The organism is Streptomyces sp. NPDC053431, assembly GCF_044544925.1.
Classification (GTDB): domain Bacteria; phylum Actinomycetota; class Actinomycetes; order Streptomycetales; family Streptomycetaceae; genus Streptomyces.
The window spans coordinates 1-56,423 of sequence record NZ_JBITXX010000016.1; the positions used below are offsets into that span (position 1 = coordinate 1).

General features: G+C 73.6%; 49 protein-coding genes, 1 rRNA gene and 1 pseudogene (1 of these 51 running past the window's edge). 37 read left to right on the forward strand and 14 right to left on the reverse strand.

The genetic code is table 11. From position 1 onward, the window contains the following. The 3 genes and pseudogenes from rrf to ACIGXE_RS29390 form a co-directional block, all read left to right on the forward strand. Positions 1-93: ribosomal RNA gene (rrf, locus tag ACIGXE_RS29380) — 5S ribosomal RNA — on the forward strand; the annotation flags it as partial. Between the two features lie 136 nt (positions 94-229). Beyond that, a pseudogene (locus ACIGXE_RS29385) lies at positions 230-1,222 on the forward strand (hypothetical protein); the annotation flags it as partial. 255 nt (positions 1,223-1,477) lie between these two features. Further along, on the forward strand, positions 1,478-2,227 hold the full coding sequence (locus ACIGXE_RS29390) for a hypothetical protein (RefSeq protein ID WP_399752195.1): 750 nt from the start codon (positions 1,478-1,480) through the stop codon (positions 2,225-2,227). A 135-nt stretch (positions 2,228-2,362) separates the two neighbouring features. Here the strand turns inward: ACIGXE_RS29390 and ACIGXE_RS29395 are convergent, their stop codons facing one another. Then, entirely contained in the window at positions 2,363-3,652 is a 1,290-nt protein-coding gene (locus ACIGXE_RS29395) for a DUF1015 family protein (RefSeq protein WP_399751921.1), read from the reverse strand. Between the two features lie 85 nt (positions 3,653-3,737). Here ACIGXE_RS29395 and ACIGXE_RS29400 point away from each other — a divergent pair, with 85 nt between their 5' ends. The 4 genes from ACIGXE_RS29400 (at position 3,738) to ACIGXE_RS29415 (ending at position 7,923) form a co-directional block, all read left to right on the forward strand. Next, on the forward strand, positions 3,738-4,799 hold the full coding sequence (locus ACIGXE_RS29400) for an HAD hydrolase-like protein (RefSeq protein ID WP_399751923.1): 1,062 nt from the start codon (positions 3,738-3,740) through the stop codon (positions 4,797-4,799). A 267-nt stretch (positions 4,800-5,066) separates the two neighbouring features. After that, positions 5,067-6,026 carry a FecCD family ABC transporter permease gene (locus ACIGXE_RS29405; RefSeq protein ID WP_399752197.1) on the forward strand — a complete coding sequence of 320 codons (960 nt, stop codon included), beginning with the start codon at positions 5,067-5,069 and terminating at the stop codon, positions 6,024-6,026. After that, complete coding sequence (locus tag ACIGXE_RS29410) at positions 6,023-7,054, forward strand: FecCD family ABC transporter permease (RefSeq protein WP_399751924.1); 1,032 nt, start codon at positions 6,023-6,025, stop codon at positions 7,052-7,054. Before ACIGXE_RS29405 ends, ACIGXE_RS29410 begins: the two co-directional genes overlap by 4 nt. Then, a complete protein-coding gene (locus ACIGXE_RS29415; protein ID WP_399751925.1) occupies positions 7,051-7,923 on the forward strand; it encodes an ABC transporter ATP-binding protein in 873 nt (290 codons plus the stop codon). The genes ACIGXE_RS29410 and ACIGXE_RS29415 overlap by 4 nt, the downstream gene beginning before the upstream one ends. Before the next feature lie 258 nt (positions 7,924-8,181). Here the strand turns inward: ACIGXE_RS29415 and ACIGXE_RS29420 are convergent, their stop codons facing one another. Next, entirely contained in the window at positions 8,182-8,529 is a 348-nt protein-coding gene (locus ACIGXE_RS29420; RefSeq protein ID WP_399751926.1) for an SCP2 sterol-binding domain-containing protein, read from the reverse strand. A 42-nt stretch (positions 8,530-8,571) separates the two neighbouring features. Here ACIGXE_RS29420 and ACIGXE_RS29425 point away from each other — a divergent pair, with 42 nt between their 5' ends. The 6 genes from ACIGXE_RS29425 (at position 8,572) to ACIGXE_RS29450 (ending at position 14,882) form a co-directional block, all read left to right on the forward strand. Then, positions 8,572-8,850 carry a hypothetical protein gene (locus tag ACIGXE_RS29425; protein WP_399751927.1) on the forward strand — a complete coding sequence of 93 codons (279 nt, stop codon included), beginning with the start codon at positions 8,572-8,574 and terminating at the stop codon, positions 8,848-8,850. Positions 8,851-8,857: 7 nt separating this feature from the next. Further along, positions 8,858-9,673 carry a TlyA family RNA methyltransferase gene (locus tag ACIGXE_RS29430; protein WP_356700011.1) on the forward strand — a complete coding sequence of 272 codons (816 nt, stop codon included), beginning with the start codon at positions 8,858-8,860 and terminating at the stop codon, positions 9,671-9,673. After that, the gene (locus ACIGXE_RS29435; protein ID WP_399751928.1) at positions 9,670-10,593 is read left to right on the forward strand and encodes an NAD kinase; all 924 of its coding nucleotides are present in this window, start codon (positions 9,670-9,672) and stop codon (positions 10,591-10,593) included. Before ACIGXE_RS29430 ends, ACIGXE_RS29435 begins: the two co-directional genes overlap by 4 nt. Before the next feature lie 604 nt (positions 10,594-11,197). Next, entirely contained in the window at positions 11,198-12,940 is a 1,743-nt protein-coding gene (recN, locus tag ACIGXE_RS29440) for a DNA repair protein RecN (protein ID WP_399751929.1), read from the forward strand. Then, the gene (locus tag ACIGXE_RS29445; protein ID WP_399751930.1) at positions 12,940-13,707 is read left to right on the forward strand and encodes a hypothetical protein; all 768 of its coding nucleotides are present in this window, start codon (positions 12,940-12,942) and stop codon (positions 13,705-13,707) included. The genes recN and ACIGXE_RS29445 overlap by 1 nt, the downstream gene beginning before the upstream one ends. 89 nt (positions 13,708-13,796) lie before the next feature. Continuing rightward, positions 13,797-14,882, forward strand: a complete 1,086-nt coding sequence (locus ACIGXE_RS29450) for a glycosyltransferase family 4 protein (RefSeq protein WP_399751931.1) — start codon at positions 13,797-13,799, stop codon at positions 14,880-14,882. Positions 14,883-15,660: 778 nt separating this feature from the next. Here ACIGXE_RS29450 and ACIGXE_RS29455 read toward each other — a convergent pair. Next, entirely contained in the window at positions 15,661-17,289 is a 1,629-nt protein-coding gene (locus ACIGXE_RS29455) for a PucR family transcriptional regulator (protein ID WP_399752199.1), read from the reverse strand. 165 nt (positions 17,290-17,454) lie between these two features. On the opposite strand from ACIGXE_RS29455, the gene ACIGXE_RS29460 reads away from it, so the two are divergent. Both ACIGXE_RS29460 and ACIGXE_RS29465 read left to right on the forward strand, forming a co-directional pair. Then, complete coding sequence (locus ACIGXE_RS29460) at positions 17,455-18,990, forward strand: APC family permease (protein ID WP_399751932.1); 1,536 nt, start codon at positions 17,455-17,457, stop codon at positions 18,988-18,990. Between the two features lie 29 nt (positions 18,991-19,019). Next, positions 19,020-20,645 (forward strand): flavin monoamine oxidase family protein, encoded by a 1,626-nt coding sequence (locus ACIGXE_RS29465; protein WP_399751933.1) that lies wholly within the window; start codon positions 19,020-19,022, stop codon positions 20,643-20,645. A 15-nt stretch (positions 20,646-20,660) separates the two neighbouring features. On the opposite strand, the gene ACIGXE_RS29470 is transcribed toward ACIGXE_RS29465, so the two are convergent. Together ACIGXE_RS29470 and ACIGXE_RS29475 are read right to left on the reverse strand one after the other, a co-directional pair. Further along, complete coding sequence (locus tag ACIGXE_RS29470) at positions 20,661-22,052, reverse strand: FAD-binding oxidoreductase (RefSeq protein ID WP_399751934.1); 1,392 nt, start codon at positions 22,050-22,052, stop codon at positions 20,661-20,663. A gap of 96 nt (positions 22,053-22,148) precedes the next feature. Further along, positions 22,149-23,951 (reverse strand): glycoside hydrolase family 15 protein, encoded by a 1,803-nt coding sequence (locus ACIGXE_RS29475; RefSeq protein WP_399751935.1) that lies wholly within the window; start codon positions 23,949-23,951, stop codon positions 22,149-22,151. A gap of 492 nt (positions 23,952-24,443) precedes the next feature. Here ACIGXE_RS29475 and ACIGXE_RS29480 point away from each other — a divergent pair, with 492 nt between their 5' ends. The 13 genes from ACIGXE_RS29480 to ACIGXE_RS29540 all read left to right on the forward strand — a co-directional run bounded on the left by ACIGXE_RS29480 (position 24,444) and on the right by ACIGXE_RS29540 (position 39,152). Further along, on the forward strand, positions 24,444-26,102 hold the full coding sequence (locus tag ACIGXE_RS29480; RefSeq protein WP_399751936.1) for a CTP synthase: 1,659 nt from the start codon (positions 24,444-24,446) through the stop codon (positions 26,100-26,102). 91 nt (positions 26,103-26,193) lie between these two features. Beyond that, positions 26,194-26,820 carry an NUDIX domain-containing protein gene (locus tag ACIGXE_RS29485; RefSeq protein WP_399751937.1) on the forward strand — a complete coding sequence of 209 codons (627 nt, stop codon included), beginning with the start codon at positions 26,194-26,196 and terminating at the stop codon, positions 26,818-26,820. Between the two features lie 240 nt (positions 26,821-27,060). Next, positions 27,061-29,052: a tetratricopeptide repeat protein gene (locus tag ACIGXE_RS29490; RefSeq protein ID WP_399751939.1), complete on the forward strand. Its 1,992-nt coding sequence runs from the start codon at positions 27,061-27,063 to the stop codon at positions 29,050-29,052. A gap of 192 nt (positions 29,053-29,244) precedes the next feature. Beyond that, complete coding sequence (gene ald / locus ACIGXE_RS29495; RefSeq protein WP_399751940.1) at positions 29,245-30,360, forward strand: alanine dehydrogenase; 1,116 nt, start codon at positions 29,245-29,247, stop codon at positions 30,358-30,360. Positions 30,361-30,792: 432 nt separating this feature from the next. Continuing rightward, on the forward strand, positions 30,793-31,836 hold the full coding sequence (locus ACIGXE_RS29500; protein WP_376638179.1) for a ParA family protein: 1,044 nt from the start codon (positions 30,793-30,795) through the stop codon (positions 31,834-31,836). After that, complete coding sequence (locus ACIGXE_RS29505) at positions 31,821-32,324, forward strand: hypothetical protein (RefSeq protein WP_399751941.1); 504 nt, start codon at positions 31,821-31,823, stop codon at positions 32,322-32,324. The genes ACIGXE_RS29500 and ACIGXE_RS29505 overlap by 16 nt, the downstream gene beginning before the upstream one ends. Positions 32,325-32,540: 216 nt before the next feature. Next, entirely contained in the window at positions 32,541-33,779 is a 1,239-nt protein-coding gene (locus ACIGXE_RS29510; RefSeq protein ID WP_399751943.1) for a segregation/condensation protein A, read from the forward strand. Between the two features lie 32 nt (positions 33,780-33,811). Then, positions 33,812-34,375: an SMC-Scp complex subunit ScpB gene (gene scpB, locus ACIGXE_RS29515; RefSeq protein ID WP_399752200.1), complete on the forward strand. Its 564-nt coding sequence runs from the start codon at positions 33,812-33,814 to the stop codon at positions 34,373-34,375. Next, positions 34,375-35,487, forward strand: a complete 1,113-nt coding sequence (locus ACIGXE_RS29520) for a pseudouridine synthase (RefSeq protein ID WP_399751944.1) — start codon at positions 34,375-34,377, stop codon at positions 35,485-35,487. The genes scpB and ACIGXE_RS29520 overlap by 1 nt, the downstream gene beginning before the upstream one ends. A 179-nt stretch (positions 35,488-35,666) precedes the next feature. Continuing rightward, the gene (gene pnuC, locus ACIGXE_RS29525; protein WP_399751945.1) at positions 35,667-36,317 is read left to right on the forward strand and encodes a nicotinamide riboside transporter PnuC; all 651 of its coding nucleotides are present in this window, start codon (positions 35,667-35,669) and stop codon (positions 36,315-36,317) included. Next, on the forward strand, positions 36,314-37,393 hold the full coding sequence (locus tag ACIGXE_RS29530) for an AAA family ATPase (RefSeq protein ID WP_399751946.1): 1,080 nt from the start codon (positions 36,314-36,316) through the stop codon (positions 37,391-37,393). Before pnuC ends, ACIGXE_RS29530 begins: the two co-directional genes overlap by 4 nt. Continuing rightward, positions 37,390-38,130: an NUDIX hydrolase gene (locus ACIGXE_RS29535; protein WP_399751947.1), complete on the forward strand. Its 741-nt coding sequence runs from the start codon at positions 37,390-37,392 to the stop codon at positions 38,128-38,130. Before ACIGXE_RS29530 ends, ACIGXE_RS29535 begins: the two co-directional genes overlap by 4 nt. Continuing rightward, positions 38,127-39,152, forward strand: coding sequence for an ADP-ribosylglycohydrolase family protein (locus ACIGXE_RS29540; RefSeq protein WP_399751948.1), 1,026 nt, complete (start codon positions 38,127-38,129; stop codon positions 39,150-39,152). The genes ACIGXE_RS29535 and ACIGXE_RS29540 overlap by 4 nt, the downstream gene beginning before the upstream one ends. Positions 39,153-39,182: 30 nt before the next feature. On the opposite strand, the gene ACIGXE_RS29545 is transcribed toward ACIGXE_RS29540, so the two are convergent. Genes ACIGXE_RS29545 through ACIGXE_RS29555 form a run of 3 tightly spaced genes read right to left on the reverse strand, consistent with a single transcriptional unit; the run spans position 39,183 to position 40,776 of the window. Then, on the reverse strand, positions 39,183-39,887 hold the full coding sequence (locus ACIGXE_RS29545) for a DNA polymerase beta superfamily protein (protein WP_399751950.1): 705 nt from the start codon (positions 39,885-39,887) through the stop codon (positions 39,183-39,185). Between the two features lie 10 nt (positions 39,888-39,897). Continuing rightward, on the reverse strand, positions 39,898-40,395 hold the full coding sequence (locus ACIGXE_RS29550) for a Rieske (2Fe-2S) protein (RefSeq protein WP_399751952.1): 498 nt from the start codon (positions 40,393-40,395) through the stop codon (positions 39,898-39,900). A gap of 45 nt (positions 40,396-40,440) precedes the next feature. Further along, complete coding sequence (locus tag ACIGXE_RS29555) at positions 40,441-40,776, reverse strand: DUF952 domain-containing protein (protein ID WP_399751954.1); 336 nt, start codon at positions 40,774-40,776, stop codon at positions 40,441-40,443. Positions 40,777-41,001: 225 nt separating this feature from the next. Between ACIGXE_RS29555 and aroH the strand changes: the two genes are divergently transcribed. From aroH to der, 5 genes are all read left to right on the forward strand, one after another. Further along, complete coding sequence (gene aroH, locus ACIGXE_RS29560) at positions 41,002-41,364, forward strand: chorismate mutase (protein ID WP_399751956.1); 363 nt, start codon at positions 41,002-41,004, stop codon at positions 41,362-41,364. Continuing rightward, positions 41,361-42,449 (forward strand): prephenate dehydrogenase, encoded by a 1,089-nt coding sequence (locus ACIGXE_RS29565; RefSeq protein WP_399751958.1) that lies wholly within the window; start codon positions 41,361-41,363, stop codon positions 42,447-42,449. Before aroH ends, ACIGXE_RS29565 begins: the two co-directional genes overlap by 4 nt. Positions 42,450-42,737: 288 nt before the next feature. Then, entirely contained in the window at positions 42,738-43,403 is a 666-nt protein-coding gene (gene cmk / locus ACIGXE_RS29570) for a (d)CMP kinase (RefSeq protein ID WP_399752202.1), read from the forward strand. 53 nt (positions 43,404-43,456) lie between these two features. Next, on the forward strand, positions 43,457-44,044 hold the full coding sequence (locus tag ACIGXE_RS29575) for a lysophospholipid acyltransferase family protein (RefSeq protein ID WP_399752205.1): 588 nt from the start codon (positions 43,457-43,459) through the stop codon (positions 44,042-44,044). 69 nt (positions 44,045-44,113) lie between these two features. Then, positions 44,114-45,562 (forward strand): ribosome biogenesis GTPase Der, encoded by a 1,449-nt coding sequence (gene der, locus ACIGXE_RS29580; protein ID WP_399751960.1) that lies wholly within the window; start codon positions 44,114-44,116, stop codon positions 45,560-45,562. Positions 45,563-45,684: 122 nt separating this feature from the next. Here the strand turns inward: der and ACIGXE_RS29585 are convergent, their stop codons facing one another. Both ACIGXE_RS29585 and ACIGXE_RS29590 read right to left on the reverse strand, forming a co-directional pair. Then, the gene (locus tag ACIGXE_RS29585; protein ID WP_399751962.1) at positions 45,685-45,936 is read right to left on the reverse strand and encodes a hypothetical protein; all 252 of its coding nucleotides are present in this window, start codon (positions 45,934-45,936) and stop codon (positions 45,685-45,687) included. Positions 45,937-46,121: 185 nt separating this feature from the next. Further along, complete coding sequence (locus ACIGXE_RS29590; RefSeq protein ID WP_399751964.1) at positions 46,122-46,904, reverse strand: hypothetical protein; 783 nt, start codon at positions 46,902-46,904, stop codon at positions 46,122-46,124. Positions 46,905-47,107: 203 nt separating this feature from the next. Between ACIGXE_RS29590 and ACIGXE_RS29595 the strand changes: the two genes are divergently transcribed. Continuing rightward, the gene (locus ACIGXE_RS29595) at positions 47,108-47,653 is read left to right on the forward strand and encodes a transglycosylase family protein (RefSeq protein WP_399751966.1); all 546 of its coding nucleotides are present in this window, start codon (positions 47,108-47,110) and stop codon (positions 47,651-47,653) included. Between the two features lie 17 nt (positions 47,654-47,670). On the opposite strand, the gene ACIGXE_RS29600 is transcribed toward ACIGXE_RS29595, so the two are convergent. From ACIGXE_RS29600 to ACIGXE_RS29610, 3 genes are read right to left on the reverse strand one after another with little or no spacing between them, the layout of a single operon-like run. Continuing rightward, complete coding sequence (locus tag ACIGXE_RS29600) at positions 47,671-48,375, reverse strand: ATP-binding cassette domain-containing protein (protein ID WP_399751968.1); 705 nt, start codon at positions 48,373-48,375, stop codon at positions 47,671-47,673. Next, positions 48,372-51,332, reverse strand: a complete 2,961-nt coding sequence (locus ACIGXE_RS29605) for an ATP-binding cassette domain-containing protein (protein WP_399751970.1) — start codon at positions 51,330-51,332, stop codon at positions 48,372-48,374. The genes ACIGXE_RS29600 and ACIGXE_RS29605 overlap by 4 nt, the downstream gene beginning before the upstream one ends. After that, a complete protein-coding gene (locus ACIGXE_RS29610) occupies positions 51,320-51,805 on the reverse strand; it encodes a hypothetical protein (protein WP_399751972.1) in 486 nt (161 codons plus the stop codon). Before ACIGXE_RS29610 ends, ACIGXE_RS29605 begins: the two co-directional genes overlap by 13 nt. 105 nt (positions 51,806-51,910) lie before the next feature. On the opposite strand from ACIGXE_RS29610, the gene ACIGXE_RS29615 reads away from it, so the two are divergent. From ACIGXE_RS29615 to ACIGXE_RS29625, 3 genes are all read left to right on the forward strand, one after another. Next, positions 51,911-52,408 carry a hypothetical protein gene (locus ACIGXE_RS29615; protein ID WP_399751973.1) on the forward strand — a complete coding sequence of 166 codons (498 nt, stop codon included), beginning with the start codon at positions 51,911-51,913 and terminating at the stop codon, positions 52,406-52,408. After that, entirely contained in the window at positions 52,386-53,672 is a 1,287-nt protein-coding gene (locus tag ACIGXE_RS29620) for an ABC transporter substrate-binding protein (protein WP_399751975.1), read from the forward strand. Before ACIGXE_RS29615 ends, ACIGXE_RS29620 begins: the two co-directional genes overlap by 23 nt. 67 nt (positions 53,673-53,739) lie before the next feature. Continuing rightward, positions 53,740-55,017 carry a glycosyltransferase gene (locus tag ACIGXE_RS29625; protein ID WP_399751977.1) on the forward strand — a complete coding sequence of 426 codons (1,278 nt, stop codon included), beginning with the start codon at positions 53,740-53,742 and terminating at the stop codon, positions 55,015-55,017. A 4-nt stretch (positions 55,018-55,021) separates the two neighbouring features. On the opposite strand, the gene ctaD is transcribed toward ACIGXE_RS29625, so the two are convergent. Next, positions 55,022-56,423: the 3' portion of a cytochrome c oxidase subunit I gene (ctaD, locus tag ACIGXE_RS29630; protein ID WP_399751979.1), read on the reverse strand. The gene runs 311 nt beyond the window's last position; only the last 1,402 of its 1,713 coding nucleotides appear in the window; the start codon falls outside the window, past its right edge; its stop codon occupies positions 55,022-55,024.

Genomic DNA, 56,423 nt, shown 5'->3' on the forward strand with positions numbered 1-56,423 from the left:
ACGCCCGGTTACATTCCGAACCCGGAAGCTAAGCCTTTCAGCGCCGATGGTACTGCAGGGGGGACCCTGTGGGAGAGTAGGACACCGCCGAACAATCTTTCAGGACCCCTGGTCCCAGCGTTCACGCTGGACCAGGGGTCCTTTTGTTTTTCCACGTATTTCTTGAAAGCGCGGTGCGGTGCCGGCTGCGCGAGAATGACTGCAGTACCCGAAGACAGGAGTCACGTCGATGTCCACCAACTCTCCCGACGACCGTCCGGAGCGCGAGCCGCGCCGCCGGGACGGTGGCGAGCGGGGCGGCTTCCGTGGGCCGCGTCGTGACGACAACCGTGGTGGTGGCTACCGCGGTGGCCGCGACGACCGCCGCGACGACCGTCAGGGCGACCGCCCTTCGTACCGTCGTGACGACCGCCGCGATGACCGTCGTGACGACCGTCAGGGCGACCGTCCGCCGTTCCGTCGTGACGACCGCCAGGGCGACCGCCCCGGCTTCCGTCGTGACGACCGTCAGGGCGACCGTCCCTCGTACCGTCGTGACGACCGCCAGGATGACCGCCGTGACGACAACCGCGGTGGTGGCTACCGCGGCGGCCGTGACGACCGTCCTGGCTTCCGTCGTGACGACCGTCAGGGCGACCGTCCCTCCTTCCGGCGCGATGACCGTCAGGGCGACCGCCCCGGCTTCCGTCGCGACGACCGCCAGGGCGACCGCCCGCCGTTCCGTCGTGACGACCGCCAGGGCGATCGTCCCTCGTACCGTCGTGACGACCGCCAGGACGACCGCTCCGGCTTCCGTCGCGACGACCGTCGCGACGACAACCGCGGTGGTGGCTACCGCGGCGGCCGCGACGACCGCCCCGGCTTCCGCCGCGATGACCGCCGCGACGACCGCCGTGACGACCGTCCCTCCTACCGTCGTGACGACCGACAGGACGACCGCCGCGACGACCGCCGTGACGACAACCGTGGTGGTGGCTACCGCGGTGGCCGCGACGACCGTCCCGGCTTCCGCCGTGACGACCGCCAGGGTGACCGTCCCTCCTACCGTCGCGATGACCGTCAGGGCGACCGTCCCTCGTACCGTCGTGACGACCGCCAGGACGACCGCCCCGGCTTCCGCCGTGACGACCGTCAGGGCGACCGTCCGTCCTACCGTCGCGACGACCGCCAGGACGACCGGTCCGGCTTCCGCCGTGACGACCGTCCTTCGTACCGGCGCGACGACCGCCAGGACGACCGCCGTGACGAGCGCCCCCGTGGGCCGCGGCGTGAGGACGACCGGCGTGGTGGCGGTGGGTTCCGCGGCCGTGACGACCGCCGGGACGACCGTGGGCGTGGTCCGCGCCGGGACGACCGGGGCGGCTACGGGCGCCGGGACGACCGCGGCGACCGCGGTGACCGGCGCGGTGGGGACCGTGCGCCGATCAAGCGCCTGCCGATTCCGCCGGAGGTCACCGGTGAGGAGATCGACGCGGATGTGCGCCAGGAGCTGATGAGCCTGCCCAAGGGGCTGGCCGAGGACGTCGCCCGCAACCTCGTCATGGTCGCCCAGCTGATCGACGAGGAGCCGGAGAAGGCGTACGAGTACTCGCGCATCGCCCTGCGGCTCGCCTCCCGTGTCGCCGCCGTCCGCGAGGCCGCCGGCTTCGCGGCGTACGCGACGCAGAAGTACTCCGAGGCGCTGGCCGAGTTCCGGGCCGCGCGGCGGATGACCGGCAGTGTCGAGCTGTGGCCCGTCATGGCGGACTGCGAGCGCGGGCTCGGGCGTCCGGAGCGGGCGCTGGCGATGGCCGGTGAGCCCGAGGTGCTGAAGCTGGACAAGGCCGGCCAGGTCGAGATGCGGCTCGTGGCCGCCGGCGCCCGCCGGGACATGGGCCAGCTCGACGCGGCCATCGTGACCCTGCAGAGCCCGGAGCTGGCGTCCAACGCCAACCACCCGTGGACCGCGCGCCTGCGCTACGCGTACGCCGACGCGCTGCTCGCCGCCGGGCGTGAGCGCGAGGCGCGTGAGTGGTTCGCGAAGGCCCTGGAGGCCGACAAGGACGGCTCCACGGACGCCTCCGACCGGCTGGCGGAGCTGGACGGTGTCGAGTTCGTCGACGCCTTCGACGACTCCGAGGACGCCGACGAGAACGGTGGCGAGAACGGTGGCGAGAACGCCGCCGCCGCGCAGGACCGGCAGGACCAGGACGACGAGCCGCGCGAGGGCGACAGCGACGAGAGCTGACGCCCCACGGCCTGCGCCGTAGGACACGAAACGAAGGGCGGCACCCCACACGGGGTGCCGCCCTTCGGCGTTCTCGCGGTGACCGGCTGCCGAACGGCAGAGCGGCCTGGCTGCCGAGGGGCGCCCGCCGGCAGGTCAGTCGAGGGCCAGGCTGCGCAGCACCAGGCCCGTCGCCGGCTTCGGGCCGAAGGAGGTCGACTTACGGGGCATCGTGACGCCCTGGCGGGCCAGGTCGCGTACGACCTCCTCCTTGACCGGGTGCATCAGGACCGCCGTACCCCCACGGCGTTCGGCCTGTTCGACGGCGGCCTGGGTGTCGTGGATGTAGCTGATGTCCTCGGGGGAGTCCTCCGCGATGTGCCAGACGTGGTCGAGGAGGGTGGAGTGCAGGACCGTGGCGTCGAGGGTCCGCCAGGCCTCGGGGCGGTCGGTGCGGACCGTGCGGGCCAGGAGCCCCGGGTCGGGGCGGTCGAGGAGGTGGAAGCCGCCGTCGCCGGCGAGGAGGAAGGCGTTGCCTTCGGCGGTGGCCGTGGCGAGGGCCTCCTGGGCGGCGGAGAGGGGGCCGTCGACGCGCGTCACGCGGAAGGCGTCGCCGAGGGCGGCGAGCGCGTCGGCGACCGGGAGGCGGTTGAGCAGCCGGTGGATGGCGCGGACCCGGAGCGGGTAGCGGCCGGTGTCGATGAGCAGGACCAGGCCGTGGTTCCAGGGGCCGGGCGCCGTGTGCTCCTCGCGGAGCCGCAGGTAGGTGGCCCACCGGTGGTGTCCGTCGGCGATGAGGGCCTGGTGGCGGCCGAGTTCGGCGGCGACGGCGGCGAGGTCGGCCGGGTTGGTGACGGCCCACAGGCGGTGGTGGAAGCCGTCCTCGGTGGTGGTGGAGAGCAGCGGCTCGCGCTCGACGGTGCGGTCGATGACGGCGCCCGCGCCGTCGCCGTCGCCGCGGTAGGTGAGGAGCAGCGGCTCCAGGTTGGCGGCGGTGGTGCGCATGAGGGCGGCGCGGTCCTCGACGACGTGCGGCATGACGTCCTCGTGCGGGAGGACGATGCCTTCGGCGGGGGTGGAGAGTTCGAGGGCTCCGATGACGCCGCGCTGGAGGAGGCCGTCGCCGCGCTGCTCGTAGACGTAGAGCGCGGGTTCGGGGTCGGGGGCGAGGATGCCGTCGGCGAGCCAGCGGTCGAGGGTGACGGCGGCCTTGCGGTGCCGGGTGCCGGCGGTCATGGCCTGCGGGAGGATGAGCCGGACGATGTTGTGGGGGTCCGCGGATTCCAGGTGGAGGAGTCCGTCGGGCCGGACGACGACGTCGTACGGCGGGGAGGTCACGGCGGCCAGGCTGCCGACCCGTTCGGGAACGTACCGGATGCCCCGGAAGGGGCTCAGTCGAAGACCGGGAGCGCGGACGTCATCGGCCGCGTGACCTGAGGTATGCATCTCGTCATCCTATGTGCGCGGTGGTCATGAGCGATGATCTGGGCAACGGGAGAATGTCAGCCCGGCGACGTGAGGAGTCCATGGCATGACGGGAATCGGCCAGCGGCAGGGCAGGGACCGGCCGAGTGGCAGTGCGCGCGCGTTGAGCGAGGCGTACGACACGGCGCTGCTCGACCTGGACGGTGTCGTGTACTACGCGGGTGGGGACGCGATTCCGCACGCCGTGACGGCGCTGGGCGCGGCCCGGGCCGGCGGGATGCACCTGGCGTACGTCACCAACAACGCGCTGCGGACGCCGGACACGGTGGCGGAGCACCTCACCGAGATCGGGGTGCCGGCGGAGCCCGGTGACGTGATCACCTCGGCGCAGGCGGTGGCCCGGCTGATCGCCGACGAGGTGCCGCCCGGCTCGCGGGTGCTGCTGATCGGCGGCGAGGGGCTGCGGGTGGCGCTGCGCGAGCGGGGGCTCGTGCCGGTGGAGTCGGCGGACGACGACCCGGTGGCGGTGGTGCAGGGCTACGGCGGTCCGGAGCTGCCGTGGGGGCGGTTCGCGGAGGCGAGTTACGCGGTGGGGCGGGGGCTGCCCTGGTACGCCTCGAACACGGACCTGACGATTCCGGGCGTGCGGGGGATCGGGCCGGGGAACGGCGCGGCCGTGGAGGTCGTGCGGATCGCGACGGGCGCGGAGCCGAAGGTGGCGGGCAAGCCGTTGCCGCCGATGCACCGCGAGACGGTGCTGCGGACCGGGGCCGAGCGCCCGCTGGTGGTGGGGGACCGGCTGGACACGGACATCGAGGGGGCGTTCAACGGGGGCGTGGACTCGCTGCTCGTGCTGACCGGCGTGACGGACGTGCCGCGGCTGCTCGCCGCGGTGCCGGAGCACCGGCCGACGTATGTCGCGGCGGACCTGCGGGGGTTGCTGGAGCCCCAGCCGGAGGTCGTCGAGGGTGCGGACGGGGCGTTCGGGTGCGGGGGCTGGTCGGCCTCGGTGAGCGGGGGAGCGCTGGTCCTGGAGGGCGCGGGCGAGGAGCTCGATCCGCTGGACGGTGTGCGCGCGCTGTGCGCGGCGGCGTGGACGGAGGCCGGGGCCGGGGCGTCGGGTCTGGACGCGGGGAAGGCGCTGGAGCGGCTGGGGCCGGTGGGCTGAGGGTCGTACGGCGGGGGCCCGGTGGGCTGATGTCGTACGGCGGGACTGGTGGGCCGATGTCGTGCGGCGGAGGCCGGTGGGCTGACGCGGCGCGAGGTGGGCCGGTCCGGCCGGGCGGCAGCCCCGTACCGGGGATCGATCACCCGTCAGAGGGTAGGCTAACCTAACCTCGTGTTGGTCGAGAGTCCCTCCCGTGCGAGCGCGGAGCCGGTCGGCCCTGCCCAGACGCCGACGCGCCGGAACGCCGTGCGCGCCGTCGGACTGGTCCTGGCCGTCGGGGTCCTGCTGCTGGTCTGTGTCCTGAGCATCATGATCGGTGCCAAGCCGGTGCCGTTCGGCGACGTGTGGCACGGCCTGTTCCAGAACAGCGGCATCCGCAACGACGTCGTCATCCACGACGTCCGCGTCCCCCGCACCCTCCTCGGGCTGCTCGTCGGTCTGGCCCTCGGCCTGGCCGGCGCCGTCATGCAGGGCCTCACCCGCAATCCGCTCGCCGAGCCCGGTCTCCTCGGCGTCAACGCCGGCGCCGCCGCGGCCGTGGTGTCGGCGATCGCCTTCCTCGGCGTCACGGACACCTCCGCGTACGTGTGGTTCGCCTTCGTCGGCGCGGCCGTGGTCTCGGTCCTCGTGTACGTCCTCGGCGGCAGCCGCAGCGCCACCCCGGTACGGCTCGCGCTCGCCGGGACCGCGGCCACCGTGGCCCTGTACGGGTACGTCAACGCGGTCCAGCTGCTCAACTCCGCGGCCCTCGACCGGCTGCGCTTCTGGACCGTCGGCTCCCTGGCCGACGCGAACATGGACACCGTCGGCCGCGTCGCCCCCTTCGTCCTCGTCGGCGCCGTCCTGGCCCTGCTGATCGCCCGGCCGCTGAACGCCATGGAGATGGGCGACGACACCGCGCGGGCGCTGGGCGCGAACCTCACCCGGACCCGGATCGTGGCGATGGTGTCCGTGACGCTGATGTGCGGAGCGGCGACCGCCGCCTGCGGGCCGATCGTGTTCGTCGGCCTGATGGTCCCGTACATCGCGCGGTCCTTCACCGGGCCCGACATGCGCTGGATCCTGCCCTACGCGGCGGTCCTCTCGCCCGTCCTCCTCCTCGGCTCCGACGTCGTCGGCCGGGTCGTGACCCGCCCCGCCGAACTTCAGGTCGGCATCGTCACCTCGCTCCTCGGCGGGCCCGTCTTCATCCACCTCGTCCGCCGCAAGAGGATGGCCAAGCTGTGAGCACCAAGACCCTGCGGACGGCCGGACTCTCCGTACGGTACGAGCCGCGCGCCCTGCTCTCCGTCCTGGGCCTGCTCGTCGTCGCCCTGGCGGCGGCGGTGGTCCTCATCGGCAGCGGAGACTTCCCAGTCGCGCCCGGCGACGTCGTCGCCACCCTGCTCGGCGGCGGCACCGAGGTGCAGAAGATCGCCGTCATGGACCTGCGGCTGCCCCGGGTGCTCGTCGCCCTCTTCGTCGGCTCGGCGCTCGGCATCGGAGGCGCCGTCTTCCAGGCGATCTCCCGCAACCCGCTCGGCAGCCCCGACGTCATCGGTTTCGGCCAGGGCTCCACCGTCGGCGCGCTCACCGTCATCGTCCTCTTCCAGGGCAGCGCCACGGCCGCGGCCGGCGGTGCGATCGCCGGCGGACTGGTCACCGGCCTGGTGATCTACCTGCTCGCCTGGCGGCACGGGGTGCACGGCTACCGCCTCGTGCTCATCGGCATCGGCGCCGCCGCCATGCTCACCGCCGTCATCCACTACCTCATCACCAAGGCGCAGCTCGTCGACGCGGCCCGCGCGACGGTGTGGATGACCGGCTCGCTGGAGGGCCGGGACATGGCCCAGTTCTGGCCGCTGTTCGCCGTCAGCTGCGTGCTGCTGCCGCTGATCCTCGGGCACGGGCGGGCGCTGCGGATGCTGGAGATGGGCGACGACGCCGCGTACGCGCTCGGCGTCAAGGTCGAGCGGACCCGGATCGTCCTCATGGGCGCGGCCGTGCTGCTCGTCGCCGTCGCCACGGCCGCCGCGGGCCCCATCGTCTTCGTCTCGCTGAGCGCGCCGCAGCTGGCCCGCCGGCTCACCCGCTCGCCCGGCCCGAACCTCGGCGCCTCCGCGCTCATGGGCACCGCCCTGCTGCTGGTCGCCGACTGGACCGCCACCAACGCCTTCGGCGAGCGGCAGCTGCCGGTGGGCGTCGTCACCGGCGTCCTCGGCGGCTGCTACCTGCTGTGGCTGCTCGTCAGCGAGCGGAAGGCCGGCCGGATATGACCATCGAGAACACCACCAGGAGCCAGGGAATGAACGGGCAGCAGCAGACGCAGCAGCGGCTCAGCGCCGAGTCGGTCACGCTCGCCTACGACCAGCGGGTCATCGCCCGCGACCTGAGCGTCGCGATCCCCGACCACTCCTTCACGGTCATCGTCGGCCCCAACGCCTGCGGCAAGTCCACGCTGCTGCGCGCACTGTCCCGGATGCTGAAGCCGACCGAGGGCCGGGTCCTGCTCGACGGACAGGCCATCCACTCGATGCCCGCCAAGAAGGTCGCGCGGACGCTCGGGCTGCTCCCGCAGTCCTCCGTCGCGCCCGACGGCATCACCGTCGCCGACCTCGTCGCCCGCGGCCGCTACCCGCACCAGGGCCTGCTGCGCCAGTGGTCGCCCGAGGACGAGCGGATCGTGCGGGAGTCGATGGCCGCGACCGGCGTCGCCGAGCTCGCCGAGCGGTACGTCGACGAGCTGTCCGGCGGCCAGCGCCAGCGGGTGTGGATCGCGATGGCGCTCGCCCAGCAGACGCCGCTGCTGCTGCTCGACGAGCCGACCACCTTCCTCGACATCCAGCACCAGATCGACGTCCTCGACCTGTGCGCCGAACTGCACGAGACGCAGGGCCGCACGCTCGTCGCGGTCCTCCACGACCTCAACCACGCGGCCCGGTACGCCACCCACCTCATCGCCTGCCGCGACGGGGAGGTCGTCGCGGAGGGCCCGCCGGCCGAGGTCGTCACGGCCGAGCTCGTCGAGCGGGTCTTCGGTCTGCGCTGCCAGGTCATCGAGGACCCGGAGACGGGCACCCCGCTCGTCGTCCCGGCCGGCCGCAAGGCACGCAGGCCCCGGCCGGCGGCAACGGCGCGGTCCTGAGCGGGCCGGGCCGGGCCGGATCCTGCTGGGCGGGTCTTGGTTGCGGCGGGCGGGTCCTGGGCCTGCTGGGCGGGTCTTGGTTGCGGCTGGCCGGCCTCGGTCCTGCCGGGTCGGTCCGGATCCCGCCGGGCCGGGCTTGATTGCGCCGGGCCGGCCCCTGATCCTGCCGGACCGGTGCGGATCCCGCCGGGGGGTCCTGAGCCCCCCGGGCCGGCCCCTGATCCTGCCGGACTCGTCCGGATCCCGCCGGGCCGGTCCCTACAGCAGGGACCGCAGCTTCAGGAGGTCGCGGAAGCCCGCCTCCAGGCCGACCCGGCCGGAGGCCCAGGCCTTGGCGAAGTTCAGCCGTCCGTCGACCATCGCGACCAGGTCGTCGCCGGTCATCCGGAGCCGGATCTGCGCCTTCTCGGGCGGCGGACCTGACACCGTGTCCTCCACCTCGATCCTTCCGTCGGCCAGCCGGCCGGTGAAGGTCGTGTCCAGGTCGGTGAGGTGGCAGCTGAGGGTGCGGTCGAGCGCGGCCGCACCGCGCACCTCGCCGTCCGCCGCCGCCAGGTTGTCCGAGAGCCTGTTCAGTGCCTCACGGCACTCCGTGATCGTCGCCATCGCGGTCGACGGTACCGCAGGGCTTCGCGGTAGCGTCGGGGCATGAGCGACGCGACACCCGAAGCCCCGCCGGAGACGGTGCCCGCGGGACCGGCCCCCGCCGACCCGTACGAGGCCGCCGGGCCCGCTCCGCTGGGCGTCGTACGGACCCCCACCGGACGGCCCGCCGTCGACGCGCTCCTGGACCGGCTCGGCGACGCCGACCACCTGACGGCCGACGGACACCTCGACGTGTACGAGGATGTACACCGTGGGCTGCGCGCCGAGCTGACCGCGCTCGACGCCCCGCCCGGACCCCGTCCGAACGACAACAGGAGCTGAACCGAACGTGGCAGGACCGGCACGCCGCCGTCTCGACGCCGAGCTGGTACGGCGCAAGCTGGCGCGCTCGCGCGAGCACGCCAGCCAGCTGATCGCCGCGGGCCGGGTGACCGTCGGCAAGACCGTCGCCACCAAGCCCGCCACCCAGGTCGAGACCGCCGCCGCCATCGTCGTGGCCCAGGACGACAGCGACCCCGACTACGTGTCGCGCGGCGGCCACAAGCTGGCCGGTGCCTTCGCCGCCTTCGTCCCGCAGGGGCTGCGGGTCGAGGGCCGGCGCGCGCTCGACGCGGGCGCGTCCACCGGCGGCTTCACCGACGTCCTGCTGCGCGCCGGCGCCGCCCACGTCGTCGCCGTGGACGTCGGCTACGGGCAGCTCGCCTGGTCGCTGCAGAGCGACGAGCGGGTCACCGTCAAGGACCGTACGAACGTGCGTGAGATGACCCTCGACTCCATCGACGGCATCCCGGTCGACCTCGTCGTCGGAGACCTGTCCTTCATCCCGCTCGGGCTCGTGCTGCCCGCCCTGGTGGCCTGCACCGCGCCCGACGCCGACCTGGTCCTCATGGTCAAGCCGCAGTTCGAGGTCGGCAAGGAGCGGCTCGGCACCGGCGGAGTGGTGCGGAGCGCCGAACTCCGCGCCGACGCGGTGAAGAACGTGGCCCGGCGCGCGGGCGAGCTCGGGCTCGGTGTCCTCGGCGTCACCGCCAGCCCGCTGCCCGGGCCGTCCGGCAATGTCGAGTACTTTCTGTGGCTGCGGGCCGGGGCGCCCGCTCTGGATCCTGCGGAAGTCGACCGCGCCGTGGCGGAAGGACCTCGTTGAGCACTGGTTCGAGCACGTCTACCGAGAACAACCGCACCGTCTTCCTGCTCGCGCACACCGGCCGGCCGGCCGCCGTGCGCAGCGCCGAACTCGTCGTCCTGGGGCTGCTGCGCAGCGGCATCGGGGTGCGGGTCCTGGAGGCGGAGGCGGCCGACCTGCCGCTGCCGCACGCCGTCGAGAAGGTCCCGGAGGCCTGCTCCGACGCGCTCGACGGCTGTGAACTCCTCGTCGTCCTGGGCGGCGACGGCACCCTGCTGCGCGGCTCCGAGTTCGCCCGCGCCTCCGGGGTGCCGATGCTCGGCGTCAACCTGGGCCGGGTCGGCTTCCTCGCCGAGGCCGAACGCGACGACCTCGACAAGGTCGTCGACCGGGTCGTGACCCGCGCGTACGAGGTCGAGGAGCGGATGACCCTCGACGTCACCGTCTACCAGAACGGCGACGTCCTGCACCAGGACTGGGCGCTCAACGAGGCGGCCGTGCAGAAGGTGTCCCCCGAGCGGATGCTGGAGGTGGTCCTGGCCATCGACGGCCGCCCCGTGACCGGTTTCGGCTGCGACGGGGTGATCTGCGCGACCCCGACCGGCTCGACCGCGTACGCCTTCTCGGCCGGCGGACCGGTGATCTGGCCGGAGGTGGAGGCGCTGCTCATGGTGCCGATCGGGGCGCACGCGCTGTTCGCCAAGCCGCTCGTCACCACCCCCGACTCGGTGCTCGCCGTCGAGGTCGAGCCGCACACCCCGCACGGCGTGCTGTGGTGTGACGGGCGGCGCACCGTGGAGCTCCCGGCCGGCGCCCGCGTCGAGGTCCGCCGCGGCGCCGTCCCGGTCCGCCTCGCCCGCCTGCACCACGCCTCCTTCACCGACCGCCTGGTCGCCAAGTTCGCCCTGCCGGTGTCGGGGTGGCGCGGGGCGCCGCACTGAGGACGCGGTGCCCCGGCCGCGCCGCCGGCCGGAGCAGGTGCCGCCTTGGGGCCGCCGGTCGGGGCCCGCGCCTCTTGCGGCCGCCGGCCGGGGTCCATGCGGCTTTCGGGCCGCCGGCGGGGGCCCGTGCCGATTTCGGGCTGGCGGCCGGGGTCAGTGCCGCCTTCGCGCCGCTGGCCGGGTAATTGCGCCGCTTCCGCGCCGCCAGCGGCGGCCGGTGCCGCCTTCGCGTCGATGGCCGGGGGCAATGCCGCGTTCGCGGCGCCGCCGGGGGCCCGCGCCGCCTTCGGGCCGCCGGCTGGGGCATGCACCGCCTTCGGGCCGTCGGTGGGGGCACGTTCCGCGTTCGCGCCGGGGGCCGGGGGCAGTGCCGCGTTCGCGGCGCCGCCGGGGGCCCGCGCCGCCTTCGGGCCGCCGGTCGGGGCACGTGCGCCTCGCGCTGCCGGCCGGCGCCCGTGCCGCCCTCGCGTCGGGGGGACGCCCTCGTGGGGCGGGAGGCGGCGCCGTCAACGAGACGCCGTCGCCACCGGACCGCGGCGGGGCGCTGACCAGCCGATTCGCCGTCGGAGCGGGGTGGCGTGGCACCGGGCGGGGAAAACCTCGTATGGTCTGGGGCGTGCTGGAGGAGATGCGGATACGGTCGCTCGGAGTCATCGACGACGCGGTCGTCGAGTTGTCGCCCGGTTTCACCGCGGTGACCGGTGAGACCGGTGCGGGCAAGACCATGGTCGTGACCAGCCTCGGGCTGCTGCTCGGCGGGCGGGCCGACCCGGCCCTGGTACGGATCGGGGCGGGGTCCGCCGTCGTCGAGGGCCGCATCGCGCTGCCCCCGGGCGCGGCCGCCGCCGCGCGCGCGGAGGAGGCGGGCGCCGAGCTCGACGAGGGCGCGCTCCTCGTCAGCCGTACCGTCTCCGCCGAAGGCCGGTCCCGCGCCCACCTCGGCGGGCGTTCCGTGCCCGTGGGGCTGCTCGCCGAGCTCGCCGACGAACTCGTCGCCGTGCACGGCCAGACCGACCAGCAGGGCCTGCTCAAGCCGGCCCGGCAGCGCGGCGCCCTGGACCGGTACGCGGGCGAGGCCGTGGCCGTGCCGCTCGCCGCCTACGGCGAGGCGTACAAGCGGCTGCGGGCCGTCACCGCCGAGCTGGAGGAGATCACCACCCGGGCCCGCGAACGGGCCCAGGAGGCCGATCTGCTGCGCTTCGGGCTCGGTGAGATCGAGGCCGTCGAGCCGCGCCCCGGCGAGGACGTCGAGCTGGCCGCCGAGGCGGAGCGGCTCGGGCACGCCGAGTCCCTCGCCTCCGCCGCCGCCCTCGCGCACGCCGCGCTGGCCGGCCAGCCCGAGGACCCCGAGGCCGTCGACGCGACGACCCTCGTCGCGGGCGCGGGCCGGGCCCTGGAGGCCGTACGGGCGCACGACCCGGCGCTCGCCGCGCTCGCCGACCGGATGGGCGAGATCTCCATCCTGCTGTCGGACGTGGCCGGGGAGCTCGCCGGATACGCCGACAACCTGGACGCCGACCCGCTGCGGCTGGCCGCCGTGGAGGAGCGCCGCGCCGCGCTCACCCAGCTCACCAGGAAGTACGGGGAGGACATCGCGGCCGTGCTCGCGTGGGCCGAGCAGAGCGCGACCCGGCTCACCGAGCTCGACGGCGACGACGAGCGCGTCGACGAGCTGACCGCCGAGCGGGACCGGCTGCGCGACGAGCTGTCGGCGCTGGCCCAGCGGCTCACCGACGCGCGGACGGAGGCGGCGGACCGGTTCGCCGAGGCCGTCACCGCCGAGCTCGCCTCGCTGGCCATGCCGCACGCACGGGTGTCCTTCGCCGTCCGGCAGACCGAGGACCCCGAGGGCGTCGAGGTCGGCGGGCGTCGTGTCGCGTACACGCCGTCCGGCGCCGACGAGGTCGAACTGCTCCTCGCCCCGCACCCGGGCGCCCCGCCGCGCCCGATCGCCAAGGGCGCGTCCGGCGGTGAGCTGTCCCGCGTGATGCTCGCCGTCGAGGTCGTCTTCGCCGGTACGGACCCGGTGCCGACCTATCTGTTCGACGAGGTCGACGCGGGCGTCGGCGGCAAGGCCGCGGTCGAGATCGGCCGCCGGCTCGCCAAGCTCGCCAAGTCCGCGCAGGTCGTCGTGGTCACCCACCTGCCGCAGGTGGCGGCCTTCGCCGACCGGCAGTTGCTCGTCGAGAAGACCAACGACGGTTCGGTCACCCGCTCCGGCGTCACGGTCCTGGAGGGCGAGGACCGGGTCCGTGAGCTCTCCCGGATGCTCGCCGGCCAGGAGGACTCCGAGACGGCCCGGGCCCACGCCGAGGAGCTCCTGGCGACGGCGCGGGCCGACGCCTGATGGGGCGGCTCGGGGCCTTCGCCGTGGCCGCGGGCGTGAGCCGCGCCGTGTACGAGGGGCTGCGGCGGGTCCGCGACCCGCGCTGGGAGCGGACCAACCACGCCGGGCGGCGCGTCTCCCTGTACGCGGGTCCCGCGACGGCGCTCGGTGCCGCCGCGGGCGCCGGGACCGGGGCGGGCGCCCTCGCGGTGCTCGTGGCCGGGGCGTGCGGCGCGTACGACGACGTGCGGGGCGACGAGCGGCGTGGCTTTCGGGCGCATCTGGCGGCGCTGCGGGACGGTGAGGTGACCAGTGGGGCCGTCAAGCTGTTCGGGATCGGTGCCGCCGGGCTGGCCGCGGGCGCGTTCCTGAAGGAGCGGCCCGTCGACAAGCTGCTCGCCGGGGTCGTCATCGCCGGCACCGCCCACCTCGTCAACCTGGTCGACGTGCGGCCCGGCCGGGCCGGGCTCGTGGTGCTCGGGCTCGCCGCGCCCGGGCTGCTGCGCGGTCCGCAGGCCGCCGCGCCGATGGGCGCCGTGGCCGCCGTCCTCGCCGACGACCTGGGGGAGCGCACCATGCTCGGCGACACCGGCGCGCACGCCCTCGGCGCGGCCGTCGGCACCGCGATCGCCGTCGGCAACGGGCGGCTCGGCCTCGCCGCCCACGCGGCGGGACTCGTCGCCGCGGCGGTCCACGGGGAGCGACGGGCGACGGGTGTCTCCGCGGCCGAGCGCCAGGGGGAAGCCGTCCGAACCCGCGCGGCAGAGCCCCATCTATCACCCATGTGAGTGAACCCCGTCGGTGAGTTGAGGCGGTCGACACGGCAACGACGCCACTTCGGTGCCGGAACGTGCGTACGGGCTGGCATCCTTGGCGCGTGACACAGCTCCGTACGGTCCAAGTGCTGGGCGGCGGCAGCGCGGGCAGCAGTGCGCACGTCAGGTCGCTCGCCTCGGGGCTGGTGGCAAGGGGCGTGCGGGTGACCGTGTGCGCCCCGCCCGAACTCGACCACGTCTACGACTTCGCGGGTGCCGGCGCGCACGTCGTCCCGGTGCAGCGGTGCGGCGGCCTCGCGAGCGTCGCCGTGCTGCGCAACGCCTGCATCGGCGCGGACGTCGTCCACGCACACGGCCTCGACGCCTCGGTGCGGGCCTCGCTCGCGCTGTCCGGCGGCGCCGGGCCGCGCACCCCGCTCGTCACCACCTGGCACACCCGCAGCCATGTGGCCGGGGCGCGCGCCGGCCTCGTGCGCCTCCTGGAGCGCAGGACCGTGCGGGCGGCCACCGTCGTCCTCGGCACCTCCTCCGAGCTCGTCGACCGGGCCCGGCGACGGGGCGCCCGCGACGCCCGCCTCGCGCCCGTGACCGTGCCCGCCTCGCGGGCCCCGGTCTGCCTCCACGACGGCAAGGCGCGGGCCGAACTCGGCGCCGTGGACCGGCCCTTGCTGATGGCCGTCGGCGCGCTGGAGCCGGGGCGCGGGTACGGGATGCTGCTCGACGCGGCCCGGACGTGGCGGGACCTCGACCCGCAGCCGCTGCTCGTCATCGCGGGGGAGGGGTCCGAACGGCCCGCGCTGCAGCGGCGGATCGAGGCGGAGGGGCTCGGGGTGCGGCTCATCGGACGCCGGGACGACGTGGCGGAGCTGCTTGCCGCGGCGGACGTCGCCGTCCTGCCCTCGCGCTGGGAGGCGCGCTCGCTGCTCGCGCAGGAGGCGCTGCGGCTCGGCGTACCGCTGGTCGCCACGGCGGTGGGGGGTGTGCCGGAGCTGGTGGGCGACGCGGCGGAACTCGTCCCGTACGGCGACGCGGACGCGCTCGCGGCGAGTGTCCGCGGGCTGCTCGAGGACGCGGAGCGGCGGCTTGATCTGGCGGCGGCGGGGCGGGTGCAGGCGGGGACGTGGCCTACGGAGGACGAGACGATCGCCCACGTCCTCACCATCTACGACGAACTGACCGCCCGCTGACCCACGCCCCAGGCGGCGCCCGCCCCCGCCGGCGCGCGCTTCCCGCCCGCATACGGCGCCCGCTCACGCCCGGGCGATCCGCCCCGTACCGGGCGCCCGCCACGCCCGTGCGGGCGTTCCGCCCGTATGCGGCGCCCGCGCACGCCCGGGCGTTCCGTATGCGGCGCCCGCCCACGCCCCGACGTTCCGCCCCGTACGGGGCGTCCACCCACGCCGACCGCCATGTGGCGTTCCGCCCCTCGGGGGGCGCACCCCTCGGCCGCCTCCGTGTGGGCGTTCCGCCCGTGTGGGGCGCTCGCCTCGCCACCCTCCGTGTGGGCAGTCGTCCCGCTGGGGCGGGACGGGTGGGCACACGGGACCGCGCTTGGCGGCGCGTCCGCTCCTTGTACCTACGCCCGCCCCTTACGGCGCCGCGCGGTCTCGGCGGGCGTCAAGGCGGTAGGGGCCTGGGCGCGGCAAGGCGCTGCGTTCCGTTGTGCCCACCCGTTCCGCCCCAGCGGAACGACTGCCCACAACGGGGACGGCGAGCGGCGGGCGCAGCCCACAACGGGGCGGCGGTGGGCGCAGCGCCCAGCGAGGGGCGGGCACAGCCCGCAACGGGGTGGACGGCGGGCGCAGCCCGCAACCGGGGACGGCGAGCACCGGGCGTAGCCCCCCACGGGCGCGGGCGGGCGCAGTCCGCAACCGGGGACGGCGAGCGGCGGGCGTAGCCGCCAAGGGCGCGGGCGGGCGCTGCTCGCAACCGGGGCTCGGGCGGGCGCTGCCCCCAGGCCGGGCGTTACGGGGTGTGGCGGCGGGCTCTGAGGGCGAGGCTGAGGGCCAGGACCGTTTGGGGGTCGTCCAGGTCCGTGCCCAGGAGCTCGGAGATGCGGGCCAGACGGTTGTAGAGGGTCTGGCGGTTGAGGTGGAGCTCCCGGGCCGTCTCCGCCTTGCGGCCCGCGTGGGCCAGGTACGTCTCCAGGGTCGGGAGGAGCGGCGGGCGGGAGGTGCGGTCGTGGTCGCGCAGGGGGCCGATCGCGCGGTCCACGAAGGCCGCCAGGTCCGGATGGTCCCGCAGCCGCCACAACAGCAGGTCCGTGTCGAGGCGCCGGGCGTCGTACCAGGGCCGGTCCGACAGCCCCTGCGCCGCCGTCGCCGTCTCCGCCGCGTGCCGCAGCCCCGCCGAGGCCGCCGCCCAGCCGCCCGCGACACCGACCACGACCACCGGCGGGTGGGCGCCCGGGGGCGCCCCCATCAGGCCGGCCCGCTCGACGCCGGCCCGCAGCGCCGCCGCGACCCGGTCCGCCACGGCCGTGCGTTCCGTCTCCGAGCGCAGGCCGAGGAGCAGCGGGACGCGGCCCTCGACCGGGCGGACGCCGAGGAGCACCGGGACGCCGACGGAGGAGAGTTCCTCGAGGACCGCCCGGGCGAGCAGCGCCCAGTTGCCCGAGGGGGACAGCTCGGGGGCCAGCCGCATCACGACCGGGAGCAGCGGGCCGTCCCCCGGCTTGAAGCCGAGCACCCGGGCCTGGGCCGGCGCGTCCTCGGCCGTGATCCGGCCCTCGGCGAGGTCGGTCAGGAAGTCGCCCCGGCCCCGCGCGGCCAGCTCCTCCTCCTGCCGGGCCTGCATGAGGACGACCGCGAGCAGCCCGGCGGCCCGCTCGGCGGCCATCCGGTGCACCGGCGCCAGCGGGGAGGACACGGCGAGCAGGACGAGGCGCGCCCGCACCGAGGCGGTGCCGGGGCCGCCGCCCGGGACGTCGACGAGCACCGCGCCGGTCGGCGGCCCCGACTCGCGCGCCGCCCGCTGTCCGCGCAGCCCGTCCCACACCTGGAGCGGGTCGGCGGGCTCGGAGTCGGTGCCCGCCGCGTACAGGAGCTGGCCGTCGGCGGTCTCCAGGAAGACCGGGTTCAGCGCGAAGTCGGCGAGGATCCGCAGCACCTGCGGGACCCCGCCGCCGCCCAACAGGGCCTCGGTGCAATGCCGGTGGACCTCCTCGGCCTGCCGTTGCAGCGCGTAGTGCCCGTTGACGATCTCGGTGTGGATCTCCTCCGTCACGGCGACGAAGGGGACCTCGCGGTGCAGCTGGACCAGCGGCAGCCCCGCCGTCCTGGCGGTCTCCACGATCGTCGCCGGCAGCCGCGCGAACCGCGGCCCCAGCTCCACCACGAGCGCCGCGATGCCCCGCTCCGCGAGCCGGCGGACGAACGCCCGCTGCTCGGCGGGCCGGGTGCCGAGCCCGAGCCCGGTGGTGAGCAGCAGTTCGCCGCCCTTGAGCAGCGAGGCGATGTTCGGCACCTCGCCCGCGTGCACCCAGCGCACGGTGCGGTGCAGCCGGTCGGCGCCGGCGACGACCTCCGGGAGCCCGCTGCGCAGACCCGGAAGCTCGAGTGCCCGCTGCACGGTGATCCCGCCCTGACTTTCCATGGACATGAGCGGACGCTACCCGCGTCCGGGTTGCGGGCACATCACCACGGCGTCACCGGATCGGACAGTTCGTACACCAGGGCGACAACTCGTCGCCCCATGGCGCGAATTGTGCGACCGCATGTCGATTGTGGCCTACGTCACGTGCGAGGATGCTCTCGCGCCATGGCAGAGAACCCCACCGCAGCGGGGCACCAGCCCCCCCAGGTCCACCGGCTGAAGGCGAATTCCGTCGGTCTCGTCGGCGTCGTCTTCATGGCGGTCGCCACCGCCGCCCCCATCACCGCGATGACCGGGAACCTTCCCATCGCCGTCGGCTTCGGCAACGGCACGGGAGCGCCCGCCGGCTATCTCTTCGCGACCGTCGTCCTGACCGTGTTCTCGGTCGGCTACGTCGCCATGGCCAAGCGGATCACCGCCGCCGGCGCCTTCTACGGCTACATCTCGCACGGCCTGGGCCGGATCGCCGGCATGGCCTCCGGGATGCTCGCCGTCCTCGCCTACATCGTCTTCGAGGCCTCGATCGTCGGGGTGTTCGCCTACTTCGCCAAGACCACGGTCGCCGACCAGCTCGGCGTGGACCTGCCGTGGATCGGCTACGCGGCGGTGATGCTCGCGGTCACCGCCGTCCTGTCGTACTTCGACATCAACCTCACGGCGAAGGCGCTCGGCGTCATGCTGGTCGCCGAGATCGCGGTGCTCTTCGCCGTCGCCACCGCCGTCCTGATCTCCGGCGGCGGCCCCGACGGCATCCCCGTCGAGCCGGTCAACCCCAAGAACGCCTTCACCGGCGCCTCCGCCGGACTCGGCCTCTTCTTCGCCTTCTGGTCGTGGGTCGGCTTCGAGTCGACCGCGATGTACGGGGAGGAGTCCCGCGACCCCAAGCGGGTCATTCCGCGCGCCACCCTGATCTCCGTCGTCGGCGTCGGCCTCTTCTACATCTACGTGTCCTGGATGACGATCGCCGGCAACGGTCTGTCCGGCGCGGTGAAGCTGTCCTCGTCCGCCAGCCCGCTCGACCTGTTCTTCGCGCCCACCGAGTCCTTCATCGGCGGCTGGGCCGTCGACGCCTTCCAGTGGCTGCTGCTCACCGGCTCCTTCGCCTGCGGCATGGCCTTCCACCAGTGCGCCGCCCGCTACCTGTACGCCATCGGGCGCGAGGGCTTCCTGCACCCGGCGCTCGGCCGTACGCACGCGAAGCACGGCTCGCCGTACATCGCCTCGTTCGTGCAGAGCGTCATCGCCGTCGGCCTCGTCGCGGCCTTCTGGCTCACCGGGCAGGACCCGTACATCCACCTGTACACGCTGCTCGCGATCCTCGGCACGATGGCGATCCTCATCGTGCAGACCCTCTGCTCCTTCGCCGTCATCGGCTACTTCCGCAAGAACCACCCCGAGGACCGGCACTGGTTCAAGACCCTCACCGCCCCGCTCCTCGGCGGCATCGGCATGATCGCCGTCGTCGTGCTGCTGGTCGTCAACATGGAGACCGCGGCCGGACTGGCCGCCGACTCCCTCTTCTTCAAGGCCATCCCGTGGATCGTCGGCCTCGTCTTCTTCGGCGGCCTCGGCCTCGGCTTCTACCTCAAGGCCCGGCGCCCCGAGCGCTACGAGATCATCGGCCGGATCGTCCTGGAGGACGCCGCCGAGCGCGCCGACGACAGCACGGAACCCACCCCCGCGCCCGTACCGCAGAGCTGATCCCTCCGAAGCGATCCCAGGAGCGCCCCATGGCACGCACCAACCCGATGCACCTCCTGAAGCACCTCGCCGCCGAGCACGCCGACGCCCGCCGGCTGAACCTCCCCGTCGACGAACTCCGCGACATGAGGAAGGACGCCCTCGGGCGCCGCACCCTCCTCAAGTACGCCGCCGCCGCGGGAATCGCGGTGTCCGCCGGAACGGCCGTGGCCGCCCCGGCGGTCGCCAAGGCGGTCACGCCCGCCCGGGTGGCGGTCGTCGGCGCCGGCATCTCCGGCCTCACCGCCGCCCTCACGCTCCAGGACGCCGGCCTCAGCCCCGTCCTGTACGAGGCCAATCCCGGCCGGGTCGGCGGGCGCATGTGGACCCAGCGCGAGCACTGGGCCTACGGGCAGACCTCCGAGATCGGCGGCGAACTCATCGACACCAGCCACAAGAAGATCCTGGAGCTCTGCCGCCGCTTCGGCCTCGCCACCGAGGACTTCCTCGGCGGCGGGCCCAACGGCGCCGAGGAGGTCCTCTGGTTCGACGGCGGCTACTACCCGCGCGAACAGGCCGACGAGGACTTCAACGCCGTCTACCAGGCCCTCCACCGCGACCTGCTGGACGCGGGCGAGGTGAAGTGGAACCAGACCACGCCCACCGGCACCGCCCTCGACAACATGTCGCTTCACGAGTGGATAGAGAGCCGGGTCCCCGGCGGACATGGCTCACGGCTGGGCAAGTTCATCGACGTCGCCTACAACGTCGAGTACGGCGCCGACACCACCGCCCAGTCCTCGCTCGCCCTGGTCCTGCTGATGGGCTACCAGACCAATCCCGGCAACTTCAACGTGTGGGGCCTGTCCAACGAGCGCTACCACATCGTCGGCGGCAACGACCGGCTGCCGAACGCGATCGCCGGGGCCCTCAAGCCCGGCACCCTGCGCATGGGCTGGTCGCTCGACGCCGTACGCGCCAACGCCGACGGCACCCAGACGCTCACCTTCACCGAGGCCGGCGCCACCCGCACCGTCACCGCCGACCACACCGTCCTGTGCGTGCCGCTGCCGATCCTCCAGCGGCTCGACCTCTCCCGCGCCGGCTTCGACCCGCTGATGACGAACCTGCTGCGGGACGCCCGGATGGGCTACTGCACCAAGCTCAACATGCAGTTCGGCACCCGCCCGTGGCGGGGCACCGGAGCCTGGCCCGGGGTCTCGGCCGGCGACTGCTTCACCGACAGCGAGGTGCAGCAGACCTGGGACACCACCAAGGTCCAGGGCGGCACCGGCGGCATCCTCCTCCAGTACGGCGGCGGCACCCTGGCCCGGTCCCTGAGCCCCGCGGCGCCGTTCTCCACCGAGTCCGACCCGTACGTACGGAACCTGGTCACCCGTTACCTCGCGGGCATCGACGCCTTCTTCCCGGGGACGTCGAAGGCGTACACGGGTCGCGCCCAGCTGTCCGCCTGGCACCTCAACCCGTACTCCCTGGGCGCCTACTCCTGTTGGCCGGTCGGCTATCTGCACCGCTACGCCGGCTACGAGGGCACCGCCCAGGGCAACGTCCACATCGGCGGCGAGCACTGCTCGTACGACTTCCAGGGCTTCATGGAGGGCGGCGCCACCGAGGGCGAGCGGGCCGCGAAGGAGGTGATCGCCGCCCTCCGTTAGGGCGTGTCCACCGGCTCAGGGCGAGTCCGGGACGATGTTGTGGTTGAAGCGGAAGACGTTGTCGGGGTCGTAGACGGCCTTGACGGCGGCGAGCCGACGGTAGTTCTCCTCGCCGAAGGAGGAGACGACCCGCTGGTCGCCCTCGGCGCCGACGAAGTTCAGATACGTCGCGTCGAGCGCCCACGGCTCCACATCGGTCCGCACGTCCCGGACCCACTGCCGGGCCGGGTCGTCGAGCGCCGGGTCCTCCCAGGTCGCGAAGGGGTGCACCGCCCACGGGGCGGTCCGCCACGGCTGCGGGTAGGTGGAGGGCCCGGCCGCCACCGCCCCACCCATGAGGAACAGCACCTGCTGGATGGCGGCGGGCATCGGCATCCGCGCGCCCCGCTCGCAGAACCGGTCCACGGCCTCGTCCGGGAAGGCCGTCAGGTACTCGGCCGACCAGTAGTTCCGCAGCCCCGGCGGGTCGTCCATCATGGACTGCAGGTCCGCGTACGGGATGTCCGTGACGATCTCGATCACGGGCTTCAGGGCGAACAGCGGGGCCGCCATCTCCCGCAGGTCCTCGACCGGACCGGCGTACGTGAAGAGCGAGCCGCACAGCAGCTTGCCGACCAGGTCCTCGGGGACGAACGGCTCCGGCGGCGCGGGCAGGTAGATGGCGCCGCCGCCCACCTCGTCCGGGGCGTCCGCGGCGATGTCCCGGAACGTGCGCACGATCTCCGGCGCGTTGTCCGGCAGGAAGAACAGCATCGCCATGCTCACCCGCGGCAGGGCGTGCAGCCGCAGCGTCAGCGAGGTCGCCACCCCGAAGTTGCCGCCGCCGCCGTGCAGCGCCCAGAACAGCTCGGGATTCTCCTCCGCGTCCGTGTGGACGTGCTTGCCCTCGGCCGTGATCAGTTCGGCGGCCAGCAGATTGTCGCTGGCGAGACCGAACTTGCGCTCCAGCCAGCCCGATCCGCCGCCCAGGGTGAAGCCGCCCACCCCGGTGGTGGACACCCGCCCGCCCGTCGTCGCCACGTGGAACGGCTGGCAGGCGCGGTCCAGGTGCCCCATCGTCGCCCCGCCCTCGACGCGCACGGTCATGTTCTCCGGATCGACGACGACCCCGTGCATCCGGCGCAGGTCGACGACCAGGCCTCCGTCGACCACACAGGTCCCGGCGACGCTGTGGCCGCCGCCGCGCACCGCGATCGGCAGCCCCGCCTCCCGGCCGAAGAGCATCGCGTTGGACACGTCCGCCTGGCTCGCGCACTGGGCGATCACCGCGGGACGCCGGTCGATCATGCCGTTGTGGATCGCCCGGGCCTCGTCGTACCCCGGATCGCCCGGCAGGTACACCTCTCCGGCCAGGTCCTCGCGGAGCCCGGTCAGCGCTCTGTCCGGAAGGGTGGTCTGGGGAGCCATGGCACGCCCCCCTTTCGTCGTTCCGGCGCACGCGCCGGAGGGGGGACAGGACTCCTTCATCGTAGGTCCGGGCCCCGTCCCCCGCGTGTCGGCGGATCAGCCGCCGTACGCCCCGCTCGCGGTCAGCCGCAGGGCCGTGTCGATCAGCGGAACATGGCTGAAGGCCTGCGGGAAGTTGCCCACCTGCCGCTGCAGCCGCGGGTCCCACTCCTCGGCGAGCAGCCCCAGGTCGTTGCGGAGCGACAGCAGCTTCTCGAACAGCTTCCGCGCCTCGTCGACGCGGCCGATCATCGCCAGGTCGTCGGCGAGCCAGAACGAGCAGGCCAGGAACGCGCCCTCGTCGCCCTCCAGGCCGTCCACGCCGGCCTCCTCGCCGGCGGTCGGGTAGCGCAGCACGAAGCCGTCCTCCGTGGACAGCTCCCGCTGGATCGCCTCGATCGTGCCGATCACCCGCTTGTCGTCCGGCGGCAGGAAGCCCATCTGCGGGATCAGCAGCAGCGAGGCGTCCAGCTCCTGCGAGCCGTACGACTGCGTGAAGGTGTTGCGCTCCTTGTCGTAGCCCTTCTCGCAGACGTCCCGGTGGATGTCGTCGCGCAGCTCGCGCCAGCGCTCCAGGGGGCCGTCGGCGTCGCCGGACTCGATCAGCTTGATGGTGCGGTCCACCGCCACCCAGGCCATCACCTTGGAGTGGGTGAAGTGCCGCCGGGGGCCGCGCACCTCCCAGATGCCCTCGTCGGGCTGGTTCCAGTTGGTCTCCAGGTAGTTGATCAGCTTGATCTGGAGCAGCGAGGCGTAGTCGTTGCGGGACAGGCCCGTCATGTGGGCCAGGTGCAGGGCCTCGGTGACCTCGCCGTAGACGTCGAGCTGGAGCTGGTTGGCGGCGCCGTTGCCGACCCGGACCGGGCCGGAGTTCTCGTAGCCGGGCAGCCAGTCCAGCTCCGCCTCGCCGAGCTCCCGCTCACCGGCGATGCCGTACATGATCTGCAGGTTCTCCGGGTCGCCGGCGACGGCGCGCAGCAGCCAGTCCCGCCAGGCGCGGGCTTCCTCGCGGTAACCGGTGCGCAGCATCGAGGAGAGGGTGATCGCCGCGTCCCGCAGCCAGGTGTAGCGGTAGTCCCAGTTGCGCACGCCGCCGATCTCCTCCGGCAGCGAGGTGGTCGGCGCGGCGACGATGCCGCCGGTCGGCGCGTACGTGAGCGCCTTCAGGGTGATCAGGGAGCGGACCACCGCCTCCCGGTAGGGGCCGTGGTACGTGCAGTGCTCGACCCACTCGCGCCAGAAGTCGGCGGTCGCCTCCAGCGAGCCCTCCGGGTCCGGCAGCGGCGGCGGCTCCCGGTGCGAGGGCTGCCAGGAAAGCGTGAAGGTGATCTTGTCCCCGGGCGTGACGGTGAACTCGGAGTACGTGGTGAGGTCCTTGCCGTGGGTCTCGGCGTCGGTGTCCAGCCACACGGAGTCGGGCCCGGCGACGGCCACCGTGCGCTCGCCGACCTTGTGCACCCAGGGCACCACCCGGCCGTAGCTGAAACGCATCCGCAGGCTGGAGCGCATCGGCACCCGGCCGCTCACGCCCTCGACGATCCGGATCAGCTGCGGGGCACCGTCACGGGGCGGCATGAAATCGGTCACCCGGACCGTGCCGCGCGGGGTGTCCCACTCGGATTCGAGGATCAGTGAGTCGCCACGGTAGCGGCGCCGGTCGGCGGGGGCCGCCGGCGCGCCCTCGGGCCCGGCGGGGCCGACCCGCCAGAATCCGTGTTCCTCGGTGCCGAGGAGTCCCGCGAAGACGGCGTGCGAATCGAAGCGGGGCAGGCAGAGCCAGTCGACACTGCCGTCCCGGCAGACCAGGGCGGCGGTCTGCATGTCTCCGATGAGTGCGTAATCCTCGATGCGCCCGGCCACGTGCTTCACTCCAGTCGAACGGCCACGTCCGCCCCGCGTGGGGCGGCTCCTACAGGTCAGCGGTCAAGGGATCGTTGACGAGCTTCTTGGTACCGGATGACGGGCGGGGGTGTTGCCGTGCCGGTCCGGCTCGGCAGCGCGTGTCCGAGCAGGATACGTCGCACCCTAGTGACCGGTGGAGCCGATCTTGTAACGCTGCTGGTCCGATCGGGTGAACAGGTCTTGACCTCGGCCGGTGCCCCGCCCGTACCCCGCCCATGGTGCCGGAAGCGTCCGCTCCGGTCACGGCGTGTCGCGCACGGTGTGCACCCGACTGCCCCGTGTGGCCGGAAGCGGTCTCCCGATCTCGCTGATACCCTGGTACCCCGTGGACCGGTGGGAAACGGCGACAGCCGAGAACCCCGAAACCGCAGCGACGGCATCCCCCGATTCTTCCGGAGGGCACGCCGGAACGCACCTCCAGAACGCGACCACGGGAGCCCCCTCTTGGCGATGCCGCCCAACACCACGACGACCAAGCACATCTTCGTCACCGGGGGTGTCGCCTCCTCCCTCGGCAAGGGCCTGACCGCCTCCAGCCTGGGTGCGCTCCTGAAGGCGCGGGGCCTGCGGGTCACGATGCAGAAGCTCGACCCGTACCTGAACGTCGACCCCGGCACCATGAACCCGTTCCAGCACGGCGAGGTGTTCGTCACCAACGACGGCGCCGAGACCGACCTGGACATCGGCCACTACGAGCGCTTCCTGGACGTCGACCTCGACGGCTCGGCCAACGTCACCACCGGCCAGGTCTACTCCCAGGTCATCGCCAAGGAGCGGCGCGGCGAGTACCTCGGTGACACCGTGCAGGTCATCCCGCACATCACCAACGAGATCAAGTCCCGCATCCGCCGCATGGCCACCGACGACGTCGACGTCGTCATCACCGAGGTCGGCGGCACCGTCGGCGACATCGAGTCGCTGCCGTTCCTGGAGACCGTCCGGCAGGTCCGCCACGAGGTCGGCCGCGACAACGTCTTCGTCGTGCACATCTCGCTGCTGCCCTACATCGGCCCCTCCGGCGAGCTGAAGACCAAGCCGACCCAGCACTCGGTCGCGGCCCTGCGCAACATCGGCATCCAGCCCGACGCGATCGTGCTGCGCGCCGACCGCGAGGTCCCGACCGCCATCAAGCGCAAGATCTCGCTGATGTGCGACGTCGACGAGGCCGCGGTCGTCGCCGCCATCGACGCCAAGTCGATCTACGACATCCCGAAGGTCCTGCACTCCGAGGGCCTGGACGCCTACGTGGTCCGCAAGCTGGACCTGCCGTTCCGGGACGTGGACTGGACCGTCTGGGAGGACCTCCTGGACCGCGTCCACAACCCGGAGCACGAGGTCACCGTCGCGCTCGTCGGCAAGTACATCGACCTGCCCGACGCCTACCTCTCGGTCACCGAGGCCATGCGGGCCGGCGGCTTCGCCAACCGTGCCCGGGTCAAGGTCAAGTGGGTCACCTCCGACGACTGCCGGACCCAGGCCGACGCCGAGAAGCAGCTCGGCGACTGCGACGCCATCCTCATCCCCGGCGGCTTCGGCGACCGCGGTGTCTCCGGCAAGGTCGGCGCGATCCAGTACGCCCGCGAGAACAAGGTGCCGCTGCTCGGCATCTGCCTCGGCCTGCAGTGCATCGTCATCGAGGCCGCCCGGAATCTGGCCGACATCCCCGAGGCCAACTCCACCGAGTTCGACCCCGCCACCGCGCACCCCGTCGTCTCGACGATGGAGGAGCAGCTGGCCTACGTCGAGGGCGCCGGCGACCTGGGCGGAACGATGCGCCTCGGCCTCTACCCGGCGAAGCTCGCCGAGGGCTCGGTCGTGCGCGAGGTCTACGCCGACGAGCCGTACGTCGAGGAGCGCCACCGTCACCGCTACGAGGTGAACAACGCGTACCGCGCGGAGCTGGAGAAGAAGGCCGGCCTGGTCTTCTCCGGCACCTCCCCGGACAACAAGCTCGTCGAGTTCGTCGAGTACCCGCGTGAGGTCCACCCCTACCTGGTCGCCACGCAGGCGCACCCGGAGCTCAAGTCCCGCCCGACCCGCCCGCACCCGCTCTTCGCGGGCCTGGTCAAGGCGGCCGTCGAGCGCAAGACCGGCAAGACGGCCAAGTAGCCGCCGGCGTTAACGTTGCCGGGGTACGGGTTCCCTTCCGGGGAACGCGTACCCCGGCTTTCGTGTGCGGTCATCGTGGAAGGACAGCTGAATGCAGGTGCAGGACACCCCGGAGGAGTGGCGGGTCGTCGCCACCACCACCCCCTTCAAGGGCAACAAGACGAGTGTCCGCACGGACGACGTGGAGATGCCGGACGGCTCGGTCGTCCGCCGCGACTACCAGGTCCACCCCGGCTCGGTCGCCGTCGTCGCCCTCGACGAGCAGGACCGGGTCGTGCTGCTCAAGCAGTACCGGCACCCGGTGCGGCAGAAGCTGTGGGAGATCCCGGCCGGACTGCTCGACGTCCCCGGCGAGAACCCGCTGCGCGCCGCCCAGCGCGAGCTGTACGAGGAGGCGCACGTCAAGGCCGAGGACTGGCGGGTGCTCACCGACGTCTACACCACCCCCGGCGGCTGCGACGAGGCGGTACGGATCTTCCTGGCCCGCGACCTGTCCGAGGCGGAGGGCGAGCGGTATGAGGTCGCCGAGGAGGAGGCCGACATGGAGCTGGCCCGGGTGCCGCTGGACGAGCTCGTCCGGGGCGTGCTCGCCGGCGAGCTGCACAACACCTGCCTGGTCGTCGGCGTGCTCTCGCTGACGGCCGCCCGCGCGGGCGACGGCCTGGACGCCCTGCGCCCGGCCGAGGCACCGTGGCCGGCCCGGCCCTTCGAGGCGTAGCCGGCGTCGCGCCGGTCATGCCGGGCTCGCGGGTGATCCGGCCCGATCGGCAGGAGACGCGCCCCGGGCACCGGCGCCCGGGCGGGGAGATCCGCGCCGGTCAGACAATCCCGTGATCCGATCGGGGGATTTGTCCGCCGCGCTCCGCCGGGTCCCCGGGGCCCGCTGAACTACGCTCGTGATCGCCCGTGCGGAGCCCCCCGCGGGATGGTCGTGCGCAGGTGGACGGGAGCGTGGCCCGTGACGGATCAGGCGGTGGCATCGGTCGGCGCCTCGCAGTTCTACGGCCGCCAGCGGGAGCTGAAGGCGCTCCGCGCGGACATCGAACGCACCGGGCTCGACACCCTGACCGGCCGCAAGGCGCCCCGCGCCCGGGTCCTGCTCGTCGCCGGCAAGCCCGGCTCCGGCCGGACGGCGCTCGCCGAGGAGCTGGTCGCCTCGCTCGCCGACCGTTACTCCGGCGGGGTGTTCCGCGCCCGGCTGGCCGAGCCCGGCGGCGAACCCGTCCCCACCGCCCGGGCCGCCCAGGACCTGCTCGCCGCGCTCGGCGTCGAGGAGCCGCCCGGCGCCGCCGAGGAGGAGCTCACCGCCCTGGTCCGGGAGGCCTTCGCGGAGCGCAGGGCGCTGCTGCTCCTCGACGACGCCGTCGACGCCGCGCAGGTCGAACCGCTGCTCCCGGACAACCCCGACGCCCTGGTCGTGGGCGTGGCCCGCGGTCCGCTCACCGGCATTCCGGACGTCCGGCCCTGCACCGTCGGCGGCCTCGACCCCAAGTCGGCCATCGAACTGCTCACCTCCTTCACCGGCTCCGTCCGCGTCACGGTCGACCCGCAGGCCGCCGAGAGCCTGGCCGAGGAGTGCGGCGGACTGCCCGGCGCGCTCGTGCTGGCTGGCGGCTGGCTCGCCGCCCGCCCCAAGGCCTCCGTCGCCGACCTCAGCAAGCGGCTGCGCGGTCTGACCGGCGACCCGCTCACCCGCGCCTTCACCCTCGTCCACGCCTCGCTGCCGCAGCCGGCCGCCCGGATACTGCGTCACCTCTGCCTGGCGCCGCTCGGCCGGGCCGACGCCCACACCGCCTCCGCGCTGGCCGGCTGCTCGGTCTCGGCCGCCGCGACCACCCTCGCCGACTTCGCCGCGCTCCGCCTCGTCCGGGAGATCCCCGACGGGGACGGGCAGTACGAGCTGCCCGGACATCTCGTCCCGCTGCTGCGGGCCGAGCTGGAGGAGCACGACCGTGCGCCCGAGGTGCAGCTCGCCCGGGCACGGATGCTGGAGCGGACCGTCCGCCTCCTGCAGTCCAGCCGCGCCGTCACCGAACCCGAGGGCTCCCCGGCCCGCCGCAAGCTGGCCGGGCTGCCCCGCGCCCTGCGGTTCCCGAACGCCGCCACCGCCGCCGCCTGGCTGGCCAGCCGCCGGCCCGTACTGCTCGCCGCGGCCCGGCTCGCGGTCGCCGACGGCGAGCTCGACACCCTGGCCCGCCGGCTGATCGCGGCCCTCGTCCGGGCGCTCGCCGCGCACCGGGGCGCCGAGGCGGCCGCTACCGACCTCTACGGGCTGCACCGTCTCGTCCTGGACGTCGCCGAGCGGCGCGGGCTGCACCGGGAACGGGCCGCGGCCCTGCTGAACCTGGCCGACCTGGACGCCCGGACCGGCCGCTCCCAGGACGCTCTGCTGCGATATCGGTCGGCATTGGAGGCCGGAAGGGCAGCAAATGATCCGTACGCGACGGGTCGGGCGATGGAATCCGTAGGTGGCACCTACCAGGAGCTGGGGGACTGGCAGCGAGCCGGCGACTGGTACGGGCGGGCCCTCGCGCAGCGCCTCGCCCGCGACGAGCGTGCCGACCAGGCCCGGCTCTACGGCCGGCTCGGCGCGGTGCACACCTATGCCGGGCGCTACGGGGAGGCCCTGCGGAACTGGCGCGCGGCCGCCGCGGGCTACCGGCGACTGGCCGATCTCCCGGGATACGCACGGGCGTTGAGCGAGGCGGCCCGGGTCCAGGAGTACGCCGGTCGGCCCGAGGAGGCCTTCCGGACCTGCGAGGAGGCGGTCGAGTGGGCGCGCCGCGCGGGAGACGTACGGCTGCAGGCGGCGCTGCAGCTCAGGCTGGCCGACACGCTCGACCGGCTCGGCGACCCGGCGGCCGCGCGGCTGCACCGCTCCGCCGCGGAAAGACTGCTGGGAACCGACCCCTCCGCCTACGAAATCCGCAGTGCATCTGCTGAGGATTAATACTTTGAAAGGCTAGACAGGGGGAACTCCTTCATTAGACTGGGTGCACCGCGTTCGATCGCGGTCTGCCCAGATGCGCCGCAGTGCATCCGGGTATGTATGGCTATGTCAGCTTCTCCGCCGGCGCAGCCACACGTGCGGCACCCCCGCAAGTACCCCCGTTATCCCCTGATTCAAGGACCGTGATCGACGATGAAGGTCGGCATCCCCCGCGAGGTCAAGAACAACGAGTTCCGTGTGGCCATCACCCCTGCCGGTGTCCACGAGCTCGTCCGCAACGGCCACCAGGTCTTCATCGAGCAGAACGCCGGTGTCGGATCCTCGATCACGGACGAGGAGTACGTCGCCGCCGGCGCCGAGATCCTCGGCACCGCCGACGAGGTCTGGGCCACCGCCGACCTGCTGCTCAAGGTCAAGGAGCCGATCGCGGAGGAGTACCACCGCCTCCGCAAGGACCAGACCCTCTTCACCTACCTGCACCTCGCCGCCTCCAAGGAGTGCACGGACGCCCTCCTGGAGTCCGGCACCACCGCCATCGCGTACGAGACGGTCGAGACCGCGAACCGCGCGCTCCCGCTGCTCGCCCCGATGTCCGAGGTCGCGGGCCGCCTGGCCCCGCAGGTCGGCGCCTACCACCTGATGCGCTCGGCCGGCGGCCGCGGCGTGCTCCCCGGCGGCGTCCCCGGCACCCACGCCGGCGAGTGTGTCGTCATCGGCGGCGGCGTCTCCGGCTGGAACGCCGTGCAGATCGCCATCGGCCTGGGCTTCCACGTGACCCTGCTCGACCGGGACATCAACAAGCTCCGCGAGGCCGACAAGATCTTCGGCACGAAGGTCAAGACGATCGTCTCCAACGCCTTCGAGCTGGAGAAGGCCGTCATCGAGGCCGACCTCGTCGTCGGTGCCGTCCTCATCCCCGGCGCCAAGGCCCCGAAGCTGGTCACCAACGAGCTCGTCGCCAAGATGAAGCCCGGAAGTGTCCTTGTCGACATTGCCATCGACCAGGGCGGCTGCTTCGAGGACTCCCACCCGACCACCCACGCCGAGCCGACCTTCCAGGTCCACAACTCGGTCTTCTACTGCGTCGCCAACATGCCGGGTGCGGTTCCGAACACCTCCACCTACGCCCTCACCAACGCCACGCTGCCCTACATCGTGTCGCTGGCGAACAACGGCTGGGTCGAGGCGCTGCGCCGCGACGCCGCCCTCGCCAAGGGTCTCAACACCCATGACGGCAAGGTGGTTTACAAGGAGGTCGCCGAGGCGCACGGCTACGAGCACCTCGAGCTGAGCAGCCTCCTGGGCTGACCCCCGTAGGCGGCGGTGTCAACCCCCGTCGTCAACCTCACGCATCGGGCCGGACCTTGGCGAGCAAGGTCCGGCCCGATGTGTGTCCGGCCACGTTCCGACGCCTGGTCAACTCGCCTCGAACGTAACTCTTTAACCGTTTCGCGCACCCCTGAAACGTGCGGTTCCCTGCCTGCGCACCCTTGACAGCGGGGTGTTCGGTTGCCGACACATCGGGCCGGGTCCGGCGGATTGTGTTGCTGCGGAGCGGTGACACGCCATAGAGTCGCCAACCGTCGGCATGGTGCCACGCTGACCTATCGATAAATGTTCCTGGTCACATCCAAGGAGGTAAGACGACTTGTGAATGAGTCGACATTTACTCCCGGGGGTGCGGAGCCAGGAGCCCCGATCGGCTCCGTCGCGGTGCGGACCTTCGCGACGCACCAGACCATGACGCCAGCCCATACGATGAAGATGACGGACGGCCTACACGTGAACGCCACGGCCGGCAACGAGATGGGCCGAGAGTCCACCCACTTCGCCGCCTATGACGAGGTGCCCGAGGGGCACTTCTACGACCCCGACGCCGAGTACGAGCCCGACCCGGAGTACGCGGCCACCCTCGCACCCGACGCTGCCCGGCAGCGCCGCGAGCGGATCGGTCCCACCGGACGGCCCCTGCCGTACTTCCCGATCCCGGGCCCGCTGACCGACCACGGCCCCGCGAAGATCATCGCGATGTGCAACCAGAAGGGCGGCGTCGGCAAGACCACGTCGACCATCAACCTGGGTGCCGCGCTCGCGGAGTACGGACGACGGGTCCTGCTCGTCGACTTCGACCCGCAGGGCGCCCTGTCGGTCGGCCTCGGCGTGAACCCGATGGAGCTCGACCTCACCGTCTACAACCTGCTCATGGAGCGGGGCATGTCGGCGGACGAGGTGCTGCTCAAGACCGCGGTCCCCAACATGGACCTGCTGCCCAGCAACATCGACCTGTCGGCGGCCGAGGTCCAGCTGGTCTCCGAGGTCGCGCGCGAGTCGACGCTGCAGCGCGCCCTCAAGCCGCTGATGAACGACTACGACTACATCGTGATCGACTGTCAGCCCTCGCTGGGCCTGCTGACCGTGAACGCCCTGACGGCCGCTCACAAGGTCATCGTGCCGCTGGAATGCGAGTTCTTCGCGCTCCGCGGCGTCGCGCTGCTCACCGAGACCATCGAGAAGGTCCAGGAGCGGCTCAACCCCGACCTGGAGCTCGACGGCATCCTCGCCACGATGTACGACTCCCGCACGGTGCACTCGCGCGAGGTGCTCGCGCGCGTCGTCGAGGCCTTCGACGAGCACGTGTACCACACGGTCATCGGGCGCACGGTCCGCTTCCCGGAGACCACGGTCGCCGGCGAGCCCATCACCACCTACGCGTCCAACTCCGTGGGCGCCGCCGCCTACCGTCAGCTCGCCAGGGAGGTGCTCGCCCGGTGTCACGCCGAGTGAGTCTTCCCGGCGCCGACGAACTGTTCCGTACGACCGGGGGGATGGCGCTCCAGGCGTCCACGCCGCGCCGTACCGTTCCGGCACCCGCGGGCGAGAGCGACTCGGCCGCGGCGGGGACGGGGGCGGACGGCGCGGGCTCCGCGGAGCACACCGCGGCGGACGCGGAGGCGGCGGAGCCCCGGGCCCGCGCGGCGGAGCCGGAGAGCCCCGCGAAGGCCGCCGCCGCTCCCGCCGGCTCGGCGCGGCGGCGGAGCCGCACCACCAACCGGCGCCCGAGCGGGCGTGAGCGGCACGACGAGAAGATCACGGTCTACGTCTCCGCCGAGGAGCTGATGGACCTGGAGCACGCGCGCCTGGTGCTGCGCGGCGAGCACGGCCTCGCGGTCGACCGCGGCCGGATCGTCCGCGAGGCGGTCGCGGTGGTCCTGGCGGACCTGGAGTCCCGCGGCGACGCGAGCATCCTCGTGCGCCGCCTGCGCGGCCGCTGAGGGTAGCCTGCGGCTCTGCCGCACCCCCGCTCAGCCAGGACCCCCATGCCTCCACCCCCTGACGAAACGTCCCGCCCCCGCCGCCGCCTCCTCGGCCGCGGCCCGGGAACGTGCCCGTCGCCCGCCCCGTCGCCGGCTCCGGCGCCCGCACCGGCGCCGCCCACGGCGGTGGAGCCCGAGGCGGCCGCGTCGGGGGCCCTGGAGGGCTTGGAGGGCTTGGAGGGCTTGGACGCCCTGGACGCCCCGGAGGGCCGTACAGGGGCTTCCGAGGAGGCCCTGAGGGACCTCGCGAGGGAGTCGGCCGAGGCCCGGGAGGCGGAGTCGCCCGGATCGGAGGCCGCTGGGGCGGAGATGCCCGCGGCGGAGTCGACCAGGTTCGAAACCCTCGTGACGGCGTCGCCCGCGGTCGAGGCCGCCACGCCGGACGTCCCTGCGGTCGAGGCCGCCACGCCGGACGTCCCCGAGGTCGAGGCGACCCCGGCGGAAGCCCGGGGCGAGGCGCCCCCGGTGGAAGCACGCGCGGGCGAGTCCTCCTCGGGTACAGGTCCCGACGCCGGAGCCGCCGCGGGTGAGGGCCACGAGGTGGGCGACGGGCGGTTCACCGTGCGGCTCGCGAACTTCGAGGGGCCCTTCGACCTCCTGCTGCAGCTGATCGCCAAGCACAAGCTGGACGTCACCGAGGTCGCGCTCTCGAAGGTCACCGACGAGTTCATGGCGCACATCCGGGCCATGGGGCCCGACTGGGACCTCGACCAGACGACCGAGTTCCTGGTGGTCGCCGCGACCCTGCTCGACCTCAAGGCGGCCCGGCTGCTGCCCGCCGCCGAGGTGGAGGACGAGGCGGACCTGGCGCTCCTCGAAGCGCGGGACCTGCTGTTCGCGCGGCTGCTGCAGTACCGCGCGTACAAGCAGATCGCCGACATCCTCGGCGAGCGGTGGGAGGCCGAGGGGCGGCGCCACCCGCGCACCGTCGGTCTCGAGCCGCACCACGCCGAGCTGCTGCCCGAGGTCGTCATCTCCATCGGCGCCGAGGGCTTCGCCAGGCTCGCCGTGAAGGCCATGCAGCCCAAGGCCGCGCCGCAGGTGTACGTCGACCACATCCACGCCCCGCTGGTGAGCGTCCGCGAGCAGGCCGGGATCGTGGTCGCCCTGCTGCGCGAGCGCGGCACGCTCAGCTTCCGCGAGCTGGTCGAGGACACCGACGACACCCTCACCGTCGTCGCCCGCTTCCTCGCCCTCCTGGAGCTCTACCGCGAGAAGGCGGTCGCCCTCGACCAGGAGACCGCCCTCGGCGACCTCACCGTGTCCTGGGCGGGCGGGGAGGCGGACCTCTCCGGCGCCGTGACCGACGAGTTCGACCAGGAAGACCCAGAAGACCCGGAAGGCCGAGAAGGCCACCGAGAAGACCGAGAAGGCCGAGAAGGCCACCGAGAAGACCGGGAGGCCGCCTCGTGAGCGATCTCAAGCCCGCCCTCGAAGCCGTCCTCATGGTCGTCGACGAGCCCGCCACCGAGGCCCACCTCGCCAAGGTGCTCGAACGCACCCCGCGCGAGGTGGGCGACGCCCTGCGCGAGCTGGCCGACGAGTACACCGCGCAGGGCCGTGGCTTCGAGCTGCGCCTGGTCGCCGGCGGCTGGCGCTTCTACACCCGCGCCGAGTACGCCCCCGCCGTCGAGGCCTTCGTCCTGGACGGCCAGCAGGCCCGGCTCACCCAGGCGGCCCTGGAGACCCTCGCGGTCGTCGCGTACCGCCAGCCGGTCAGCCGTTCCCGGGTCTCCGCCGTCCGCGGGGTGAACTGTGACGGCGTCATGCGCACCCTTCTCCAGCGGGGTCTGGTGGAGGAGGCGGGCGCGGAACCCGAAACAGGTGCGATCCTGTACAGGACGACGAACTACTTCCTGGAGCGGATGGGCCTGCGCGGCCTGGACGAACTGCCCGAGCTCGCCCCCTTCCTCCCGGAGGCGGAGGCGGTCGAGCCGGACAGCCTCGAAGGAGTTCCGTCGTTCGACCCCGACGCAGAAGATCACGCAGACGAGACGACGGAAGTTTGATGCGAAGCAGCAGCGGCAGGAACAGCGGAAACAACGGCGGGAGCCGTGGTGCCAAGAGCGGCGGCCGCGGCAACTACAGGGGCGCGGGCAACAGCCGCGACGAGCGGGGCGGCCAGAGCGCCGGCCGCCCGCGCCGCCCCCGCCCGGAGGAGCGCAGCTACGACGTCGACGGCCTGGCCGGCCGTCCGTCCGACGGCCCGAAGCGCGGTCGCGGCGACGCGGCTCGCGGCGGCGCCAAGGGCGGCCCCAAGCAGTCCCCGAAGCGCGGCGGCGGCCGTACCGCCCCGGCGCGCTCGCGCGAGTACGACGCCCGCGCGGAGGAGCGCAACCGGGAGCGGTACGCGAACAAGCCGGAGATCAAGACCCCCAAGACCTTCCCCGGCGCCGAGCAGGAGGGCGAGCGTCTGCAGAAGGTGCTGGCCCGGGCCGGCTACGGCTCGCGCCGCGCCTGCGAGGAGCTGGTCGAGCAGGCCCGTGTCGAGGTCAACGGCGAGATCGTCCTGGAGCAGGGCCTCCGCGTGGACCCGGAGAAGGACGAGATCAAGGTCGACGGTCTGACCGTGGCGACCCAGTCGTACCAGTTCTTCGCGCTGAACAAGCCGGCCGGTGTGGTCTCCACCATGGAGGACCCCGACGGCCGCCAGTGCCTCGGCGACTACGTCACCAACCGCGAGACCCGGCTCTTCCACGTCGGCCGCCTCGACACCGAGACCGAGGGCATCATCCTGCTCACCAACCACGGCGAGCTGGCCCACCGTCTCACCCACCCCAAGTACGGCGTGAAGAAGACCTACCTGGCCGCCATCACCGGCCCGCTGCCCCGTGAGGTCGGCAAGCGGCTCAAGGACGGCATCCAGCTGGAGGACGGCTACGCGCGCGCCGACCACTTCCGGGTCGTCGAGCAGACCGGCAAGAACTACCTGGTCGAGGTCGTGCTGCACGAGGGCCGCAAGCACATCGTGCGCCGCATGCTCGCCGAGGCGGGCTTCCCGGTCGAGAAGCTGGTCCGTACGGCCTTCGGCCCGATCGGCCTGGGCGACCAGAAGTCGGGCTGGCTGCGCCGCCTGAGCAACACCGAGGTCGGCATGCTGATGAAGGAAGTCGGCCTGTAGTCCCGCTGCCTGCGGCCCCCGCCGGCAGCCCCTCCCGCCGGCGGCCCCCGCCGGCAGCCCTTCCGGCCATGAAGGCCCGTGACCGCCACACCGGCGGTCGCGGGCCTTTTTCGTACTTGTGGTCGAGCCGCGCCGCCATTTATAGTCAGGCTGACTCTTAAGGATGCAAGGAGGCGGGCATGAGTCTCGCGAACGTCCTGGAACCACTGCAGCGGCCGCTCTTCACCCTGCTCGACACCCCGGTCAGCTGGACCGAGGTCCTGGGCTTCGGCAGCGGCGCGCTCTGCGTCTGGCTCGTCGCCCGCCAGCACGTCGCGAACTGGCCCATCGGCATCGCCAACAACCTCTTCTTCGTCCTGCTCTTCACCCAGAGCGGGCTCTACGCCGATGCCGGCCTCCAGTTCGTCTTCATCGCCCTCGCCGCCTACGGCTGGTGGACCTGGACCCACGGGGGTGGACCAGGCTCCGACACCCTCCCGGTACGGCGCACCAGCCGCACCGAGTGGATCTGGCTGCTGGCGGCGGGGGCGGTGGGGACCCTCGTCCTCACCCTGCTCCTCGACCGGGCCACGGACTCGACCGTCCCCTTCTGGGACGCCCTGACCACCGCGCTCTCCCTCACGGCCACCTACGGCCAGTGCCGCAAGCGCCTGGAGTCCTGGTGGCTCTGGATCGCCGCCGACGTGATCTACGTGCCGCTGTACGCGTACAAGGAGCTCTACCTGACCTCGCTGCTCTACGTCGGCTTCATGACGCTGTGCGCCGTCGGACTGCGCGACTGGCGCCGTGACCTGACCGGCTCCCTCCGCGTCCGGGAGGCCCGGGCATGAGCCGCTACGGGCACGGTCTGGTCCTCGGCAAGTTCTATCCGCCGCACGCCGGCCACCACCACCTCGTCCGCACCGCGCGCGAGCGGTGCGACCGCCTCACCGTGCTCGTGTGCGCCTCCTCCGTGGAGTCCCTGCCCCTCGCCGACCGCGTCGCCTGGATGCGCGAGATCCACCCCGACGTGCTCGTCGTCGGCGCCGTCGACGACGTTCCCGTCGACCTCCACGACCCCGACGTGTGGGACGCCCACATGAAGATCTTCCGGGCCGCCGTGCCGGAGCCCGTCGACGCCGTCTTCACCTCGGAGCCGTACGGCGAGGAGCTCGCCCGCCGCTTCGGCGCCGACTCCGTGTGCGTCGACCCCGAGCGGCTCCGCCACCCCGTCTCCGGGACCGCCGTCCGCGCCGACCCCGTCGCCTGCTGGGACTTCCTGGAGGCCCCCGTACGGGCCGCGCTCACCCGGCGGGTCGTCGTCCTGGGCGCCGAGTCCACCGGGACCACCACCATGGCGCTCGCCCTCGCCGACCACTACCGGCGCCGCGGCGGCGTCTGGGCCCGCACCCGGTCCGTGCCCGAGTACGGGCGCGAGTACAGCGAGCTCAAGCTCGCCGAGCTCCGGGCCGAGCGGCCCGGCGCCGGCTGGTCGGACGTGGTCTTCCACTCCGCCGACTTCCCCGTCATCGCCCTACGCCAGGCCGAGCTGGAGGAGGAGGCCGCCCGCGACGGCTCGCCGGTCCTCTTCTGCGACACCGACGCCTTCGCCACCACCATCTGGCACGAGCGCTACATGGGCACCAGCAGCCCCGGCACCGGCGAGATCGCCGCCCGCGGGCGGCAGCACCTGTGGCTGCTCACCGACCACCGGGGCGTCCCCTTCGAGGACGACGGACTGCGCGACGGCGAGCACCTGAGGCCCTGGATGACCGCGCGCTTCCTCACCCAGCTCGCCCACACCGGCCGCAGGACCGTCGTCCTCACCGGCCCGCACGAGGAGCGTCTCGCGACGGCCGTCGCCGCCGTGGACGCGCTGCTCGCCGAGGGCTGGCAGTTCACCGACCCCCTACCGGAACGCAGATGACCACCGCACAGCCGGGCCCCGCGGGCTACGACAAGTACGGCTTCGAGCCCTTCGCCCTCACCGCCGACCTCGCCGTCTTCACCGTCCGCGAGGAACGCCTGCACGTCCTGCTCGTCGAACGGGGCCAGGAGCCCTACGCGGGCGCCTGGGCCCTGCCCGGCGGCTTCGTCCTGCCCGACGAGTCCGCCGAGCGGGCCGCGCGCCGCGAACTCGCCGAGGAGACCGGCCTGTCCGGCACCACCGCGGGCCGGCTCCACCTCGAACAGCTGCGCACCTACAGCGAACCCGACCGCGACCCCCGGATGCGGGTGGTCTCCGTCGCCTTCACCGCGCTCGTGCCCGACCTGCCCGAGCCGCGCGGCGGCGGCGACGCGGCGCAGGCCCGCTGGCTGCCGTACGAGGACGTCCGCGACCTCGCCTTCGACCACGACCGGATCCTCGCCGACGCCCGCGAACGCGTCGGCGCCAAGCTCGAGTACACCTGTCTCGCCACCGCCTTCTGCCCGCCCGAGTTCACCCTCGGCGAGCTGCGGCAGGTCTACGAGACGGTCTGGGGCGTCGCACTCGACCGCCCCAACTTCCGGCGCAAGGTCCTCGCCACCCCCGGCTTCGTCCGGCCCGTCGAGGCACCCCCGCGCCGCACCGGCGGCCGCGGAAAACCGGCCGCCCTCTACCGGGCGGGCGAGGCGACCGCCCTCCACCCGCCGCTGCTGCGACCGGAAGGACGGACGGAATGACCACACGGGGGACGAAGAAGGCCGCGACGGGCGCCCTGGTCGGCCTGGCACTGGGAGACGCCCTCGGCTTCCCCACCGAGTTCGACGACGTGCCGCGGATCCTCGCCAAGTGCGGGCCGTGGCGCGCCATGGAGCTGCCGATCAGCCGGGGCACGGCGTACATCACCGACGACACCCAGATGACCCTCGCCTTCGCGCGGGGCATCCGCACCGCCATGGACCGGGGTGCGCTCGCCCCGCTGCGCCTCGCCCGGCCCGTACGGTCGGAGTACGTCGACTGGTACCACTCGCCGGAGAACAACCGGGCCCCCGGCCGCACCTGCATGGTGGCCTGCAGGCTCCTCGACAGCGACCGCCTGTGGCAGGACGCCAGCCAGATCCACTCCAAGGGCTGCGGCGCCAACATGCGCGTCGCGCCCATCGGTCTCGTGCCCGGCCTCACGGACGAGCAGCGCTCCGGCGCCGCCCAGCTCCAGTCCGCCCTCACCCACGGGCACCCCACCGCCCTCGCGGCCTCCGACCTGACGGCCCGGGCCGTCCACCTGCTCGCCCAGGGCACGGACCCCACCGGCCTGGTCGGCCGGCTCCGCTCGTACGCCCTCGACAACCGCTCCCGCTACCAGGAGCCCTGGCTCGGCGACCTGTGGACCCGCTCCCAGGACCCCGACGCCACCCACTTCATCCGGCGCGGCTGGGACGAGTGCCTGACCGTCCTGGAGCGCCTGGATGCCGTCCAGCGCACCGCCGACCCGGAGCTCGACCCGTGTCAGTACACCGGCGACGGCTGGATCGCCGAGGAGGCCCTGGCCACCGCCCTCCTCAGCTTCCTCCTCTTCCCCGACGAGCCCCTGACCGCCCTCCGCCGCGCCGCCTGCACCCGCGGCGACTCCGACTCCATCGCCGCCCTCACGGGCGCCTTCGCCGGCGCCCACCTGGGCGCGGACGCCTGGCCGAAGGAATGGACCGCACACCTCGAACACCGCGACGAACTCCTCGCCTTCGGCGCGCTCTGGGACGCCTGAATCCCGGAGTCCGTCCGGGCGGACCCGGGCCTAGGCGCGGCTGGGCTGGAGCTCGCGTTCCGCCGAGGCCCGGCGGGCGCGGACGAGGAAGTCCTGGACGCGGGCGTGGTCCGGGGTGTCCGGGAGGGGGGTGGTCGAGTGGGCCTCGTCGGCCTCGTCCTGGAGGCGGTTCATCCAGGACTCGATTTCCGGCCAGGTCACCTCGCCGCGCTTGACCGCGAGCAGGCGGTCGCGCTCCTCGCCGACGTCGATCCGGAGCTCGCCGCTGCGCAGCAGGTCGCGGCAGGTGGTCAGCAGGCGCAGCAGGTGCATCGCGTGCTTCCAGCGCGGGGCGCCGTGATGGCGCACGTCCGCGTCCAGCTTGCGGCGCTGGCCGGTCGCGTAGCGGACGAAGGTGGCGTGGGCCTGGCGCGACAGGAACGCGCCGCGCAGGTCCAGCAGCTCCCGGCCGAGGGCGTCGGCGTGCTCGACCACGGGGGAGTGGAGGCACTCCAGGACGTTCGGGTTGTTGCGCAGGGCGAGCTCGCAGAAGCGTTCCAGCTCCCAGCTGAACTGCTCGTCGGCCGGGCCCTCCACATGGGCCGGCGGCTTGTCGAAGCGCCAGAACAGCGGGGTGGGCGCGAGGAAGACGCCCCTGCGGTCGATGTCGCTGTCCTCGGTCGCCAGACCGAAGGCGCGCGACCCCATGACGCAGGAGTAGATCGTGTGATCGCGCACCAGTTCTTCAGGAGTCATGCGCGACAGGCTAGGGCAGGGTGATCGTTCCCGACGAGACCCGGATCTCCTCCGGCGGCAGCGGGCGGGGCGCCGGTCCCCCCGCCACCGAACCGTCCGTGATCCGGTACTTCGAGCCGTGGCACGGGCAGTCGATCGTGCCGTCGGCCACCTTGTCCACCAGGCAGCCCTGATGGGTGCACACCGCCGAGAAGGCCTTGAAGTCGCCCTTCGCGGGCTGCGTGACGACGACCTTCGCGTCCTTGAAGACCGTGCCGCCGCCGACCGGGATCTCGGAGGTCTTCGCCAGCGGCCGGCCGTCTGCGGAGGCGGAAGGGGAGGGCGAGGAGGGGACGGAGGAGGGCTGCGCGGGGCGGGAGGCGCTCGGGGACGAGGCCTCGGTCGGGGGCGCGGCGGGCGTCGTCTCCTCCGAGGTGCCCGATCCGTCGTCACCGCAGCCGGTGACCAGGACCGTACCGGCGATGAGCGCCGCACGGCGGGACAGGCGGGGCAGGGCGTCAGCAGTCATGCCGACCAGCTTGGCGAGCTGTCCGCCCCCGGCGCCGCAACACGCCTAGGCCCAGGGCGCCAGCTCCCTCGCCCGGCCCTCCGCGTCCCGCCGTACCTCCAGGACCGACGTGACGGCGGCCCGCTCGACCGGCCCGTACACGTGCGGGAAGAGCATGTCCTCCGAGCCCTCCCAGCGGACCTCCCCGGACAGCCGGGTCTCGTCGATCACCAGGACCAGGAGCGGACCCGGCACGTCCCGGTAATGGCCGTCGGCGATGGCGAGGGCCGCCGGCTCGTCCGGGGAGCAGTGGACGAAGCCCTCGGCGGCGAGGGAGGGCGGGGCGTAGGGGAGCTCGGGGTCGGCGGACCATTCGTCCAGCGGTACGACGTGCAGCAGCATGCCGACAGTTCTACCCCGCGCTCGCACCCGCCCCTACCCCGAGTGGCGGCACCGCCCGGCCCGGGTGACATTGATCATGGCCGAGGAGAGAGCCGACGAGGGCCGACGAGGGCCGACGCGGACCTCTGCCGCCGTCTCGGAGGGCGGGCGCCCGCGACGGCGACGCCGTACGGCTGACTAGGCTGGCCGGAGGAGCACCGACGCAGGCGACGAAGGAGTGACGAGGTGGCGGTACGAGCGGTCCGAGGCGCCGTCCAGCTGGAGCGGGACGAGGCCGGGCACATGCACGAGCAGGTCGAGGAGCTGCTCACCGCCGTCCTCGAACGCAACGGGCTGAGCACGGACGACCTCATCAGCATCTGGTTCACGGCCACGCCGGACCTGCGCAGCGACTTCCCCGCCGCGGCCGCCCGCCGCATCGGGATCGTGGACGTTCCGCTGATCTGCGCCCAGGAGCTCGACATAGCGGGCGCGATGCCGAGGGTCGTACGGCTCCTCGCGCACGTCGAGTCGGATCTGCCCAAGTCCCGGATCGCGCACGTCTACCTCGGTGCCGCGGCCGCCCTGCGCAAGGACATCGCCCAGTGAGAACCGCGCTCGTCATCGGCACCGGTCTGATCGGCACCTCGGCGGCGCTCGCCCTCGCCGGGCGCGGGGTCACCGTCCACCTGCGCGACCACGACCCCGCCCGGGCCCGTACCGCCGCCGCGCTCGGCGCCGGCACGGACGAGGCGCCCGAGGGCGCGGTGGACCTCGTGGTCGTCGCCGTACCGCCCGCGCACGTCGCCGGCACCCTCGCCGACGCGATCCGGGCCGGGCTCGGCCGCGGCTACCTCGACGTGGCCAGCGTCAAGGGCGGACCCAAGCGGGAGCTGCTCGACATGGGCCTGGACCTCACCGCCTACATCGGCACGCACCCGATGTCCGGCAAGGAGCGCTCCGGACCGCTGGCCGCCACCGCCGACCTCTTCGAGGGTCGCCCGTGGGTCCTCACCCCGACCCGGGACACCGACACCGAGGTCCTGAACCTCGCCCTGGAACTGGTCGCCCTCTGCCGGGCCGTCCCCGTCGTCATGGACGCCGACGCCCACGACCGGGCGGTCGCTCTCGTCTCGCACACCCCGCAGCTCGTGTCCTCGATGGTCGCGGCGCGGCTGGAAGGGGCGGACGAGACGGCGGTACGGCTCTGCGGGCAGGGCATCCGCGACGTCACCCGGATCGCCGCCTCCGACCCGCGCATGTGGGTCGAGATCCTCTCCGCCAACCCGGGCCCCGTCGCCGACGTCCTCGCGGGCGTGGCCGCGGACCTGGACGAGACGGTACGGGCCCTGCGGGCGCTCGAGTCCGAGGACGACGCCAAGCGCCGGGCCGGCGCCTCCGGCGTCGAGGACGTCCTGCGCCGCGGCAACGCCGGCCGCGCCCGCGTCCCCGGCAAGCACGGCGCCGCCCCGACGGCGTACGAGACCGTCGCGGTCCTCATCAGCGACCAGCCCGGCGAGCTCGCCCGCATCTTCGCGGACGCGGGCCGCGCCGGCGTCAACATCGAGGACGTGCGCATCGAGCACGCGACGGGCCAGCAGGCCGGTCTGGTCCAGCTGATGGTCGAGCCGACGGCCGCCCCGGTCCTCGCCGAGGCCCTGCGGGAGCGGGGCTGGGCCCTGCGCACGGGCTGACGGCGGCGGGACCGCGGCGGGCCCGCCCGCCGGCACGGCCGAACGCCGCCCCGGTGGGGAGTCGGGTGGCGCCCCGGCGGGCAGTCGGGTGGCGCCCTGGTGGGGTAGTCGGGTGCCGCCCCGGCGGGCAACCGAGTCTCCCCCCGTGGCACAGCCGGGTGCCGCCCAGGCGGGCGGCAGGGCGCTGGGCCGAACGGGTGCGGGGGACTCGGTAACCTTGTGGGGGTCCCCGCACGTCCGCCGGGACCTCCCGCTCCCCCCAGGAAGGCGTTCCCCACCGTGGAAACCGTGATCGTCGCCATCGACGGCCCCTCCGGCACGGGCAAGTCGAGCACCTCGAAGGCGGTTGCCGCCAAGCTGGGGCTGAGCTACCTCGACACCGGGGCCCAGTACCGGGCCATCACCTGGTGGATGATCAGCAACGGTGTCGACGTCCACGACGCCGACGCGGTCGCCAACGCCGCCGCCAAGCCCGACATCGTGTCCGGCACCGACCCGCTCAGGCCGACCATCACCGTCGACGGCGTCGACGCCGCCGGCCCGATCCGCACCGAGGAGGTCACCTCCAAGGTCAGCGCCGTCAGCGCCGTCCCGGAGGTGCGCGCCCTGATCACGGAGCTGCAGCGGTCCATCGCCAGGGGCGCCGAGCGCGGCATCGTCGTCGAGGGCCGGGACATCGGCACCACCGTCCTCCCCGACGCCGACCTCAAGATCTTCCTGACCGCCTCCCCGGAGGCCCGCGCCGCCCGCCGCTCCGGCGAGCTCAAGGGCGCCGACGTGCACGCCACCCGGCAGGCCCTGATCAAGCGGGACGCGGCCGACTCCAGCCGCAAGACCTCCCCGCTCGCCAAGGCGGACGACGCCGTCGAGGTCGACACCACCGAGCTCACCCTCGACCAGGTCATCGAGTGCGTCGTCACCCTGGTGGAGGAGAAGCGGACGGCCGCCAAGTGACCCAGCCCTCCGAGCGGGGCGCCGCCGTCGGCCGGGGCATCGGCATCGGGCTGATGTACGGCCTCTGGAAGCCGCGCGTCCTGGGCGCCTGGCGGGTTCCGGCCTCCGGCCCCGTCATCCTCGCCGTCAACCACGCGCACAACATCGACGGCCCCATGCTCATGGGCACCGCCCCGCGGCCCGTGCACTTCCTCATCAAGAAGGAAGCGTTCGTCGGACCGCTGGGCGCCTTCCTGGAAGGCATCGGGCAGCTCAAGGTGGACCGCCACTCCACCGACCGCGCCGCGATAGGCAACGCCCTCGCGGTCCTGGAGCACGGCGGCGTGCTGGGGATCTTCCCCGAGGGCACCCGGGGCGAGGGCGACTTCGCCTCGCTCCGCGCCGGCCTCGCCTACTTCGCCGTCCGCAGCGGCGCGCCGATCGTCCCCGTGGCGGTGCTGGGAAGCACCGACAAGCCGGGACGGTTGGTCAAGGCACTGCCCCGGTTCCGCAGCGACGTCGACATCGTCTTCGGCGACGCCTTCGCGGCCGGCGACGGCAGCGGCCGGCGCACCCGCAAGGCGCTGGACGAGGCGACCGTCCGCATCCAGGAACGGCTCACCGACCACCTGAAAAACGCCAGGCGCCTGACCGGGCGCTGAGCGACACTCTGAGTAGTGGGCCCCGGCGACGGGGACCCACCGACCACGAATGATCGAGGAACGGACTTCATGAACGACCAGCACGACCACGGGGCACTTGGCGACGCCGAGTACGCGGAGTTCATGGAGCTCGCCGCGGAAGAGGGCTTCGACCTCGAGGACGTCGAGGGCGCGATCGAGGAGGCCGGGCACGGCCCGCTGCCCGTCCTCGCCGTCGTCGGCCGCCCGAACGTCGGCAAGTCGACCCTGGTGAACCGCATCATCGGACGCCGCGAGGCCGTCGTCGAGGACCGCCCCGGCGTCACCCGCGACCGCGTCACCTACGAGGCCGAGTGGGCCGGCCGTCGCTTCAAGGTCGTCGACACCGGCGGCTGGGAGCAGGACGTCCTCGGCATCGACGCCTCCGTCGCCGCCCAGGCCGAGTACGCCATCGAGGCCGCCGACGCCTGCCTCTTCGTGGTGGACGCCACCGTCGGCGCCACCGACACCGACGAGGCCGTCGTCAAGCTGCTCCGCCGCGCGGGCAAGCCCGTCGTCCTGGCCGCCAACAAGGTCGACGGCCAGTCCGGCGAGGCCGACGCCGCCATGCTGTGGTCCCTGGGCCTCGGCGAGCCGTTCCCCGTCTCCTCGCTGCACGGCCGCGGCACCGGCGACCTGCTCGACGAGGTCCTGAAGGCCCTGCCCGACGCCCCCGAGCAGCGCTTCGGCACCGCCGTCGGCGGGCCGCGCCGCATCGCCCTCATCGGCCGCCCCAACGTCGGCAAGTCCTCCCTGCTCAACAAGGTCGCCGGCGAGGACCGCGTCGTCGTCAACGAGCTGGCCGGCACCACCCGCGACCCGGTCGACGAGCTGATCGACCTCGGCGGCAAGACCTGGAAGTTCGTGGACACCGCGGGCATCCGCAAGAAGGTCCACCTCCAGGAGGGCGCGGACTACTACGCCTCCCTGCGCACCGCGGCCGCCGTCGAGAAGGCGGAGGTGGCCGTCATCCTCATCGACACCACCGACCACATCTCGGTGCAGGACCAGCGCATCATCACCATGGCCGTCGAGGCGGGCCGCGCCATCGTCATCGCCTACAACAAGTGGGACGAGCTCGACGAGGAGCGCCGCTACTACCTCGAGCGCGAGATCGAGACCGAGATGCAGCAGGTCTCCTGGGCGCCCCGGGTCAACGTCTCCGCCAAGACCGGCCGCCACATGGAGAAGCTGGTCCCGGCGATCGAGACCGCCCTCGCCGGCTGGGAGACCCGCGTCCCCACCGGCCGGCTCAACGCCTTCCTCGGCGAGCTCGTCGCCGCCCACCCGCACCCGATCCGCGGCGGCAAGCAGCCCCGCATCCTGTTCGGTACGCAGGCGGGCACCAAGCCGCCCCGGTTCGTGCTCTTCGCCTCCGGCTTCCTGGAGGCGGGCTACCGCCGCTTCGTCGAGCGTCGTCTCCGCGAGGAGTTCGGCTTCGAGGGCACCCCGATCCACATGTCGGTGCGCGTGCGCGAGAAGCGCGGCAAGAAGAAGTAGCGGCCGCCAGGAGCGGCGGCGGCTGTCACACGACGGCGGACCGTCGCACGGCGGCAACGGCCGGGGAATGGCCTAGGGAACGGCCGAGGGCCGGGGCTTCACGCCCCGGCCCTCGGCCGTTCCTACAGGCTGCTCCTCGGACTCGGCGGCAGCACGTACGCCGGCACCCAGCCCGCTCCCGCTCCTGATGCCGTGCCCGCCCCGGTGGGCCGGCGATGCCCGCCCGACGTCGCGGCGAAGGAGCGGAAGCTCAGCTCCTCCTCGCCGCTGCGGTCACCCGGCAGCGTGCGGAACGACCGCCGGTACTCGGAGTACAGGGCGTCGTAGATCGGCGTCGCCGAGAGCCCCCCCGACACGTCCTGCGCCGGGCGCATGGCCGGGATCGGGGCGGGACTCGGATACTGCTGGCGGAAATGCTCGTATGCGTGCACGTATGTGCCAACGACCCCGCCGTCCGTGGGATGCGGGCGCCCCTCGGAAAGAGGAGCCGGCCGGGGCCGCGGAACGGTCGGCACCCCCGGGACGCGGCCCGGCGCTAAGCCGGGACGCGCGTGGTCCGTCACGTGCCGGCCAGCGGCATCGCGGCGGCCACCAGACGCCCGTTGGCCGCGGCCTTCTCCAGGGCGTCGCGGAGCAGGTCCTCGCGCGGCTGCTGGCCGATGGAGCCGACCGGGGCGGCGAAGACCAGGACCGTGTGCGACTTGTTCGCCGCGGCCCGCCAGCCCTCCGTGACCTGCAGCGGCTGGTGCGCCTGCCACCAGGCGACCTGGCCCGTGCCGCCCGTACCGGGCTGGAGCACCGAGTGCAGCTGGCCCATGGCCACCAGCACCGACCAGCCGGGCAGCGGGACCGGCTTCTGGTTGACGTCGGCGACCGGCTGGAAGCCCTGCTCGACCAGGAGCTGCAGGAACTCGTCCGTCAGACCGTCCGAGCCGGGACGGGCGACCGGCGCGGTCGGCTCCACCACCAGCGCCGGGTGCAGCTCGCCCTCGATCAGGACCAGGCCGCTGGTGATGCCCAGGACCGCCTGCTCGGGGTGGGCGGCGGAGAGGGAGTCGGCGGCGTCGGCCGCCGTGATCGAGGCGACGGCGCCCTGCAGCTGCTCCTCGGCGACCCGGACGACCTGGGACGGGATGCAGGTGGCGTGGGCGAAGGCGAGCACGGCGGTCTCCTCGCCGACGAACAGCACCGTGCTGGTCCGCTCCTGCTCGGAGTTGCCCGGCGTACGGCAGGAGGTGCAGTCGTAGCTGCCCGGGGCGTTCTCACCGGCCAGCAGCCGGTCGGCTTCTTCGTCGCCGATCTCGGCGCGTACGTCCTCGCTGACGTCGAGCATGCGCGGCACGGGGGACTCCTGGACTCTTCGCGTGCGACGCCGGGCGGTTCCCGGTCGTCTCATGCCGAGTTCAACGGGGAAGGATCGGCCCGGGTAACGCGTCCGGGGCGGACAAGTTGGGCCGCGCCCGCATGACTCCGGACGGGTGGCATGTGAACGCTGTTCCGCGCGGCACGGGCGCGGGGCGCGGGACCGCTGCCTAGCCTGCCCCGATGTCGAAGATCCGATCTTGGACGGCCGGTGCCGTCGTGCTGGCGGCGGCGCTGCTCCCGCAGGGCCTCGCCGCAGCCGCCGCGGCGGCCCCCGGGGCCCCCGCGGCCCCCACGCCCGTCGAGGCGTGCGTGAAGGACCAGTGGCCGTGGGGGTGCGTCGCCGCCTGCGAGAGCGGCGGGGACTGGCGCGCCGACACGGGCAACGGCTTCTACGGCGGGCTGCAGTTCTGGCCCGCGACCTGGGACGAGTTCGGCGGCCGCCGGTACGCGCGCCGCGCCGACCTGGCGACCCGGGCGCAGCAGATCAAGGTCGCCGAGAACGTGCTGCGGGTGCAGGGCTGGAGCGCCTGGCCGGCCTGCTCCCGCCGGTACGGCCTGAGCGGACGCGCGCACGTGGTGCAACCCGGCGACACGCTCAGCGCGATCGCCCGACGCTTCAAGATCCGGGGCGGCTGGCAGGCCCTGTACGCAACGAACAGATCGACGATCGGCCCGGACCCGAACCGCCTGACCACGGGCACGATGCTGAGGCTTTCGCCGCTGTAGGCGGCGGGGGCCGTGGCTCAGGGGGTGGTGTCGGGGGGTGGGTTCGGAGGCGGGTGGGTGCCTGGGGCGGGGGTGGTGATCTCGCCTGCGGTCGCGAGGGAGCCGCGGCTCAGCTCGTACGCGAGCGAGCCCGGCGGCAGCCCCTGTGGGACCCGCTGCTCGGCCAGTACGACCGCCGCCGACAGGGGCGGGCGGGTGAGCGCCGCGAGCAGCCCGTACGTGCGCGAGGCCACGGCCGGTGCCATGCCGAGCGACGCCTCGTCGACCAGCACCACGCGGGGGGCGGGCGCGAGCAGCGCCCGGGTCAGCGCCAGCATCCGGCGCTCCCCGCCGGACAACGTGCCGGCGCGGTGCGTGAGCAGCCGGGCGAGCTCCGGGTACGCGGCGAGGGCCGCGTCCCGGCGGCCCGGAGCCGCCAGGTCCAGGTTCTCGGCGACCGTGAGGGTCGCGTACACGGCCCGTAGGTCCGGTACGAAGCACAGCCCGCGACGGGCCCGCCGGTGGGCCGGCAGCCCGGTGACGTCCGTACCCCGCCAGACCACGCTTCCGCCGGCCAGCGGCACCGTACCGGCGAGGGCGCGCAGGGCCGTGGTGCGGCCCGAACCGTTGCGGCCGAGGAGGACCGAGACGGTGCCGGCGGGCAGCGCGAGGTCGAGACCGTGCAGGGCCTCCAGGGGGCCGTAACGGACCCGGGCGCGGCGGAGGGCGATCTCGACGGTCATGACGACGCCGCCGGCTCCGGGGCCCGGGACACGATGCGGCCGCCTTCCATGGTGTGGACGGTGTCGGCGATGCCGGCCACGAGGTCGGGGTCGTGCTCGACGACGAGCACCGTCAGGCCGTCGGCCGCGAGGGCGGAGAGGGTCCGGGCCAGCGCGGCGGTCTCGTCCGCGTCCAGCCCCGCGGCGGGCTCGTCGAGCAGGAGCGTGTGCGGTGTGCTCGCGAGCGCGCGGGCCAGTTCCACCCGGCGCAGCATCCCGGTCGGCAGCCCGGCCGCGGTGCGGTACCGCTCGGCGCCTGCCAGCCCGAACAGGCGAAGCGCCTGCTCGACCGGCTCGGCCCGGGCGTCCCGCGCGCCGACGCGCACGTTCTCCTCGACCGTGAGCGACGGGAACACGGCGAGCTGCTGGAACGTCCGGGCGATCCCCAGGCGGTGGCGGGCGTGGGCGGGGCGCGCCGTGATGTCGACGCCGCCGAGGGTGACACGGCCGGCGGTGGGGCGCAGGGTGCCGGCGAGACAGTCGAAGAGGGTGCTCTTCCCCGCGCCGTTGGGCCCGACGACGGCGGTCACCGTGCCCGCGCGGAGCACCAGGTCGACGCGGTCGAGGGCAGTGAGGCCGCCGGGGTAGGTGTGGGTGAGGCGGTGGGCGGTGAGCGTCGGCGCGGGGGCGCGGCGCTCGGCCGGGCGGCCCACGTCGGGTGCGGCAGTGTGGGCGGCCTCGGGCCGGCGGGGCGCCGGGCCGAGGCCGCCGGCCGGGCCTGGCGGGGGTCCCGCCCGTGCCGCCCGTGCGGGCGGGGTGGTGTCTGGGGGTTCTCCCGTGAGGGGGGTGGGGGTGTCGGCGGGCCTGGGCCGGTGAGGCACCGGCCGGTCTTCGGCCGGGCCGGGGGTTCCCGGCTGTGCCGCCTGTGGGGGTGGGGCGGTGTCCGCGGGTTCTCCCCTGGGGGCTGCGGCCCCGTCGGCGGTCGGCGGCTCGTCGGGGTGAAGCCGGTTATCGGTCGGGCCGCCGACGACGACGGTGGTCGTCGGCTGGTCGGGGTGGGGGCGGTCTGCGGTTGGGCCGAGGACGGCGGCGGGCCGTGGTTCGTCGGGGTGGGGCAGCCGGGCTTTGGGGTGGGTGGCGGGGCCGGCCGCGCCGGGCGGGGGCGGCGGTGTCGGGGTGGCGGGCTTCGTGCGGTGTCCGGAGCGGCCGGCTTCCGGGGGGTGGGTTCGGGGGAGGAGGGTGGTGAGGAGAGGGGGGATCCGGCCCGTCAGGGTGGCCAGGAGGCCGATCAGGGCCACCGCCACCCCCGCGTGCGTGCCCGCGTCCAGGGCGACCAGGAGGGCCGCCGCCGCCAACGGCGTGAGGAGGGTGTCGGCGCCCAGGGTCAGGACCGCGGCGAACCACAGGAGTCCGCGGACCGGGTCGAACGCGTCCGGGTCGAACGCGCGGACGCCCATGCCCAGCAGCCCCCCGCCCAGCGCCGCCAGCGCCGCGCCCAGGACGAAGACGAGCAGCTTCAGGCCCGCCACCCGGACGCCCGCCGCCTCCGCGCCCCGTTCGTGGTCCCGCAGGGCGGCCAGCTCCCTGCCCGCGCGGCCCCGGCGCAGCGCGGCGACCAGGAGCAGACAGCACGTCAGGACGGCCAGTTCCACGGCGTAGTAAGGGCGGTCCCGGTCCAGGCCGGGCGGGCGTTGCAGCGTCACGCCCGCCGTGGCGTACGGCTGCGCGAAGACGAAGCGGCTCACCGCCACGCCCACCGCCAGCGTCGCCAGCGCCAGGGCCAGTCCGTGGCGGCGGATCGCCGGCCATCCGGTCAGCAGGCCCAGCGGCGCCACGCACACCACGGCCAGTCCGAGCGCCGGCAGTTCCGGCAGGCCGGCCGCCGCCAGCAGGGCCGTGAACAGCGCTCCCAGGCCCGCGTACGCCGCCTGCCCCAACGCGATCTGGCCGCCCCGGCCCGAGACCACCACCAGGGACAGGAGGATCACCGCCAGCGCCGGGATCTGCACCGCCGTCGTCAGGTCCTCGCCCGCGAGGGCCAGGGGCAGGAGGAAGAGGAGGGCGGTCAGCAGCCACACCGGCGCCGGGACCCGTGGCGCTGCCCCGGGTGACGGGAGCGTGTCGTCCGTGCCCACGCCGGGCAGGACCAGGGCCGCCACGAGCAGCGCCAGCACGAACAGGTTCGCCCCGGCCGCCTGGACCAGTTCGCCCGCCCAGCCCGGCGGGTGCAGCCGGGTCAGCTGCGCCTGGGCCACGCCGAGCGCCAGCGCGGACCCGATCGCGACGGGCAGGCTCCGCATCCGGGCCAGCACCGCGACCGCGATCACCTCCACCACCAGCAGCGGCATCCCGTACGGGTCGAGCCGCACGTACGGGGCGATCAGCACGCCCGTGAGGCCCGCCGTGAAGGAGCCGAACGCCCAGCCCGCCGCCGACACCCGGTCCGCCGGGATGCCGGACAGGACGGCCAGCGGGCGGTTGTCCACCACCGCCCGCAGCTCCCGCCCGAACCGCGTCCACCGCGTCACCGCCCCCACCAGGCAGGCCAGCGCCACCACCACCGCGAGCTGGGCCCACGGGTCGTCCCCCAGGAGCACCGGCGCGTCCGCGCGGGCGTCGCCACCCCAGATCAGGGCCGCCGTGCCGACCAGCAGCACGAAGACGCCGATCGAGGCGACCAGGGTCTGCGCCGCGCCCGCGCCGGCCAGCGCCAGCGGCCGGAACACCACCCGGTCCAGCAGCAGGCCGATGGCCGGTGCCACCACGAGCAGCGTGACGAGCGCTCCGAGCGGCAGCGGCCAGCCCCACTCGACGACCAGGTGGCGCACCACGTACGCGCAGATCATGGCGATCGCGCCGTGCGCCAGGTTGAGGACGCCGGTGGCCCGGTAGGTGACGATCAGTCCGATGCCGGTGAGCGCCGCCGCGCTGCCGATCGCGAGACCGGCGAGCGTGAGGTCGTACGTCAGCGAGGCCACGGTTCACACACCGGGCACGGCGTCAGCACGGCGTCCCCGACCGGGACCGCCTCCGGTTTTCCCATGATCAGCGGGCAGTCCGGGCGGTGCGCCAGCGTCCCCCCCGGGACCCGCAGCGGCGGGTCGGAGGAGGACGGGGGGTGCGGGGGAGAGGGGGCAGCGGACACGTCTCCCTCGCCGCCCACCCGTTCGCGTCCCCGTCCCCGTTCGTATGCGCGTTCCGGGGCGCCTTCCGGTCCGGGGCCGGGTCCTTCGCTCCGGTCGGCCAGCACTCCGCCCACGTACAGCACCGCTCCCGCCACGATCAGCGCCGCCCCGGGCAGCGTGCACGAGGCCAGGTACGGGAGCTGGCGTTCGGCGAAGCGCTCACCGGAGATCCCGTACCAGCCGGCCACGGACAGCACCGCGCCCCCGGCGGCCGCCACGAGTCCGGCCCACAGGAGGATCAGGGGGATCCGGGATGTCGACGGCACGGGGCATCACCCGCCTTTCGTCCCTTCCTTGCACTATGCCCCGAAGCGGCACACCCTGGAATCATCAGGCCGCCCGGCCTGCACGGACATCCGGTGGTGAGCCAGATGGTTCTCAAGAGACGCTCCGCCGCGCTGGCGGCCGTCGTGGTGCTGGTCCTGACGCCGGCCGTGGCGAGCTGCTCGGACGACTCCGGCTCGTCCTCCGGTCAGACCAGCCCGACCGCCCCGCCCGCCGGTTCCGACCAGCCGGCGGACCCGGCCGCCGCCAAGGCGGAGATCACCAAGAACTGGACGGCCTTCTTCGATCCGAAGACCCCCACCGCCGAGCGGGTCAAGCTGCTGGAGAACGGCCCGAAGATGGCGGCCGTCCTCGCGGCCTTCGCCGGTGACAAGAACGCGGCCATGAGCTCGGCCGAGGTGAAGGGCATCGCGTTCACCTCGCCCACGAACGCGAACGTCACCTACGACCTGCTGGTCGGCGGCAACCCGGCGCTGCCGGACGCCAAGGGCACCTCCGTGCTCCAGAACGACACCTGGAAGGTGTCCGAGAAGACCCTCTGCAGCCTGGTGCAGCTGAGCGGTGCGACGGTTCCGGGCTGCTGAGTGCCTGGCGGCGCTGCTGCTCGCCGGCCTGGTCGCGGGCTGCGGCAGCCGGCTCCCGGAGCGCGCCTTCGAGACGCGGCCCACCGCTCACCCCTCAGGCGGTGAGCCGCTCCGCGTCGGCGTCATCACCAGCGCCACCAGCCCGGTGGGCGGCGAGACCTTCACCGGTCCGCGCGACGGCGCCCGCGCCTACTTCGACGCCCTCAACGCCCGCGGCGGCCTGGACGGGCGCCGGATCGAGGTCGTCACCTGCGACGACGGCGGCAGCGGCATCGGCAACAACGCCTGTGTGCACAAGCTGGTCGACGAGCGGAAGGTCTTCGCCCTGGTCGCCACCACCGCCCTGGACTACGCGGGCGCCCCGCTGGTCGCGAAGGCCGGCGTCCCCGACATCGGCGGCCAGCCGCTGACGCCGGCCTACGACACGTATCCGCACCTGTACGGGATCTACGGCAGTTCCGCCCCGCGCACCGGCAGGGCGCCCGGCTGGAACGGGGTCCTGTACGGCGGCACGGAGGTGTACCGGTGGTTCAGGACCCATCTGGGCGCCCGGACCGCCGCCGTCGTCTCGTACAACCAGGCCGCCTCCGCCTCGTACGCCCGGCTGGTCTCCGCGGGCCTGCGCGCCGAGGGCTACCGGGTCGTCGAGGAGCAGGTCGACTTCGTGCTGCCCAACTTCCGCGCGGTGGCCGCCGATCTGCGGGCGCAGCACGTCGACGTCGTGTTCGACGCGATGGACACCCACGGCAACGCCCAGCTGTGCGAGGCGATGGAGGCCTCGGGCGTACGGGTCGCCGCGAAGGTGACCAACGTGCAGAACTGGTCCGCGTCCGTGCCCCGCGACTACGCCGCTTCGCCCGGCTGCCGGGCGGCGCTCTACGTCACCGGGGCCAGCCGCAACTACGACGACCGGGACGTCCCGGCGGTACGGGAGTTCCGGGCCGCCATGGGGAACCGGGCGCTCTCCCAGTGGCAGTTGGAGGGCTGGGCGGCGGCCATGTGGTTCACGGACGCGGCGAAGTGGTGTCTCGGCCGGCCCGGCGGGCTGACCCAGGGCTGTGTGGAGGAGTTCGTCGGCCGGGCCCAGCCGTACACCGCGCGCGGACTGCTGCTGCCGGTCCGCTTCGTGCGTCTCGCCGAGCCGCCGAGGGCCGTGCGCACCTGTCTGTCCGTGGCCCGTTGGCGGGACGGCCGGGGCTGGGTCACGCAGGGCGACATGAACACGAACTGTGCCACGGTCCCCCAGCTGCCGTACCGGCCGTGAACAACTTCCGGCTGGGGCAGTACAGTCGCCCCGACCAGGCACCTCACCGGGGGGAACCGGCGGCACGATGCGCATCTCTTTCCTGCTCCACAACGGCTACCACATCGGCGGGACCATCCGGACCACCTTCACCCTCGCCGCCGAGCTGGCGGCACGTCACGAGGTGGAGATCGTCTCGGTCTTCCGCCACCGCGACGAGCCGATCCTCGGCGTCCCCGACGGAGTGACGCTGCGCCACCTCGTCGACATCCGGAAGAACAGCCCGGGTTACGACGGCGGGCACCCCGACTTCCGCCGCCCCGCCCGGGTCTTCCCGCGGGGCGACGGGCGCTGGAAGCAGTACAGCGCGCTCACCGACGCCCGGATCGGCGCCCATCTGGCCTCCGTCGACGCGGACGTGGTGGTCGCCACCCGCCCCGGGCTCAACGTGCAGCTCGTCCGGCAGGCCCCGCGCGGGCCGGTCCTCGTCGGCCAGGAGCACCTGATCCTCGACGGGCACAGCTACCGGCTGCGCCGCGACATCGCGCACGAGTACGCCCTCCTCGACGCGGTCACCACCGTCACCGAGGCCGACGCCCGCTCCTACCGGGCCCTCGGCCTGCCGAACGTACGGATCGACGCCGTGCCCAACAGTGTGCCGGCGCCGGGCGTGCCGGCCGCCGACCCGGCCGCGAAGATCGTCGTGGCGGCCGGCCGGCTGACCCCGGTCAAGCGCTACGACCTGCTGATCGACGCCTTCGCGGACGTGGCCGCCGCCCGCCCCGACTGGAAGCTGCGGATCTACGGCACCGGCGACGCCGCCGACAACCTGAAGCAGAAGCTGTCCCGGCAGATCGAGCGGCGCGGGCTCGGCGAGCACGTCTTCCTCATGGGCACCGCCCACCCGATGGAGCCCGAGTGGGCCAAGGGCTCGCTGGCCGCCGTCACCTCCCGCCGTGAGTCCTTCGGCATGACCATCGTCGAGGCGATGCGCTGCGGTCTGCCCGTGGTCGCCACCGACTGTCCGCACGGTCCCGCCGAGATCATCGAGGACGGTGTCGACGGCCGGCTCGTCCCGGTCGACGACACGGCGGCGGTGGCCGCCGCGCTGCTCGCCCTCATCAACGACGACGAGGCCCGGGCCCGCGCGGCGAAGGCGGCCCTGGTCGCCTCCGAGCGTTTCGACCCGGTCCGGATCGCGGCGCGCCACGAGACCATCTGGACCGAGCTCGCCGCCGCCGGTACCGCCCGCCCCCGCCGCCACGGCCGGCCCCGCGCCGCCGTCCACCGGGCGGTCGGGGCGGTCCTCGACGCCGGCTACGCCGCGAGGGCCCGGGCGGGCAGGATCGTGCGCCGCTTCCGCTGAGCGCTCAGGGAGCCGTGGTCCCGGGCCCCTGACCGGTCGGGTGGTGCTCCGGCGGCGGGCCGCCCGTCAGCAGCCGCTCGTACGCGACGAACTCGGGGTGGTGCAGGTCGAAGGCGGGGGCCTCGGAGCGGATCCGGGGCACGACCAGGAAGTTGTGCCGGGGCGGCGGGCAGGACGTCGCCCACTCCAGCGAGCGGCCGAACCCCCAGGGGTCGTCCACCTCCACCTTCGCCCCGTACCGCCAGGTCTGCCAGACGTTGAGGAGGAACGGCAGCGTGGAGGCGCCCAGCAGGAAGGCGCCGATGGTCGAGACCGTGTTCAGGGCGGTGAAGCCGTCGGCGGCCAGGTAGTCGGCGTACCGCCGGGGCATGCCCTCCGCGCCCAGCCAGTGCTGCACCAGGAAGGTGGTGTGGAAGCCGACGAAGAGGGTCCAGAAGTGGACCTTCCCCAGGCGCTCGTCGAGCATCCGCCCGGTGAACTTCGGCCACCAGAAGTAGAAGCCGGCGAAGGTCGCGAAGACCACGGTGCCGAAGACCGTGTAGTGGAAGTGGGCGACCACGAAGTACGAGTCGGTGACGTGGAAGTCCAGCGGCGGTGAGGCCAGGACGACCCCGGTGAGTCCGCCGAACAGGAACGACACCAGGAAGCCGACCGACCACAGCATCGGCGTCTCGAAGGACAGCGAGCCGCGCAGCATGGTCCCGGTCCAGTTGAAGAACTTCACGCCGGTCGGCACCGCGATGAGGAACGACAGCATGGAGAAGTAGGGCAGCAGCACCGCCCCGGTCACGAACATGTGGTGCGCCCACACCACCACCGAGAGGCCGGTGATGCACATGGTGGCCGCGATCAGGGTCGCGTAGCCGAAGATCGGCTTGCGGGCGAAGACCGGGATGATCTCGCTGACGATGCCGAAGAACGGCAGCGCGATGATGTAGACCTCCGGGTGCCCGAAGAACCAGAACAGGTGCTGCCAGAGCAGCGCGCCGCCGTTCTGCGGCTGGAAGGCCACCGAGCCGAACCGCCGGTCGGACTCCAGGACCAGCAGGGCGGCCGCGAGCACGGGGAAGGCGACGAGCACCAGGATCGTGGTGAACAGGACGTTCCAGGTGAAGATCGGCATGCGGAACATCGTCATGCCGGGCGCCCGCATCGCGATGATCGTCGCCAGGAAGTTCACCGAGGTGAGGATCGTGCCGAAGCCGGAGAGGGCGAGCCCCATGATCCACAGGTCCACGCCGAGGCCGGGCGAGCGCAGCGCGCTGTTGAGCGGGGCGTAGGCGGTCCAGCCGAAGGCGGCCGGCCCGGTCGGGGTGAGGAAGGAGCCGAGCACCATCAGGCCGCCGAAGAGGAACAGCCAGTACGAGAACATGTTGAGCCGCGGGAAGGCGACGTCGGGCGCGCCG

What these genes read in the sequence shown, in the direction of transcription:
- ACIGXE_RS29395 (WP_399751921.1), bottom strand. Translation starts at nt 3,652, where the DNA reads ATGCATACCTCAGGTCACGCGGCCGATGACGTCCGCGCTCCCGGTCTT.
- ACIGXE_RS29400 (WP_399751923.1), top strand. Translation starts at nt 3,738, where the DNA reads ATGACGGGAATCGGCCAGCGGCAGGGCAGGGACCGGCCGAGTGGCAGT.
- ACIGXE_RS29415 (WP_399751925.1), top strand. Translation starts at nt 7,051, where the DNA reads ATGACCATCGAGAACACCACCAGGAGCCAGGGAATGAACGGGCAGCAG.
- ACIGXE_RS29420 (WP_399751926.1), bottom strand. Translation starts at nt 8,529, where the DNA reads ATGGCGACGATCACGGAGTGCCGTGAGGCACTGAACAGGCTCTCGGAC.
- ACIGXE_RS29425 (WP_399751927.1), top strand. Translation starts at nt 8,572, where the DNA reads ATGAGCGACGCGACACCCGAAGCCCCGCCGGAGACGGTGCCCGCGGGA.
- recN (WP_399751929.1), top strand. Translation starts at nt 11,198, where the DNA reads ATGGTCTGGGGCGTGCTGGAGGAGATGCGGATACGGTCGCTCGGAGTC.
- ACIGXE_RS29445 (WP_399751930.1), top strand. Translation starts at nt 12,940, where the DNA reads ATGGGGCGGCTCGGGGCCTTCGCCGTGGCCGCGGGCGTGAGCCGCGCC.
- ACIGXE_RS29455 (WP_399752199.1), bottom strand. Translation starts at nt 17,289, where the DNA reads ATGGAAAGTCAGGGCGGGATCACCGTGCAGCGGGCACTCGAGCTTCCG.
- ACIGXE_RS29460 (WP_399751932.1), top strand. Translation starts at nt 17,455, where the DNA reads ATGGCAGAGAACCCCACCGCAGCGGGGCACCAGCCCCCCCAGGTCCAC.
- ACIGXE_RS29465 (WP_399751933.1), top strand. Translation starts at nt 19,020, where the DNA reads ATGGCACGCACCAACCCGATGCACCTCCTGAAGCACCTCGCCGCCGAG.
- ACIGXE_RS29470 (WP_399751934.1), bottom strand. Translation starts at nt 22,052, where the DNA reads ATGGCTCCCCAGACCACCCTTCCGGACAGAGCGCTGACCGGGCTCCGC.
- ACIGXE_RS29480 (WP_399751936.1), top strand. Translation starts at nt 24,444, where the DNA reads ATGCCGCCCAACACCACGACGACCAAGCACATCTTCGTCACCGGGGGT.
- ACIGXE_RS29485 (WP_399751937.1), top strand. Translation starts at nt 26,194, where the DNA reads ATGCAGGTGCAGGACACCCCGGAGGAGTGGCGGGTCGTCGCCACCACC.
- ald (WP_399751940.1), top strand. Translation starts at nt 29,245, where the DNA reads ATGAAGGTCGGCATCCCCCGCGAGGTCAAGAACAACGAGTTCCGTGTG.
- ACIGXE_RS29500 (WP_376638179.1), top strand. Translation starts at nt 30,793, where the DNA reads ATGACGCCAGCCCATACGATGAAGATGACGGACGGCCTACACGTGAAC.
- scpB (WP_399752200.1), top strand. Translation starts at nt 33,812, where the DNA reads ATGGTCGTCGACGAGCCCGCCACCGAGGCCCACCTCGCCAAGGTGCTC.
- ACIGXE_RS29520 (WP_399751944.1), top strand. Translation starts at nt 34,375, where the DNA reads ATGCGAAGCAGCAGCGGCAGGAACAGCGGAAACAACGGCGGGAGCCGT.
- pnuC (WP_399751945.1), top strand. Translation starts at nt 35,667, where the DNA reads ATGAGTCTCGCGAACGTCCTGGAACCACTGCAGCGGCCGCTCTTCACC.
- ACIGXE_RS29530 (WP_399751946.1), top strand. Translation starts at nt 36,314, where the DNA reads ATGAGCCGCTACGGGCACGGTCTGGTCCTCGGCAAGTTCTATCCGCCG.
- ACIGXE_RS29535 (WP_399751947.1), top strand. Translation starts at nt 37,390, where the DNA reads ATGACCACCGCACAGCCGGGCCCCGCGGGCTACGACAAGTACGGCTTC.
- ACIGXE_RS29540 (WP_399751948.1), top strand. Translation starts at nt 38,127, where the DNA reads ATGACCACACGGGGGACGAAGAAGGCCGCGACGGGCGCCCTGGTCGGC.
- ACIGXE_RS29545 (WP_399751950.1), bottom strand. Translation starts at nt 39,887, where the DNA reads ATGACTCCTGAAGAACTGGTGCGCGATCACACGATCTACTCCTGCGTC.
- ACIGXE_RS29550 (WP_399751952.1), bottom strand. Translation starts at nt 40,395, where the DNA reads ATGACTGCTGACGCCCTGCCCCGCCTGTCCCGCCGTGCGGCGCTCATC.
- ACIGXE_RS29555 (WP_399751954.1), bottom strand. Translation starts at nt 40,776, where the DNA reads ATGCTGCTGCACGTCGTACCGCTGGACGAATGGTCCGCCGACCCCGAG.
- ACIGXE_RS29575 (WP_399752205.1), top strand. Translation starts at nt 43,457, where the DNA reads ATGTACGGCCTCTGGAAGCCGCGCGTCCTGGGCGCCTGGCGGGTTCCG.
- der (WP_399751960.1), top strand. Translation starts at nt 44,114, where the DNA reads ATGAACGACCAGCACGACCACGGGGCACTTGGCGACGCCGAGTACGCG.
- ACIGXE_RS29585 (WP_399751962.1), bottom strand. Translation starts at nt 45,936, where the DNA reads ATGCGCCCGGCGCAGGACGTGTCGGGGGGGCTCTCGGCGACGCCGATC.
- ACIGXE_RS29595 (WP_399751966.1), top strand. Translation starts at nt 47,108, where the DNA reads ATGTCGAAGATCCGATCTTGGACGGCCGGTGCCGTCGTGCTGGCGGCG.
- ACIGXE_RS29600 (WP_399751968.1), bottom strand. Translation starts at nt 48,375, where the DNA reads ATGACCGTCGAGATCGCCCTCCGCCGCGCCCGGGTCCGTTACGGCCCC.
- ACIGXE_RS29615 (WP_399751973.1), top strand. Translation starts at nt 51,911, where the DNA reads ATGGTTCTCAAGAGACGCTCCGCCGCGCTGGCGGCCGTCGTGGTGCTG.
- ACIGXE_RS29625 (WP_399751977.1), top strand. Translation starts at nt 53,740, where the DNA reads ATGCGCATCTCTTTCCTGCTCCACAACGGCTACCACATCGGCGGGACC.